Genomic DNA, 57,671 nt, shown 5'->3' with positions numbered 1-57,671 from the left:
TAGGATTCAAAATTCCATATATAATCTTCAAAAGTGTACTTTTACCACTTCCATTTTCTCCGACTATTAAATACTTCTTATTATTTTTAAAATCAAAAGAAAAATTTTTTATTATATCTTTTTTGTTTATACTATAATTAATATTTTTCAAAATAATTCCTATATCTTTATTTTCAAATTTGCTATTATTTTTAAACTTCTCAAACTTTTCAATTAACATAGATTTTAAATTGACAAAATACGTATTAGCACTAATCATTTCTAAAAGTTCATTCACCATATTAGCTGAATGTTGAGAAATTATTTCAACATATAGCAAACTTGATGTAAAAATTCCAATTGAGATTATATTATAATATGCAAAAGTTAATCCAATACAAAAACACAAAATTAATTGAATATACAAAGATAGTCCTGAAAAAATTTGAACAAAAGACATATACTTATTCAAATAATAATTATTTTTTTGCATATCTTCCAAATTTCTTTTATACTCCTCATACACAGAAGAAATATGTTCTTCTCTAATTATATTATAAGCGTTTAAATATTCATCCGCCTTTGATAAAAATTTTGCTCTGCTGGAAGATAATTTTTTATTATAATAATTAAATTTTCCACCTACTAAACTTGGAATAATAAATAAAAATAACAAACTACCCATTATTACAATAGCCATTTGCCAACTTGTAAAAGCTAAGATTATTGTGTATACAATTAACATTATAATACTATTTGAAAAATATATAAGATTTTCAAAAAACAAGGTATACATCATATTAATATCATTAACTAAAAACGAGATATATTCATCACTTTTTTTGGAATTAAATTTTTCATAACTAGTACCAAGAAGTGATATAAACGCATCTTCTCTCAATGATTGAGTAATTTTTTTCTCAAAACTAGCCTTTATAATTTTATTAAAATAAGTACACATTAGCAAAAATACTATACTTAAAATTAAAATTACAAAAATATATACTAATGTAGAAAAATTAATCGAATTATAATTGTCAACTATATAAGATAAAAGCATAGGATAAATGGCAGTAGCAAGAACAGTTAAGATAGTCAAAATATTTGACAAAATATACTCAACTTTTGCTTTTTTAAGATATTTTAATTTAATTTTTATATAATTTTTTTCTAAAAAATCCATTTTCATCAAACTCTCCCTTATACAACAATTCCATTAAATACTCTATTTCCTCTGAAATTATAGTTTTCCTACAACTTTTAATGCTATTTTTTAAGGAATTAAACTTACACCCCCCATTACACATACTAAGAAATTCACAGCCTATACATCTCTTCTCGTGAGAATTTTCAATCTGAAAGATGTTATTTTTTAACATAATTAGTGGATTTTCAATAAATTCGTTATAAGAAGAAAGTAAAAAATTTTTTTGACCAATACCCGAGACACATTTATATATATTTCCACCTGGGTCAATTGTAAAAGATTTTTCTGAAGAATTCAAACAATGTGGAAAATAAAATGGATTAGTAATAGTAGCTCCTAAATCTATTAATTTACTTGCTAAAGAATAATATTCAATACTTATATTTATCTTTTTTAAATTTTTTGTATAATTTGTATCAATCATAGGATTACACAATAATCCAACATTAAAGATAATTCTTGGATTCTCATTTATCATGTACTGCTCTAAACTTTCCTTAATCTGATCATACATATTGATATAATAATTAATGTTATTTACATCTAAAACAGTATTAATTATTACTTTTGAATCTGTATTTTCACAAATTTTTTTTATATTATTAATAATCAATTCAAAAGAAGATTCACCTGATTTAAGAATTCTTCTATTATTGTGAATTGATTTTGGACCGTCTACTGTAATCCGTAATTCTTCAAAGTTATATTGGTTTAATAATTTTATAACATTATTATTAATTAGTGTCCCATTAGTCGTTATGGAAAAATGTAAACTTTTATTGTTGAAATTTTTATTTAATATTTTGCACATTTTGTCAATATATTTGAGAAAAATTAATGGTTCTCCTCCAAAAAATACATAATCAACACTTTCAAAATCATTAGAAAACATTTTCAAAAAATCACTAATATATTTAACTCTATCGTCCATTGATAAAATGTTTTTTTCTTTTAAACTATTTTCAAAACAATATATACAACTCATATTACATTTAAAAGTAATAGCATCACTAATCATTATTGTATTACTGTACTTAGACTTATCTGAATAGTATTTTGATATAGATGTAGCCAACTTTTTATCCATAATTATATTGGCATTTTCTAATAGTTCCCGATTTTTCTCAATTAATTTACATATAGAATAATCACTTTTTTTGGAACAAGTATTTTCAATTATTCCATTAGCCAACGAATATGGATTAAACAAAAACAAATCATTATCTTTAAACTTTGCAAAACAGCTATATTTTTTTAATATTTTCACAACTTTTAATTCAAGGGGGAAATCCCCCCTTGCTTTCCTTTCATAAAATTATCTTTGAGTTCTACTCGCGCATTTTGTACTAGGTGTTCCAAAACAAAAAACACCTTTTTTAATGTTCAAAAAACCATTTGAAATATTTTTCATGTCTGTTCCTCCTTAACCATATTTTATAAAAGTATTGTAACATAAAATAATTTTATAATCAACTACTCTATAAGAATAATGTGAATTCAGATTATATATATCCTTTTACTTTAAAATCTCACTAATTAAATCATTGTTTAAATTCAATACATGTATCCATAATAATTTAAAGAAATACACAATTCTAAATAATCAAAACTTACAAGTCCTTTTTATAATAATATTTAATTAAAATGCTTTTTTATCATAACCAAGTCTTTCAAGTTCTCCTTGCAGAACGACTTCGCCGGTATATTTATAACCACAGGATAAAATAAAATTTCTCATCTTTTTATTATCCTTATGAGTATCAATTCTTAAATCTCTTTTCTTTCTTTTAGCAAAATTGTCTATATAACACATCATTTTTTTCCCAAAACTTTGTTTTTTATATTTATTTGAAGTTGCAACCTTATGTATGCTAAGATAAGGAATAGAAGTATTCCACTTTCCACTTATATTTTCGTAGTCCTCGTCAACACCCTCAACCAAACAAGCAGTAGAAACTATCGTTTTATGATATTCTAAAACATACAAATCAACTCCCAAATGTGCATCTATGTCTTCAAAACTCGGAACATACTTTCCTTGCCATTGGTCAACACCATCATCTTTTAAAGCCTTTGAGCCCTCAAGATAGATATCCAAAATAGAATCTCTATCTGTTTCATCAGCCATTCTGAATTTTAAAATTTCATACTTCATATTAAAAGAAATAAAAAATGAAAAGAAAATTATACTAAAAAATAATAAAAAGAAAATTATTCCAACAAAATATTTTATATTAAATTTAAAAATAGAATCTAAGAATAAATATACGATTATTAAAACACAGGCACCTATGGCTCTTGCAATGATTTTAGTTCATATCGTGCTTATGTTAGTAATGGCATTTTAGGAGGTTATAAATGAAAATTTTAGTTAGTGGATTTGATCCGTTTGGAGGAGAAAAAATTAATCCTGCAATTGAATCTGTAAAATTATTACCAGATGAAATTAAGGGAGCAAAAATAATAAAAGTTGAAATTCCAACAGTTGCTAGAAAAAGTCTAAAAAAACTTGAAGAAGTTATTGAAATAGAAAAACCGGATGTAGTTTTAAGCATAGGACAAGCCGGTGGAAGAACTGATATATCAGTTGAAAGAGTTGGAATAAATATTGACGATTTCAGAATAAAAGATAATGAAGGAAATCAACCAATTGACGAAAAAATAGCAGAAGATGGCCCTGATGCTTATCTTGTTACAATTCCTATAAAAGCAATGGTTCAAAAAATGATTGAAAACAAAATCCCTGCTTCTGTTTCAAACACAGCAGGAACATTTGTTTGTAACCACGTTTGCTATGGAATGGCTCATCTTGCAAGTACAAAATATCCGAATATGAAGACAGGATTTGTTCATATTCCATTTTTACCTGAACAAGTTGTAGATAAGAGAAATATGCCATCAATGCCTCTTAATGTGATTGCAAAAGGATTAGAATATGCAATAGAGGCGATTATAGAAAACAAAGAAGATATAAAAATTGAAGGTGGAGCAACACATTAAAAAAAAGGCAAGTTTTTACTTGCCTTTTAAAGTGCAGACAAAACATTAGTTTTGTCTGTGCTTTTTTTATGGGTCTGTAAATAATTTTGTGTATCAACCTAAATCCTGACACAAGGGTAAGGGTTGATACATTTTTATATGTATCAATGTTTGTCCATTCCTATAGGAATGGAGCTTGTCTTAATTTAACACAACTTTAATAAACTGTCAAATTTTTTAAAAATTTGCAGCTAATTTTATACTCTATTTTTAACTTATCTAAAACCTCCCCTCAAAAAATATTGATAATTGCGATAAGATTTGATCCCAACCACGAATTCTACTTGTCCACTTGCTTGAGGCATCTACCATTGCCAAATACAGACTTTTTTGTAGGGCATAGTCATTTGGAAATATGGTTTTATTTTTCGTTACTTTTCTTAGTTGCCTATTGAAGTTTTCCATGGCGTTTGTTGTGTATATTAGCTTTCTTATTCCTTCTGGATACTTGAAATATGTTGATAATTCTGTCCAGTTGTTTTTCCAAGAACTTACACACATTGGGTATTTTTTACCCCATTTTTCTTCAAAGATTCCTAGATTTGTTAATGCTAAGTCTTCGGTTGGTGCTTTGTATACTGCTTTTAGGTCTTTCATCAGCTCTTTGATGTCTTTGTATGACACATATTTAGTTGAGTTTCTTATTTGGTGGATTATACATTTTTGAATTTCTGCTTTTGGGTATACTGCTTCTATAGCCTGGCTAAATCCTGGTAGGTTATCTGTTGAAACTATTAGGATATCTTCAAGACCTCTTTCTTTTAGTTGATTTAATACTAAGAGCCAGTATTTGCTTGATTCATTTTCTCCTACCCACATTCCTAGTATTTCTTTAAAGCCTTCTAGATTGTAGCCTAGGGCAATGTATACTGCCTTTTTGACTACTATGTTGTTTTCTCTTACATGATAGTGTATAGCGTCTAAGAACACCATAGGATAGACTTTTTCTAATGGTCTATTTTGCCACTCTTCTATTGTTGGTAGAATTTTATTTGTTATTTTTGACACCATTGTTTCTGATATCCCAAAACCATAAATATCTTTTATGTGACTTGATATATCTCTTGTTGTCATACCTTTTCCATACATTGATATTATTTGATTTTCTATGTTTGATATGTCTTTTTCGTATTTTTTTAATGCCTGAGGCTCAAAGGATCCTTCTCTATCTCTAGGAATATTTAAATCTATATTTCCATATGATGATTTAACTGTTTTTTTACTTGAACCATTTCTAGTATTTAATGATAGTGGTTTTTCTCCATATTCATAATCTAAATGCTCATCTAATTCTGCTTTTAATAATTGCTCCATTGTATCACCTAAAAGGTCTTTTAAAGCATCTTGTAGATCTTGAACTGTTTCCGGTTGATATTCTTCGATTAACATCTTAGAAATTTTGTTTAATTTTGTTTCTGATCTCTTTCTTGGCATAAAAATTCCTCCTGATTAGTTTTTCTTTACCCTAATCAGGAGGTTTCTATACACAAAATTTTACACAGTCTCTTTTTTATGTATTTTTATTTTTAGTTAAAAATTACTTTAGAATTTATTAAAATCTTAAATTTTATATAAATTTCTCTGAAAATTAAAAAATTAGGTCTCTTTCTACCTAATTTACTCATCATATTTGCTAATTTTTTCATATTTTGGCACGCAAAAGTTAGGAGAGCTTTTATTTGCATTTTTGCTTTCTCTTTCTTGTTTGTACTTTCTACTTTTTTATTATTTCTTTTCCATTGGTGGGACTTAATTCCTTTTTTTCCTTTTAATTCTTATCTTTTTTTTATTTCTTCATTTAATTGACTATGATATTTCTTTCTATCTTTACTTCTATATTCTTATGTCTATTTGCATGTGTTTTATATTATTATACCACTTTTTAACTCTTTTCTCCACTAAAAAAGTGCCAATGATTTCTCATTGACACCTTTGTCATCAGTCTGACAAGAAGATTAATTCATCTTCTTGTATTTTTTATTCAAATATATAATCGTTGCTATTAAATTTAAAAAAAGTAATGGAAATAATCCTATCGGATCTATTTTAAATTTTTTTACTTCAAATGCATCTCCAGAAAAATAACATCCAGATAGCATAATATTCAAAAAAAAGAACGAAATTAATATTATTTTTAATATTTCATTAATTTTAAATAAATTAATAAAAATATATATCCAATACATTACAAAAATATTTAAAAAAATGATAATAATAGATACAATTTTTTGAATTTTAGTAACAGGTTTTTCAAACCCTTGCCATAAAATAAATTGTATTATTTTTTTTATTTTAATATTCATTTCTACAACTCTTTGAAAAATATAATTCTAATTCTTTAGCACCTTCTTCTATCATTTTATTCTCATCCAAAATTTTTTCTTCAGCAAATGATTTAGATTGATTAACCAAAGTTAAGGCAGGAGTAACTCCAAGTGCCAATGCTAGTAATAAACTTAATTTCTTTTTGTATTTCACAAAAAACCTCCTAAAATAATTTAGCACATTTTGTACTATAACTTTATTATTATACTACTAAAACAATTTTTGTAAAGACTGTTATTTTAAATTTATTTATGATATAATCAAAAAATATTCTTATTTTACTTAATTAACAAATTTTGAAAAACGGTTTAATTTAACATTAAAATATAATGTGTATTTTTATTTTTAGTTAAAAATTACTTTAGAATTTATTAAAATCTTAAATTTTATATAAATTTCTCTGAAAATTAAAAAATTAGGTCTCTTTTTACCTAATTTACTCATCATATTTGTTAATTTTTTCGTATTTAGGCACGCAAAAGTTAGGAGAGCTTTTATTTGCATTTTTGCTTTCTCTTTTAATTCTCTATCTTTTTTATTTCTTCATTTAATTGACTATGATATTTCTTTCTATCTTTACTTCTATATTCTTATGTCTATTTGCATGTGTTTTATATTATTATACCACTTTTTAACTCTTTTCTCCACTAAAAAAGTGCCAATGATTTCTCATTGACACCTTTGTCATCAGTCTAAGAATGTTTGCACATTCTTTTTTACGTTGTACTTGTAGTCCAAAGTTTCTTATATAATTCATTGTTTTGAATTAGATTTGAATGTGTGTCAAAGGCTAAAACCTCTCCTTTATCTACAAGCATTATTTTATCCATTTGTTTTACTGAAGATAAGTTATGTGTTATTACAATCATTCCTGTTTGAATTTCATTATAAAGGAAATTAAAAATTTTTTTCTCTACAATCGGGTCAATCGCCCAAGTAGGCTCATCAAATACAAAAAATTTTTCATTTTTATGTATTCCTCTAAGTATTGCAAGTTTTTGCCATTGTCCTTGTGAAAGTGAAATGTCTGAAAATCTTTTTGACAAAATTTTATTGTAATCCAATTCACTTTCGTCAATATAATCAATCTCTTTGAATTTTGACTTATCAACTTCTTTTTCACAATCGGAAATTTTTACATTTTCAATCGAAGATAATTCATATTTTGCAAAATCTTGAAAAACACTACTGCTCTTTACAGTCTTTACATTGCCGGAATTTTGCTCATACAGTCCTAAAATCAATTTTGAAATTGTAGATTTTCCGGAGCCATTGACTCCAACTATACCTATTTTTTCATTAGGATTAATCTTAAAACTAATATTTTTTAAAGCATATTCATTTGCATTCGGATATTTAAAGGATACATTTTCAAAAATTATTTCATCACCGAAATCTGTATTCTTCTCACATTTCATATCCAAAACTTTAAAAAGTGCATCAAGTTGAGGTAATAAGGAATTTACTTCTTTAATTCTTCCATAAAATCCTTCCTCTGATATTGAAAATATTGACTTCATCGTAACGAATACGACACCGAATTCTGCAATACTAACACTATCTCTCACAGCATAAACTATCAAATAGCTGATTGTATAGCAAATAATTTTTAAAAGTCCCATTCTAACATCATTTAAAAGCAGTTTTTTGTAAAATATTTCACTTATAGCACAAAATTTATCAAGCACTATATTGAATCTGTCTAAAAAATAATCTGACGTATTTAAGGCTTTTATTTCCTTTACACTCTCTTTTTCTAAAAATAAATTTTCAAAATATTCTCTTTTTCTTCTAATATTTTTTAAACTTTCCTCCAATTTTTCTTCAATACCCTTATCCAATTTGTTGTGTAAAAATTGCAACAACATAACTACAACTAAAATCAAAATAAAATATGGACTTAGGTAAAATAAGTAAATTGCTAAGAACAAAAAGTTAAAACCATACATAAAAACGACATCAAGATATGCATTTGTAATGTAAGATAAGTCTGATGCTCCATTTTTTGCTTGTGATAAAAGGTCTAAAAATTTACTGTCCTCATAAAAAATTGGCAAAAACTTTTTCTCTTGTAGCACATTTTCTGCCTCTCTATCCAAAATCAAATTGTAATATTCACAGTAAAAGTTCATAAAAGATTTAAAAGCATATATCAAAATTTTAACCAACATAAATATACACATACAAAAAATCATTGCTCTTGTTGTTAAATTCCCTGCTACAAAAAGCCCTAATTTTTCTAAAGTTAATTGTAAAGCGTAGATTGCAACAACTGAAGAAAGAGCCTCTAAAACAAAAATTCCATAATTGATTATAAATCTTTTTTTATCCAAAATAAAAACAAGTTTTATCCCTCTTAAAATACTATTCATCGTACCAACTCCTTTGCGTTGAATATAACTCTTTAAAATATGAATTTGAATTTAAAAGATTTTCAAAACTATCATTTTCAACAATTTTTCCGTCTTTCAAAACCAAAATAACATTACAACTTCTACAACTTCCAAGTCTATGAGTTATCCAAACACCAATATTTTCGTCAGTTATTACAGAATTTACATTTTCTATAATTCCTCTTTCACTTATAGGGTCAAGAGATGCAGTTGGCTCATCAAAAACTAAACATTCACATTTTCTTATAAGAAGTCTTGCAAGAGCAATTTTTTGCCATTCTCCAAGGGATAGAGAAACTCCGTCCTCAAGTTTTCCTAAAAATTGTCCCTTTCCGGCATCAAAACTTATAATCTTTTCATAAATTCCGACTTTCTTTAAAACTTCGTCAACATCGTCAGTCATACAAAATGCAATATTTTCAGAAACAGTCATTTCATATTTTACAAAATCTTGAAAAACAACTCCAAAATGTTGAACTAAAGATTTTTTTGAAATCTCTTTAAGCTCTACTCCATTAATCAAAATACTCCCTTCATAATTCAAAAGACCTAATAAAATTTTTATTAAAGTAGTCTTTCCGGAGCCGTTTTCTCCAACTATCGCATACTTATTTCCCTTTTCCAAAACAAAATTACAATCTTTTATAACATAAGAATTTCCATAAGAAAAAGAAACATTTTTAAACTCAATTTTTTCAACAGAATCTATTGTTTTATCTGCATTAAGTTCTATTGAATAATCTCTTGAGATAAAATTTGTAAATTTTTGTAAAAAAAGTCTAGCATCTACAATTTTTCTAATATTTATCGCTAACATATATGAAATTTCATCTGTAAATATCAGTAACGAACTAAAAAGCGCAGTACAAAGACCAAAGCTGATTGAATTTTTACCTAAAATAATTATTACAGAAAAAATAATCAAAAGAACTATCATCATAAGGATAATTCCTACATTGGCGTAAAGTTCAGAGAAAAGCAAAACTTTCTTTTCAATGGCAATTCCCCGATCTTTATTTTCTCTCCATTTTTTAGTGATAAAATCATTGTACTTAAAAGAATTTCTTTCAAGTGCAAATTCTTTATTCATAAGCACTTGAGCAAGATAACCTGCACGTCTAAAGAAATTTCCACTTTCAATATAACTTTCATATTCTAAATTTCCACAAAAAATTGCTATATAAACAAGAGGTATAAAAAGAATTAAAATGACAATTCCAAGATACCAAACAAATGTCGAAACGATAAAACAATATCCTAAAAATCTTATAAAATAAGAAAACAAAGATATAATAGAATTTAAATAATTTTTAAATTTTGGTACTATATCTTTTACATAATATACTTCTCTATGAAAATCTTCATTTTCGTAATTAAAATAAGGAATTTCTGAAATGAAATTCATAGTAAACGTAGAAAACTGTTTTTCAATATGTAAATTAAACTTGTAATTATAATAGTTCAATATTTGTCTTATAAAAAAATTAGCAATTAAAATTCCAATAAATTCAAAAAAATATAAACTTTCATGAATATTATTCAAAAATTTTCCAACAACAAAAACTTCCAAGATTGGAATACTTGAATAAATCAAATTCAAAATTAAAATTAAAAAAATATAACTTTTATTCACTTTAGCTAACTTAATTAATTTAAACATATAAATTCTCCATTTTTAATAAAATACAAGATAAGGAATTCAAACAACTGAATTCCTTATACATTTTTTAATTATTTGAACCAGCTACACCGCCATGACCTTTACCTCTACACTGTCCACTACATAGAGGAACTATAACTGGCGGATTAAACTTATATTGTGGCTTACTATATTTTTTCATAAATTCACCTCCTCTTCTTTTTGTAAATATTTTAATTTTTCAAGAGCAAATTCTAAATCAAATTTAGAACAGCCTCTAAAATCTCCATCCATAAAAGCTAACCCTATACAGCGATCACAATATTCTCTAATATCGCAGTCACTGCAAATCAAATCTTTATTTTTTAAATTTTGAAGTTCTAAAACTTTACCAGAATTCCAAATATCTATTAATCCTCCATCACTATTAATATTACCAATACTATAGTAAAAAGTAGAGCAAGGAAAAACTTCTCCTTTAGAATCTATAAATATGCTATCTTGAATAACCTTACAAGGATAATCATCTTCCTTAAAATTAGTTTTTATAGAATAAATTTCAGGAAGAGACTCTTTCATTACCTTAAAACCCAAATTAGGTTTAAGTCTCAACGATTTATTTTCAAAACTACCATTATTTAATCCTGTTATTTGAGAAGTAGTTACAAATTTAATATTGTTTTTATAACAATATCTCTTAACTTCATTAAAAGTCGAATAATTATATATCATAACTGGTATTTTTACCTCTACACGAATCCCGTATTTTTTTAATAAATTTATAGCTTCCATTACCTTTGTTGAAGAATTTTTAGCTCTTGTAATAAAATCATTTATTTTATTATCTAAAGAGAAAAGGGTTATACCAAAAGAGCTTATATACAATTCAGATAATTTCTTTGCGATAGAATCATTTAAAAGATATCCATTACTAAGCACATTAACAGAAAAACCTTTTTTTCTTGTAATTGAAATTATATCAATAAAATCTTTTCTTAGAAGAACTTCTCCCCCAGTATAAACTATTGTATAAGTACCTAGTTTCCTAGCATCATCTAAAACCTTTTTAATATCATTTAAAGATATACCCTTATTAGTAAAATCCGAAATATAACAATGCCTGCATTTAAAATTACATCTGCTAGTTAATTCTATTGTGATTTCTCTTAATTTTCTATTATTCATTTAAATAAACCAATTTATCCTTTACCAAATTATTTATAAATTCTTCAACATCTGACAATAAAACATCATAATCAACATTATAAATTTTGGACAACCTCTCAACTATTAACCTTATATTTGTTTCTTCAGAAAGTATCATATTAATAATTTCATATCCAGTTTCTTCAAATTCATAATAGCTTTCATCTATCTCATTTTTTATTAGCAATTTGTCATCTAATATTTGCCAAGATATAAAATTTTGAGGCTTAATAAAAGAAAAATCATTCATAAACGTTCCTCCATACGACTTTATTAACCCTAGTATATCAAAAAAAAAATAAAAAGGCAATACAAATAAAAAAGAATGTTTTTACATTTTTCCCAGACTGATGACAAAGCATTAGTTTTGTCTGTGCTTTTTTTATGTATTTTTATTTTTAGTTAAAAATTACTTTAGAATTTATTAAAATCTTAAATTTTATATAAATTTCTCTGAAAATTAAAAAATTAGGTCTCTTTTTACCTAATTTACTCATCATATTTGTTAATTTTTTCATATTTAGGCACGCAAAAGTTAGGAGAGCTTTTATTTGCATTTTTGCTTTCCCTTTCTTGTTTGTACTTTCTACTTTTTTATTATTTCTTTTCCATTGGTGGGACTTAATTCCTTTTTCCCTTTTAATTCTTATCTTTTTTATTTCTTCATTTAATTGACTATGATATTTCTTTTATATCTTTTCTATCTTTACTTCTATATTCTTATGTCTATTTGCATGTGTTTTTATATTATTATACCACTTTTTAACTCTTTTCTCCACTAAAAAAGTGCCAATGATTTCTCATTGACACCTTTGTAATCAGTCTGAAGGCAAGTTTTTACCCGCCTTTTAAATATTCAAATTACATTTTCATATCAATAACCATACGTCCTTGAATTTTTCCTTCTTCCAATTCAGTAAAAATGTCAATCGCATCTGTTATAGGTCTTTTAGTTACTACAGGAGTAACTAAACCTTCAGCTCCAAATTGAAAAGCTTCCGCTAAATCTTTTCTGGTTCCTACAAGTGAACCGATTATTTCAATTCCGTCCAATACAGTTTTAACAATCGGAACATCCATTGTTTCTGAAGGTAATCCTACAGCAACAACTTTTCCTGCAGCTCTTACTGAATCTATGGCTTGATTAAAAGCAACTTTTGAAACAGCAGTAACGACTGCACTATGACAACCTCCAATATTTTCTTGAATATATTTTGCAGGATCTACATTTTTTCCGTTAAGAACAATATCAGCACCACATTCTTTTGCAAGAGCTAATTTGTCATCATTAATATCAATGGCAACAACATGAGCATTGAAAACTTTTTTAGCATATTGAACTGCTAAGTTTCCAAGTCCCCCTGCTCCATAAAGAGCAATCCATTGACCCGGTTTCAAACAGGCAGCTTTTATCGCTGCATAAACAGTAACTCCGGCACAAGTAATACTACTTGCCTGAGCGGGATCAAGCCCATCAGGAACCTTAACTGCATAATCGGCAGTTGCAATACATTCAGTAGCCATAGCTCCATCAACTGAATATCCAGCATTTTTTACAGTTCTACAAAGAGTTTCTTTTCCTGTATTACAATAATCACAACATCCACAACCTTCAAAGAACCAAGCAACACTTACCCTATCTCCAACTTTTAAGGAAGTTACTCCTTCACCTAATGTTTTAACAATACCAACACCTTCATGTCCTAAAACACGTCCCGGTACTTTTCCGAAATCTCCTTTAGCAACATGCAAATCCGTATGGCACACACCACAGTATTCAACATCAATCAAAACTTCTCCATAACCTGGCTTTCTTATGTCTTTTTCTACAACTTCCATCCAAGTTCCTTCTTTATTTACTACAACAGCTTTCATAAAAATACCTCCTTTATTGAATATGTATATCATAATTATATATCTTTAAATAACAATTGTCAACTACTTATGCAAATTAATTTTATTTTGTCTATTGATAAAGTGATTTTTAACGAATAAATATCTATTTTTTAAAAAATTGTTATTACTCTTTAAAAATATATTCACAATTTACACTAAAAAAACTATTGACATAAAAAATATCAATAGTTTTAAATTTTCTAATCTACATAATCTTTTTATCATAACCAAGTCTTTCAAGTTCTCCTTGCAGAACGACTTCGCCGGTATATTCATAACCACAGGATAAAATAAAATTTCTCATCTTTTTATTATCCTTATGAGTATCAATCCTTAAATCTCTTTTCTTTCTTTTAGCAAAATTGTCTATATAACACATCATTTTTTTACCAAAACTTTGTTTTTTATAACGATTTGAAGTTGCAACCTTATGTATGCTAAGATAAGGAATAGAAGTATTCCACTTTCCACTTATATTTTCGTAGTCCTCATCAACACCCTCAACCAAACAAGCAGTAGAAACTATCCTTTTATGATATTCTAAAACATACAAATCAACGCCCAAATGTGCATCTATATCTTCAAAACTTGGAACATACTTTCCTTGCCATTGGTCAACTCCATCATCTTTTAAAGCCTTTGAGCCCTCAAGATATATTTCTAAAATACTTTCTCTATCTATTTCATCAGCCATTCTGAATTTTAAAATTTCATACTTCATATTAAAAGAAATAAAAAATGAAAAGAAAATTATACTAAAAAATAATAAAAAGAAAATTATCCCAACAAAATATTTTATATTAAATTTAAAAATATAATCTAAGAATAAATATAAAAACAAAAATTCAAACTCAAAATTTAAAACTTTTAAAATATTTAAAATATTTTTATAAAATTTATTTGAAATTGTATAGCTTACTGAATTTATATACTTAAAACCGAGCCTAAAAACAAATTCTATTAAAACTAAAACCAAAAGTAAAATATAATCGCCAACAAAAGCCTTAAAAAACAGACCTAAAACAAACATAATTCCCAAAATGGAAAGTTTTATGTAATTGATTATTTTTAAATCACAAAATGTATTCATCATTTTATCCTAACTCCTATATTTTTTTCTAATCTCCACTCAGGAATATTACCGTCATCTCCCCAATATTCATCTAATTTTGAAATTTTTTCGTTTTCTATTTCAATAAATGAATTTACATGAAAAGATAAAGTTTTTGAAATATTAAAAACTCTAGCAACCACAATAAATAAATTCCCTATTTGCTCGATTCTTTCAATTTCTCCACTCCATTTATCAGGATATTCACAATTAGCCCTTATAAATTCATCAACAGTAAATTTTTCATTTGTATTATGCCAACAAATACAAGCATTTTCGTTAAAAAATTTCTTAATCTCAAAAGCATTTTGACTCAAAACAGCATTATAAAATTCATATATATTAAACATATTTACTCCTTTTTCTTATTTACTTATAATTATATCTTAAATATTAATTATCCACAATATTTTTATACAAAAAAATCACTCTTTCGAGTGATTTTGATTTGTTTGGCTGTTTTCTAATCTCCCAATACGAAATGTATTAGTACCTTCGACGTTTAGGAGCTTGACTTCCGTGTTCGAGATGGGAACGGGTATATCCTCCTAGCTATCACAGCCATACTTGTTTTGTTTTGTTTATTTTGTAATATATTTCATTGAAATCCTCTAATTAAAGAGTATATATTTCTGGTCAAGCTTTCGATTTATTAGTATCAGTTAGCTTTGATGTTGCCACCTTTACACCTCTGACCTATCTACGACATTTTCTGTATCGAATCTCTCTTGTATTTCTACAACAGGAAATCTCATCTTGAGGGGGGCTTCGTGCTTAGATGCCTTCAGCACTTATCCCTTCCAGACTTAGCTATTCAGCATTACCATTGGCATGATAACTGATACACCAGCGGTCTGTCCATCCCGGTCCTCTCGTACTAAGGACAGCTCCTCTCAAATTTCCTACGCCCACGATGGATAGGGACCGAACTGTCTCACGACGTTCTGAACCCAGCTCGCGTGCCTCTTTAATGGGCGAACAGCCCAACCCTTGGGACCTACTCCAGCCCCAGGATGAGACGAGCCGACATCGAGGTGCCAAACCTCCCCGTCGATGTGAACTCTTGGGGGAGATAAGCCTGTTATCCCCGGGGTAGCTTTTATCCGTTGAGCGATGGCCCTTCCACTCGGTACCACCGGATCACTAAGTCCTAGTTTCCTATCTGCTCCACTTGTTGGTGTCGCAGTTAAGCTCCCTTTTGCCTTTGCACTCTTAGAATGATTTCCATCCATTCTGAGGGAACCTTTGAACGCCTCCGTTACTCTTTAGGAGGCGACCGCCCCAGTCAAACTGCCCAACTGACAGTGTCCCTGTACTCGATTCAGAGTACCAGGTTAGAAATTTAGTATCAAAAGGGTGGTATCCCAACAACGACTCCACGAAAACTGACGCTCTCGCTTCTTTGTCTCCCACCTATCCTGTACATTTAATACCAAATTCCAATGCCAGCCTACAGTAAAGCTCCACGGGGTCTTTCCGTCCTATCGTGGGTAAGTCGCATCTTCACGACTACTACAATTTCACCGGATCCTTTGTTGAGACAGTGCCCAAATCATTACACCTTTCGTGCGGGTCGGAACTTACCCGACAAGGAATTTCGCTACCTTAGGACCGTTATAGTTACGGCCGCCGTTTACTGGGGCTTAAGTTCTATGCTTCGATTGCTCTAACATTTCCCCTTAACCTTCCAGCACCGGGCAGGTGTCAGCTCCTATACTTCATCTTTCGATTTAGCAGAAACTTGTGTTTTTGGTAAACAGTTGCTTGGGCCTATTCTCTGCGACCACTCTATGCTCTATCCGTTTGAATTTCACATCTAATGGTACCCCTTCTCCCGAAGTTACGGGGTCATTTTGCCGAGTTCCTTAACAAAGGTTCTTCCGCGCGTCTTAGGATTCTCTCCTTGCCTACCTGTGTCGGTTTTGGTACGGGTATCTTCTCACTCAATAGTACCTTTTCTTGGCAGTTTGGAATCTGTTGCTTCACTACTCATTTTTCGCTCCCCATCACATCTCGATATTAAGATTAGGGATTTGCCTCTAATCTCTATCTACTTGCTTAGACGTGCTCTACCATTCACACGCTCAACATATCCTCCTGCGTCAGTACATCTCTCAAACATTCAAAGATAGTACAGGAATCTCAACCTGTTGTCCATCGCTTACGCTTTTCAGCCTGGGCTTAGGTCCCGACTTACCCTGAGAGGACGAGCCTTCCTCAGGAATCCTTAGGCTTTCGACGGGCAGGATTCTCACCTGCCTTTTCGCTACTCATGCCAGCATTCTCTCTTCTGTAAAGTCCACTTCGTCTTACAACTTAGCTTCACCCCTTACACAATGCTCCTCTACCACTAATTTACATTAGTCCACAGCTTCGGTATTAGATTTTAGCCCCGTTCATTTTCGGCGCTCTACCACTTGACCAGTGAGCTATTACGCACTCTTTAAATGTATGGCTGCTTCTAAGCCAACATCCTGGTTGTCTAAGTAGTAAAACATCCTTTACCACTTAATCTATATTTAGGGACCTTAGCTGGTGGTCTGGGCTCTTTCCCTTTTGACTATGAAGCTTATCCCACATAGTCTGACTCCCAATCATCATTTATCAGGTATTCGGAGTTTGATAACTTTCGGTAATGTCTAACACCCCTACGGTATTCAGTGCTCTACCCCCTGTAAACTAAATTGAGGCTAGCCCTAAAGCTATTTCGAGGAGAACCAGCTATCTCCAAGTTCGATTGGCTTTTCACCCCTATCCACAAGTCATCCGATAACTTTTAAACGTTACCCGGTTCGGTCCTCCATGAAATTTTACTTTCACTTCAACCTGCTCATGGATAGATCACCTGGTTTCGGGTCTATGGCATACGACTTATCCGCCCTATTCAGACTCGGTTTCCCTACGGCTCCGTAACTTCATTACTTAACCTTGCCGCACACCATAACTCGCTGGCCCGTTCTACAAAAAGTACGATATCATCTCTCTATAAGACTCTATCTGCTTGTAGGCATAAGGTTTCAGGTTCTATTTCACTCCCCTCCCGGGGTTCTTTTCACCTTTCCCTCACGGTACTATTCTCTATCGGTCACTGAGTAGTATTTAGCCTTAGGGGGTGGTCCCCCCATATTCACACAGGATTTCTCGTGTCCCATGCTACTCTTTCTAAGTCAGATATTAATCAATTTCGTTTACAAGACTTTCACTTTCTTCGGTTGGCCTTCCCAGACCATTCTACTATCAATCTTTATCCTTAACTTATTTTGGGCTCTTTCCATTTCGCTCGCCGCTACTTTGAAAATCGAATTTTTTCTTTCTTTTCGTCTGGCTACTTAGATGTTTCAGTTCACCAACTCTCCCCTCTTATTGCTATGTATTCACAATAAGATACTTGAGGTTTGCTCAAGTAGGTTTCCCCATTCGGACATTCCCGGATTAACAGATATTTGCTCCTCCCCGAGACTTTTCGCAGCTTATCACGTCCTTCTTCGGCTCTCAGTGCCAAGGCATTCACCTTATGCCCTTGGTCGCTTGACCAGAAATATATTACTCTTTAATTTTCAGGTTTCTTGGTGGAGATGAGGAGATTCGAACTCCTGACCCCCTGCTTGCAAGGCAGGTGCTCTCCCAACTGAGCTACACCCCCAAAAAAGTTTTACGACAGTAAAAGTTTTTTGGGGGTTTTGCGTGCCCGACTTTGAAATTTTCAAAAATTTATTTTTGTTAAAATTTCATAGATTGGGTTCACCCCATCTCTCTAATAATGAATAACAATCATTAACAAAGAGCATTTCTCTTACTATCATATTCTATTGGTTCTTTGCCTTACAGCAAATAAAAATCGAACCTTAAAAAACAGTGATAAAAAACATTGTTTACTTTTTTGAACTGTCGTTCTTAGTACTCCTTAGAAAGGAGGTGATCCAGCCGCACCTTCCGATACGGCTACCTTGTTACGACTTCACCCCAGTCATTAACCCTACCTTCGACGCCTTCCTCCTTGCGGTTAGATCGGCGGCTTCGGGTATTGCCAACTCCCATGGTGTGACGGGCGGTGTGTACAAGACCCGGGAACGCATTCACCGCGACGTTCTGATTCGCGATTACTAGTAACTCCGACTTCATGTAGGCGAGTTGCAGCCTACAATCCGAACTGAGATTGGCTTTTAGAGTTTTGCTTCACATCACTATGTCGCTTCTCGTTGTACCAACCATTGTAGCACGTGTGTAGCCCAAGACATAAAGGGCATGATGATTTGACGTCATCCCCACCTTCCTCCGATTTATCATCGGCAGTCTCTCCAGAGTCCCCATCCAAAATGCTGGTAACTGAAGATAAGGGTTGCGCTCGTTGCGGGACTTAACCCAACATCTCACGACACGAGCTGACGACAACCATGCACCACCTGTATAGCTGTCCCGAGGGACTTATCAATTTCTCAATAACTCAACTATATGTCAAGCCTTGGTAAGGTTCTTCGCGTTGCTTCGAATTAAACCACATGCTCCGCTACTTGTGCGGGTCCCCGTCAATTCCTTTGAGTTTCAGTGTTGCCACCGTACTCCCCAGGCGGAATGCTTAATGTGTTAACTTCGGCACCGAGGTTTGACCCCCAACACCTAGCATTCATCGTTTACGGCGTGGACTACCAGGGTATCTAATCCTGTTTGCTCCCCACGCTTTCGTACCTGAGCGTCAGTAAAAGTCCAGAAAGTCGCCTTCGCCACCGGTATTCCTCCTAATATCTACGCATTTCACCGCTACACTAGGAATTCCACTTTCCTCTCCTTCACTCAAGTCTATCAGTTTCAAGTGCTTAATGAGGTTAAGCCTCACGCTTTCACACCTGACTTAATAGACCGCCTACGTACCCTTTACGCCCAATAATTCCGGACAACGCTCGCCCCATACGTATTACCGCGGCTGCTGGCACGTATTTAGCCGGGGCTTCCTCCTATGATACCGTCATTATCTTCTCATAGGACAGAGCTTTACAATTCGAAAACCTTCTTCGCTCACGCGGCGTCGCTGCATCAGGGTTTCCCCCATTGTGCAATATTCCCCACTGCTGCCTCCCGTAGGAGTTTGGACCGTGTCTCAGTTCCAATGTGGCCGTTCATCCTCTCAGACCGGCTACTGATCGTCGCCTTGGTAGGCCTTTACCCTTCCAACTAGCTAATCAGACGCGAGCCCATCTTACACCGATAAATCTTTGACCCCTTTGCCATGCGGTTCTGTGGTCTCATGCGGTATTAATCGTCGTTTCCAACGGCTATCCCCCTGTGTAAGGTAGGTTGCTCACGTGTTACTCACCCGTTCGCCACTTTCATTCTATTTCCTATCCCGAAGGCTATTCCATAAAAATCACGTTCGACTTGCATGTGTTAAGCACGCCGCCAGCGTTCGTCCTGAGCCAGGATCAAACTCTCTATTAAAAGTTCGTCTGCTCTCGCTGACTTTTTTGTTACACCAAATTATTGTTTTTCTTTGTACTCTCAAAGTTTCTATCACTGTTTACTTTTCTTGGTTCGTTGTCACTATCATTGCGACCTCTATATTATATCACTAACTTTTTGTCTTGTCAATACCTTTTTTAAAGTTTTTTTAACTTTTTAAAAAGTTTTTAAAAAGTTTTACTAACAAGTTATTAATTCTATAACTCTCAAAGGCCTCCCCTCAAGTGCTTTAATATTATATCAGCCTTTACCTTATCCGTCAATGCTCTTTTGGCATATTTTTTATCCTTTATTAATTTTTTATGCTTTTTATTAAAATTTTTTATGAAATAACAAGGTTCTAGGGTGCCTTACTTTGTTTGTGCCTAAAGTTAAAGAAACCAATACTATAAACATCAATTAAAAAACGAGATGATTTACATCTCGTTCGTTTTAATCCCAATTTAATGTTCTTGATACAGCTTTATGCCAGCCTTTCAATTTTTCATCTCTAACCGTTTCATTCATTTTCGGTTCAAATTTTCTATCAAGTTCCCAAATTTTCTTTATTTCATCCGTACTTTTCCAAAAGCCGACTGCAAGTCCTGCAAGGAATGCACAGCCCATTGCAGTTGTTTCTAAAACTTTCGGTCTTATAACTTCCGTGTTCAACATATCGGATTGAAATTGTAATAAAAATCCGTTGGCACTTGCTCCACCATCAACTTTCAAATTTTGTATCTTTATATTTGTATCTTCTTCAATGCAATTAAAGACGTCAACGCATTGGTAGGCTATTGATTCCAAAGTGGCACGAATAATATGCTCTCTTTTCGTTCCCCTTGTAAGTCCGAACATCGCTCCTTTGGCGTTCATATCCCAATATGGAGCTCCAAGTCCGGTAAATGCCGGAACTATGTAAACTCCGTCAGTATCGTCAACTAAGTTTGCATATTGCTCGGATAGGCTTGCATCATAGAGCAATCTAAGTTCATCTCTTAACCATTGAATCCCCGCTCCTGCGATGAATATACTTCCCTCTAGAGCGTATGTTACTTCTCCATTCAATCCCCAAGCAACTGTCGTTAAAAGTCCTTTTTTTGACTTCATCACTTCTTTTCCTATATTCATCAAAAGAAACGCTCCTGTTCCGTATGTTATCTTCGCCTCAGCTTTTTCAAAACACGCTTGTCCGAACAATGCAGATTGTTGGTCGCCTATTACAGATGCGATAGGAATTTTTGCACCTCCAAATGTATATTCGTCGGTATGTCCGTAAACTTCACTTGAATTTTTAACTTCGGGTAACATCGCTTTTGGTATATTTAAAATATCTAAGATTTCATCGTCCCATTGCAATGTATTTATATTAAAAAGCATAGTTCTTGAGGCATTGGAAAAGTCGGTTATATGCACCTTACCTCTTGTCAAGTTCCAAACTATCCAAGTATCAACTGTACCAAAAAGAAGTTCTCCTCTTTCAGCCCTTTCTCTTGCTCCCTCTACATTGTCAAGAATCCATTTTATTTTTGTAGCCGAAAAATAGGCATCAAGTTTTAATCCGGTTTTTTCAAAAATTAAATCTTCATATCCCTTTTCTCTCAAATCTTCGCAAATCTCGGCAGTTCTTCTGCATTGCCAAACAATCGCATTATATACAGGCTTTCCAGTTTCTTTTTCCCAAACAATCGTCGTTTCTCTTTGGTTTGTTATCCCAATCGCACGAACTTCTGTCGGTCTTATAAAGTTTTTTTCCAAAACTTCCCTACAAACTCCCGATTGTGTCGCCCAAATATCCATTGCATCGTGTTCGACCCAGCCGGCTTTTGGAAAAATTTGTCTAAATTCCTTTTGTGAAACGCCTTTGATATTTCCTAAATTGTCAAACAAAATCGCTCTTGAGCTTGTCGTTCCTTGGTCAAGCGCTAATATATATCCGTCCATAAATCCTCCTAAGCTCTTATATCAACCTTCAAAATTATTCTTCTATTAATATAAGCAAGTAAAACTTGTAATACAAAAACAACAACTAAAACCACAATTGACACTATATCATTATAGTATTTTTGAATAATTGGATAAATAAATCTATATGAATAGGCCAAGGCGATAAAAGCGAAAGAATAAATGTATCTATAAAAAGTTTTATTTATGCCTTTTCCCTTTTTTATAGAGATGCTTTTGTAAATCAAATTCAAAAATGTAGATATTTCTGATACAAAATTTATAGAAAAATACACAACAGCCAAATTAATGATAGTGCCGGTATCTGTAATGTTAGAAATCAAATCTTCATAAAAAATTTCATACAAAACAAAAAGCAAAAAGAACAAAACATCGTAAATTATACAACTTAAAATCCTGATAGTACTTATCCTTTTTCTGCTACAACCATTTATAAATAAGTGATTGACTATATTTTTCTTCGAGAAGATATAAGTCAAAAAGCTTGCAACAAGTATCACCCAAAAAATTTCCACATCAAAATTAACTTCTATATTTAAAAATTTAGTAAATTTTAAAAATACCAATTCAAGCAAAACAGAAACTAAAATTCCCATTAAAAAAGTTTTAAATAGTAATTTTAAAGAAAGTGAAAGTCCTTTTTTCATACTAATGACCTCCTTCAACCATAGTAATGGCCTCGTAAATCTCTTTTAAAGATACAGTCCTACTACCATGTGCTCTAAGTTCGTCCTCATCTTTTGCTAAAATGTATGCAATTTTGAGTTTAGAAAAGTTTTTGAGAGTTCTAATCGCCAAGACATTTTTATCCTTAACAGCTGTACTTATGAGGTCAAGAGAGCCGGAAATCGAATAAACCATCTTTTCAAGCCTTTCACGACTTTCAAAAAGCACAACCTTTTTATCCTTTATTATAATTATATAGTCAAGATAATCGAAGAAATAATTTACATTTTTGCTATGAATTATTGGAGTGTAGCCATTTCTCTTAACATTCCCCATAAGAATATCGCTAAGTTTTCTAATATCAAGACTTGAAAGTCCGATTTCAGGCTTATTGAAAAGCAAATATTTCTTTTTCATACAAATCGTAACAATAGTTTTAAAAATCGTACAATTTTGAACATTTTCCTCGGCCTTAAATTTCTTATCCAGCTCCAGCTTAAAAGAATCACAAAGCTCCAAAGCATAAGCCAAATCAAATTCATCATTAAAATCAGCAATAAAATTCAAAACCTGTCTTAGAGTGTGTCCACTATAAAACTCCATTTTAGGACACATATATATCAAATCACGAGCATCTTCAGGCTCTTTCTCATCGATTAAAATAGTTCCATCATCTTTTAAAGTATAATTACATAAAAGATTGAAAATCGTAGTTCCACCGGAATTAATCCTACCTAAAACGCCGTAAGCCTTCCCCTCTTCAATCTGTAAATTAAAATCCTCAATAGCAACAAATTTGCCATAATTCTTTTTTAAGTTTTTAATTTCAATCATAGCTATATTTCCTTTATAATGTCTAAAATAATACTTTTAACCACCTTACTTGACTCTGCAACAAAAGTTTCAAAATCGCAGTCTGCCTCCTCATTTGCATTGTCGGAAATAGAACGCAAAGCCAAATACTTAACATTATTCAAATGGCAAGTATGCACGATTGAACAGCTTTCCATTTCACAACAAAGTGAGTTAAAGCTCTTTTTAATTCTATCCTTTATTTCTTTTTTAGCAACAAAGACATCTCCTGTCGCTATAATCCCTTTAAAAATCTTGTCCTCAGACAAAACCTTTTTAGCCTTTTCATAAGAAAGGTCAACAAGCCTTTTATCTGCAATGAATTTAACGTCCCTAAGAGCAGGAATTTGTCCCATAGTGTAGCCTGCCTCAGTACAGTCAAAATCGTGGTAAAAATATTCAGTCCCTATAACCAAGTCACCAATCTTTACAGCATCATCAGTAGAACCGGCAACTCCTATATTTATAATCGTATCAGGAGAAAAATTATCTATCATACTTTGAGTGTATATCGCAGAATTTACCTTACCAACACCACAAATACCAAGAACAACGTCCTTATCATAAATATTTGCAAGATAAAAAGTAAAACAACCTTTAACCACCTTCTTAGTTTCGATTTTATCTATAATTTCCATTAACTCCTCATTAAGAGCACTTATAATCCCTATCATATTTCCTCCTTGTATTCTTAATATTACTAATCATATTTAATTATATCATAGTTTTCTTTTATACAATTAATTCAAAGTAAACTATGATGAAATTAAAATAGGATTATTTCATAATCCTATTTTAATTATATCACAGTTGAAGTCTATAAAAAAGAGATATACATTGATTTTTTAGGCTTTTTTGATTTTTTTGTAGAAATTGGATGTCTAAATTTTCACCTCATAGCATATAGCAAAGCAAAGTCCCCAACTTCAGCTACTTTCCCACAAAAAAAGTGCAGAATAATCTGCACTTTTAAAATTTTATTTTCTATTTATCCACTTCTGGAGCGTCTTTAGTTAATTCAATATCAGAATTTCTAAATGGAGCTTTTCCTTTTTCCGGTAATGAGATATCATATTTCTTAACTCTATTGTTTACAAATGCTTTTGTAGTGTTAGAGAAAGTTGGAATTACGATAGCTTCGTCAGCAACTAAATACTTGCTAACTGCTTTGTAATGGTCTAATCTAACCTTAGGGTCAACATTGTCTAAAGTAACAACATCTTTTAATAATTTATCCAATTCAGGAGAAGTAAATCTCATCATATTGAACTTTTCATGTTTTCCATAGAATCCTGAAGGGTCAGGGTTAGAACCTGTATTCCATCCAGCAAAGTACATATCGATTTCAGGGTCATCAGCGTCAAGCTTATCATAGAATGAGTTAAATTCGATTAATCTTCCTGTTGTAAGTTCAACGTCTAAACCGATTGATTTCCATTGTTGTATAAAGAAAGTAACAGTTGGTTCTTGAGTTGCTCCACCTTGCATTGCAGCAAATTTAATCTTTAATGGTTTACCATTTTTATCTTCTCTTATTCCATCACCGTTTGTATCTTTGTATCCTGCTTCATCAAGAAGTTTTTTAGCTCCTTCTAAATCATAAGGGATACCTTTGAAGTCTTTATCATAAATTGTAGCAAAATATGGTGGAATCATTTGGTATAGAGGATTACTTAAATTGTTAAGTAATTTCTTATTTACAGTATCTCTATCAACAGCCATTGCCATTGCTTTTCTTAAGTTCTTATCAGCCATTTTAGCATTAGGGTCTGTTACAACTTCGTTCTTTTCATTGTCCCATTTACCTAATTTGAATGAAATGTATCCATATCCACCTGCATAGTTAGTAACAACTTTACCATTCTTTAATGATTTGAATTTGTCATATAAATCTGAACCGAATGAATCGATAATATCATATTCACCGGATTTTGTTGCAGCAACTACTTGAGCTGATGGAACTAATTTAATTTGCATTTTTGGAGTTTTTGGTTTTCCAAAAGCATAATATGGGTTAGCTTCAGCTATAATTTGTTGTCCGGGTACGATTTCTTTAATTACATAAGCACCACATGATAAAGGATTCTTTCTTACAGCGTCATGAGCTTGTTGTTCTTTAACAGGAATATCTTTAAAGATATGGTCTGGAACTGGGTTAAAAGGTATACCTTTACCCCAATATATTGAATGGTCAAATTCAATAAAGTTGATTTCTAAGTGTTTGTCATCAAGAACTTTAACACCTGAAACATCTTTAGCTTTTCCTTCGTGATATTCTTTCATACCAACAACATTTAAGTAGTCAGTACCGAAACGAACACCTGTATAGTCTTTATGACCAATGATTAAGTAATATCTTAAAAAGTCTTTTGCAGTAACAGGAACACCGTCACTCCAAGTTGCTTTTTCATGAATTGTAAGAATTGCTTTCTTTTCTTCCGGTTTGAATTCAAACTTACCTTGTCCGGTATCTCCATTTTTGAAGTCAGGGTCTGAATCGAAGAATCCTGCTTGACCTATCCATTGCATAATACCCATATCAAAACCGTCTTGAGCATAAGCCTCATTAAATACGCCTTTGAAAGGTGATTCTCCAATGATACCAACCTTTAAAGTACCATTTTCAATATTTTTTCCTTCGTTTTCAACAACCGGATTTGGTTTAAATCCTTCAGCTTTCTTTTCTTCTTTTTTTCCGCCTTTAGCTCCACAACCTGAAAGTATCATTAAACTAGCTAAGGCTAAAGCTGTTAATTTTGATGCTTTTTTCATCATCATTCCTCCTTGAGAAAAATAAATATTTTCAAGATAAATCGTTTTCTAAGTTGTATAATACAAAAAAATCATATATACACATTAGATGAGCTAAAATCAACATCTAATAAACATATCTTATCTCTACATCAAAGATTATAGCATATAAAAAATTAAAATAAAAGGCTTTTCCCGAAAAAAATAAAATTTAATCAATATTTTAAATTTGACTACTGTATTATCACTTAACTTAATCATTTAGATTTCTATTTTAAGTGCAAAAATTTAATAATAATAATGGCTTAATTTCAACGTTACAAATGTTTGTGTTTTTGTCAATTTTTTACAAAAATAAAATTTCTTTATTTTTTATAATCATTACATTTTTTTAACATTTATAACTGATTAGAGTTATCATATATGATTTTAAAAAGTTTATGTTCGGAAAATATTTTTCTAATGTAAAAAAATAGGTTATTTAGCTGATGTCCTCTACTACCACCTTACATTAAATTGATTGGACTATGGCTGAGAGATTAGCGTGTGCGAAGATCTCTGCACTCACTATCTTTCCTCGAGGTGATGGAAAGAGAAATCTTTAAGTCATAGTAATTTAACTTTAGTTAATTCCCCCACAAAAAAAGAAACCACTTTCGTGGTTCCTTTTGGCCTTATTTTATCTATTTAACAGGTGCGTCTTTAGTTAATTCAACATCGAATAAACCAAAGTTCTTACCAGGAGTTGTATCCCATTTCTTAACTCTGTTATTTACAGCAACGATACCTTTTCTGAATAATGTAGGTACTACCGGTACATTTTCAAACATATAATTTGCAAATTCTTTGTATGCTTTTGATCTGTAATCTTTATCAACTGCTTCAAAAGAATTAATCTTATCTAAGATTTTATCTAATTCAGGAGTTGCAAATCTTGGGTAGTTAAATTGAGCTTTTCTTCCATAAAGACCTGTTGGGTTAGGGTTTGTGCCAGTTCCCCAAGCTGCTTGGTAAATATCTATTTCAGGGTCATCAGCTTTAACTTTTTCATAGAATGAGTTAAATTCTATAAGTCTTCCGGTAGTAAGTTCAACATCTAAACCAATTTGTTTCCATTGTTGGATATAGTATTGAGCTATAGGTTCAGCGATAGCACCACCAGACATTGAAGCGAATTTAATCTTAAATGGTTTGCCATTTTTATCTTCTCTTATTCCATCACCATTAGTATCTTTGTATCCTGCTTCATCAAGAAGTTTTTTAGCTTTTTCCATATCACAAGTATATCCTTTTAAAGACTCATCATAGAATTCTTTAAATTCAGGAATCATAAGTTGTGTTGCGTTTCTTCTTAAACCTTGGTAGAATTTTTCACCAACAGCGTCATTGTCAATCGCATAAGCCATAGCTTGACGTAATTTAACATCTGCCATTTTAGCATTAGGGTCTGTTACAACTTCTTCTTTTTCTTTATCCCATTTACCTAATTTAAATCCTATATAAGTGTAAGATAACTCATCTTTAACACCGATTTTAACATTCTTTAACTCTTTAACTTTGCTGTAAAGGTCGGAATTTAAACCAACAGTTAAATCATATTCACCTGATTGTAAAGCTGCAACGATTTGAGCTGATGGAACAATCTTCCAAACAACAGTTTTAACCTTTGGAGCACCTTTATAGTAATGAGGGTTAGCTTCAAAAACAACTTGTTGTCCCGGAACTACTTCTTTAATGTAGTATGGTCCAGGAGAAAGAGGATTCTTTCTAGTAATGTCATGTTCCTCTTGTTTCTTAACAGGAATGTCTTTTAACTTATGACTTGGAACAGGTTCAGGTGGAATTCCACCACCCCAAAGGATACTAGGGTTAAAAACTTTGAATGTAAGTTCAAATTTCTTATCACTTATAGTTTTAAAACCTGAAATTTCTTTTGCTTTTCCGTCGTGATATTCAACGATACCTTCAAGATTTTGCATATCATCGTCAAAACGAACGCCTGTATAATCTTTATCAGCTAGAATTTTGTAATATTCTAAAAAGTCTGCTGACGTTACAGGAGTACCGTCATTCCAAGTATATTTTTCATGAATAGTTACGATTGCTTTTCTTTCTTTTGGTAAAAATTCAATATTGGCTCCACCACCGTTTATTAATTTATAGTTTTCATCAACAGCGAAAGCTCCATTTGTTGAGTATGTTAAAATTTCCATATCGGGATTACCACTGGCAAATGCTTGATGGAAAATTCCGGTAAATGGTGAATCACTTATGTATGCAATCTTAAGAGTTGCATCTTTAACAGGTGTTCCTTCATTTTCAATAACTAATTGGTCTTGAACACCAACTTTTTTCTCTTCTTTCTTCTTTTCTCCAGTTTTACTACCACAAGCAGTAAATAAAAATGTTGTTGCCAAGGCCAAAGCAACGACTTTAGATAATTTTTTCATATCTTAATCCCCCTTTATGTATTAACACAATTTCATCGTGATATGCAGAAATCGGTAAAATGCGTTATCAACATCTCACTTTATCGTGTTTTATAGAAGATATAAAATTAAGAAGTATTTTACACTTCTTTTGTATTTCTTCTATTTAACTTTATCATATTATACTACAAATAAATATTTTTTGCAATACCTTTTTGAAAAAAATTGTAAATTTTTTTAACTTTTCTTTTATCTATGGAATAAATTAGAACAAATATTTGTTAATGTTGTGGTTTTTAGAACTTTAGTAAGGTTTTTGAGGTTGAAGTTAGGTATAAATTCATGTTTAAGTGATACAACTTTTTGGACAAGTATAATTCCGATTTAATTGTAAGGCAACAAATCTTTTGGATTTTTACCCTAGTTGTGTTCTATCATCAATTTTTATCTTAAATCATGTGTTCACTGCGTAGTAGGGATTTCATTTACCTTTCTGTCATTTATACAAAGATAATGGAATGTATCTAAGCATAACTTAAAAATGCAACAAAAAAGTCGTTGTTTCCAACGACTTTTTAAACTTTTTATTATCTTTATTTCTAACCTAATCTTTGTTTTGCATCTGATGCTCTTCTTAATGCTTGTCCGGCATAGTTGATTGAAAGCATTAGTACAAGTACTAACATTGATGCAGGGAACCAGATATACATTCTATCTCTTAATATTGTAGGGTCTAGTGCCTTATTAATAAGAGTTCCAAGTGATGGTGTTCCGGGTGGCAAACCGAATCCAAGGAATGTAAGTCCAATTTCAATACCCATATTTCCTGCTAATCCTAAGATTGCGTCAATGATTAGGATTGAGCTGATATTTGGTAATATTCCTCCAACCATTATTTTCCATGATGGTGTTCCCATTGTTTTTGATGCGCTTATATAGTCACGTCTTCCTTCTGAAAGGGCTTTTGACCTAACAAGTCTGGCAATACCACACCAATAGAATACACTCATGATGAATACAAATGTAACCATATTGTATGATGGAACTAATGTTACGAATACGATGATAATCATAAGAACCGGTAACACTTGGATAAAGTCTATAATTCTCATTATGATATTATCTACTATACCACCGTAGAATCCGATAATCAAACCAACAATTATACCTGTAACTGTTGTTAAGAAAGTTACTGATGAACCGATGATGATTGAGTTTCTAGTTCCGATGAAAAGTTGTCCTAAAAGTGGACGTCCTGCTTGGTCAGTTCCTAAGAAGTATCCTTCTTCTCCAGGTCTTAAGAATGAGTCCATAAGGTTTACTCTCATAACATCTTCTAAGTTGAAGAACAAACTTCCGATAAATACTGTTAATAGTATTAATATGAACACTCCAAGTGAAAATGTTGCTAATTTATCTTTTCTAAATTCCCTAACAATTACTTTAAATGCACTAGGTGTAACATTTTTCTTATCTAGGGAAGTATCTTTTTTCATTTCTTTTTCTTTACTCATTTTATCACTCCCCTTATTATTCTATTCTTATTCTTGGGTCAACTATACTCATAATGATGTCTGATAACAAACTTCCTAGTAAAGTTAAAAATCCAAAAATCATAATCAATGCTGTTAATACTGAATAATCTCTTGATAGTACAGCTTCGATGAATAATTTACCCATTCCAGGATAACCGAATATTGTTTCCATAAATACAGAACCTGAAATCAAACCAGTTATTTGAAAACCGAAGAATGCAGCGATTGGTAAAAGTGAATTTCTAAAGATATGATGTGAATACACTTTATCGATAGGTACACCTTTACTTCTTGCAGTTCTTACATAGTCAGAACTCTTTGCATCTATAATTTCATTTCTTAAATATTGAACAGTTCCTGTTGTAGCAATTAAAGCGTAACAAATTGCAGGTAACAACATATGATGTAATCTATTTAATACATAAGAAAAACCTGATAATCCCGGGTCAACTGAACCTGACGCTGGGAACCAATGCAATGTATATGCAAATAACAGAATCATTAACAAATAGAAAATGAATCCAGGAATCGCATAGGTTACAAAGTTGTAGAATGTAACTGCTTTATCAAATTTTGAACCACTATATCTACCTGATAAAATACCTAGTGGTAATGCTAATGTGTACATAAATATCAAACAAAGTAATGCTAACCAGAAAGTATTTCCGATTCTTTGTCCTAAAAGAGCTGATACAGACATTTTAAATGTATAGCTTGTACCAAAATCTCCATGGAACATATTTGTAATCCATCTCCAATATTGTTGGTACCATGGGTCATAGAAACCATATTTTATTCTTAATGCTTCTATTTGTTTAGGGTCAGTTGTCGGAGTAATCATTCCTGTGAATGGATCTCCTGGCATTAATTTAGCTAAAATAAACACTAAAATACTTAATATTACTAATTGAGGTATCATTAGAAGGAATCTTCTTAATACGGTTTTCCACATATTATTTTACCTCCTTTTTTGCTACATAGTGAGTATCTGAAAGTTTAATTAAGTCGAATACTTTACCATTTTCATCATAATACTCTTTTTCTAAAGCTTTATATTCTTCTTCTACTTTTATTCTGTTAGCGATTAATTCGTCTTTAACTCTTGGGTCAGTTCCAGGGATTGCAGCGATTAATCTCTTAGTGTAGATATGTTGTGGATTTTTGTAGATATCTTCCTTTGTTCCTCTTTCAACAAGTCTTCCTCTGTACATAATGTTGATATAATCACACATATGTTTTACAACCCCAAGGTCGTGAGAAATGAAAAGGTAAGATAAACCTAAATCCTTTTGAATCTTTTTCATAAAGTTCAATACTTGCGCTTGAACTGAAAGGTCAAGTGCTGAAACGGGTTCGTCAGCGATGATAAGTCTAGGATTTAAACTTATAGCTCTGGCAACACCTATTCTTTGTCTTTGTCCACCGGAAAACTCGAATGAATATTTATACAAAGCATCTTCCGGCATACCAACTATATCTAAAAGTTCTAAAATTCTCTTTCTTTCTTCAGTTACAGTCATCTTTTCAAAGTTTCTTAAAGGTTCTCCAATGATGTCTATAACTCTTTTCTTAGGGTCTAAGCTCGCCATGTTATCTTGGAAAATCATTTGAACATCTCTTGTAAATTCTTTATCTTTTCTTACCATTCTTTTAGTAAGGTGTTTTCCGTCAAAAATAATTTCTCCACTTGTAATCTTTTCAAGACCGATTATAGATTTACCGATAGTACTTTTACCACTACCACTTTCTCCTATAAGTCCATAAGTTTTTCCCTTTTCGATAAACATATCAACACCGTCAACAGCATAAACATAGTCTATAATCTTATTGAAAAAACCTCCCCTGATTGGGTAGTGAACTTTTAGGTTTTTAATTTCTAAAAAGCTCATTAATTATCCCCCTTTTCATTAAAATGAAAATTTTTGTAACAAGTACATCTTACAAAATGTCCCGGTGCAACTTCGTGCATTGTCGGATTTTCTTCGTGTTCTTCATCTTTTATCCAAGGGATTCTAGCTTTAAATCTACAACCTTGTCTTGGTAAATTTTTAAGTGAAGGAACCATTCCCTGTATAACATATAAATCTTCATCATCTGCATCCATTTGAGGAATACTGTTTAATAAACTTCTTGTGTATGGGTGCTTTGGATTTGTAAATAGCTCTAAAACAGGTGCCTGTTCAACAATTTGTCCTGCATACATTACACAAACTCTATCTGCAAGTTGAGCAACAACACCCAAATCGTGAGTAATCAAAATAATTCCAGCATTAATTTCCTTTTGAATAGAAACCAAAAGGTCTAGTATTTGTGCTTGAATTGTTACGTCAAGTGCAGTTGTAGGTTCATCAGCTATAATAATCTTTGGCTTACAAGCAAGTGCAATAGCGATGATAACCCTTTGTCTCATACCACCTGATAATTCATGTGGATATTGTCTAGCAACACGAGGCGGATTAGGAATACCTACTTGTTCAATCAATTCTAAAACTCTAGCTTTTCTCTCTTCAGCATTCATTTTTGTATGATAAATCAAACCTTCCTCGATTTGTTTTCCGATTCTTTGTAAAGGATTTAAAGATGAAAGCGGATCTTGGAAAATCATTCCAATACCTTCTCCTCTAATTTCATTAAATTCTTTTTCTGACAAACCTACTAAATTTTTTCCTTCAAATATAATCTCGCCTGTTGAACGAGTGAAGTTCGGATTATGTAAACCCATAATAGTAGTAGCTAAAGTTGATTTACCACAACCACTTTCCCCTACTATCGCTAGTACTTCATCAGAGAATAATTTCATATCAACGCCATCTACTGCGTCAAAATATTCATCACGGATTCTAAAACTTGTATGTAAGTTCTTTACTTCCAAAAGTAATTCTTTTTCATCCATTGATACTCTCCCCCTAAATTTGTGTTTTAGTATTATTCTCTATAAAATCATAAATACATTCAAAGCATTACTACATTTACGTAACAAGCTAAAGTTAAAAGAAATAAAAACTGAACTAAAATTTAAAAAATAAAAATTTTAGCAAAAAAATAAATTTCTTTAAAAGATAAAAATTAAATCGATTTCTATCAATGAATGTATTTATGTTATAAATTTAGTTATAATTATACAATATTTATGAAGAATAATCAAGTACCTTGAAAACATTTTTAAAGTTTATTGTTCAAAATAATACATACTTTTCCATTTGTATAATTATTCATTTTCGCCCTTAATTTTTAGAAAAAAATTCATTTCTAATATCAATTTATCTAACTAACAAGCAACTTTCAGCAGTTTATCTTGGTGCAATGTAAAAATTTTTTTGAATAAAATTACAAATTGAAAAAATTTAAACAAAGAAGATTATAAAAATTTTTTTATTTTAAAATTTAGTTCATCTTAATTTATCTATACAAAAAAGAACTGTCTAAACAGTTCCTTCTACGATTTCAATTTCATCTTCTGCTTTTATTTTCCCACCTTTGATTACTTTTGTAAAAATTCCCTCTCTCGGCATTACACAGTCGCCAACCAAATGTCTGATTTCACAGCCTAGATGACATTCCTTTCCTATTTGTGTAACTTCAAGAGTACATTCGCCAATTTTTAAAATCGTTCCTATCGGTAATTTATACAAAACAATTCCTTCGGTTAAAATATTTTCTGCAAAATCTCCTGCTGATAGTTCGGGAAGTTTCTTTTTCATTTCTTCCATACTTTCAACTCCAAGCAAACTTACTTGTCTATGCCATTTTCCTGCGTGAGCATCGCCGTCTATTCCGTAATCTTCTATTAATTCTATGTACTCTACGGGATGTTTTTTCGTTCCCTTTTTTTCGCTTATACTAACTGCTAAAACTTTCATCTTTCCCCCTTATAAAATCTCCACTTTTACCACCGGATTTTTCCAACAGTTTTATATCCGTTATTTCAATATCTCTTTGAACAGCCTTACACATATCATATATCGTTAAAGCTGTAATCGAAACGGCAGACAAAGCCTCCATTTCAACTCCTGTTTCTCCGACACATTTTGTAGTCGCAATGATTTCTATCTCAAAATTTTCGTAATTCATATTAAATTCAATATCGACACCGACCAAGTTTATCGGGTGGCACATTGGAATAATATCGGAAGTTTTTTTTGCTCCCATAATTCCAGCAACTTGTGCAACGGCTAGAACATCACCCTTTTTCGCCTTTTTGTTTACAACGATATTAAAAGTTTCTTCATTTAATCTAACTTTTGCAAATGCCTTTGCAATTCTTTTAGTCTTTTCTTTTTCGCCAACATCCACCATTTTTGCACGACCTTGCTCATTAATATGAGTTAAAACTTTTTCTTCCATTCTATCCTCCGATTTTGTTCATATCTCTTGTACTTTCACTTTTTCCATCTTCAAGATGATGTTTTTCAGGTTTTTCGTAAATTCCTTTTTTAAAAATTTCTTCTAATTCTTTGCCACTAAGCCCTTTAAGATTTATTTCATCTCTTGAATGTAGGCAAGGCTTTAGTTTTCCGTCGCTTGTAAGTCTTATACGATTGCAATCTTCACAAAAAGAGCAACTTATTGGACTTATAAGACCGACTTTCCCCTTATAGCCTTTTATTTTATAAATTTTTGCAACGCCTGACACTCCTTCAAACTCCAAATCAGGAATTTTATCTAAAACAATCTTGTTTGAAATGAATTTATCCTTACTCCAATTTGCACTTTCACCTATTTGCATAAGCTCAATGAAACGCACTTCTATATCATAATCTTTGGTTAAATTCACAAAATTTTCTATCTCATCATCATTAAAGCCACCGATTAGAACGACATTAAGCTTTACCTTGAAGCCCTTTTCAATCGCATAAAAAAGACTCTCCATAGCTTTGTCAAAATCATTTCTTCGAGTTATATCATTGTACTTCTCTTTTACCAAAGTGTCAAGACTAAAATTTATTCTTCTAACCTTATTTTCAAAAAGTTCATCTGCCATAGCTTTTAGATGAACTCCATTTGTCGTTATTGCAATATCTTCTATTTTATCAATTTTAGAAATTTCTTTACACAAATTAATAAAACCGCGACGAACCAAAGGTTCCCCGCCTGTCAACCTAATTTTTTTTATTCCGTTTTTCGATGCGATTTTAACTATTTCAACAATTTCTTCAATGGATAGAATATCACTATGACAAAGACTTTCAACCCCACTTTCGGGCATACAGTATTTACATCTAAGATTACATAAATCGGTAACTGAAATTCTAAGGTAGGTGATATTTCTTCCAAATCTATCTTTCATATAATCTCCTATCTCGATTAATTTAATTATTTTTCTCTTCCAGCAAAATTAAATCTTCTTTTTTTAAAGTTATAAAAAGATTTTTTTCGTTTTCAACCTTTTTCCAAATATCCTTTGTTACTTCAACCCTTATGGATTTTCTTGCACCTTTTTTACGAACTAGGATTATATAATTAAATACATCTTCAATAACCTTATCAACTTCAACTTCAAATGAATTTTTATCTGACTTTCTAAATTCAATAAAGTGAGCACGAATTCCTAAAAGTTTATGATTTTCTAAAATTGCATCGCTAGTTTCAAGTTCAACATTCCAATCTTTTGCAAAAAGTCTATTTTCTGAAATTCTTTCAATTTCGGAAAAGTTTTTGCAACCTGAAATAAGGCAGGACGAAAAAGTTTTTGGATTTTTAAAAAGCTCTTTTTTTTGCATAAGCTCTTCGCTTTTTCCACTTGACATTACACAAATTTCCTTACAAAGTCTATAGACTTCTTCTCTACTATGTGAAACTAAAATTGTAGGAATATTGTATTTTCTTAACACTTCCCCAACTTCCAATTCTATTTTCCATTTCAAATAGTCATCCAAGGCAGAAAAAGGTTCATCTAAAAGTATAATTTCCGGCTTATTTATAAGTAATCTCGCAAGAGCAACTCTTTGCTTTTCTCCACCAGAAATTTCATAAATTTTTTTATCTTTTAAATGAGAAATCCTCATCTCTTCAAGTTTTTCTATAATGAATTTATCAAAATTCTCTTTTTCTCTTATACCCACTTTAATATTTTCATATACATTCATATTTGGAAAAAGGGCATAATCTTGAAATAAATAACCTATTTTTCTATCCTTTGGAGAAATATTTATCTTTTTTTCAGAGTCAAATAGTACTCTATCATTTAATATAATTCTTCCTTTATCGGGTTTTTCAATTCCTGCAATACATTTTAAAGTAAGACTTTTTCCACTTCCTGACGCTCCCAAAAGTCCCATTATTTCATTGTCAAATTCAAATTTCGTTCTTAAATTAAATTTTCCAAAATTCTTTTCAATATCAACATAAATCATAAATTACTCCAATTTTTATTTAATCTTTAACCGCTTTCTTTTCCAACATATTTATAACGACAAGAACTGTAAATGAAATTACAACATTTACAAGCACCCATCTATAAGCCAAAGCGTCATTTCCCGTTCTCCAAAGTTGATAAACAGTTGTTGAAATTGTTGCCGTATCGTTTGGAGTGTAGCCTGAAACCATACTTGTCGCTCCATATTCTCCCAAGGCTCTTGCAAAACTTAAAACAAGTCCCGCTAAAATACCCTGTTTACAATTAGGTAAAGTAATTCTCCAAAAAATCCAAGTATTACTCTTTCCAAGTGTTTGAGCAACATATTTTAAATTCATATCGAAATTTTGAAAAGAACTTCTGGCTATTCTATACATTAGAGGAAAAGTTACTACTACAGTTGCAAAGATTGCAGAATACCAGTTCATAACAAGTCTTATTGAAAATTTTTCCAAGAAAAAACTTCCGATTGCACTTCTCGGAGATAATAATCTCAAAATGAAAAAGCCGATAACCGTCGGTGGTAATACTAAAGGAAGTGTTAGGATAACATCCAAAATTCCCCTTACAAATCTATTAAGTTTTGAAATATAATATGCCAAGAATATTCCGATAAAAAAAGTTATCACAGAAGATATTAATGCAATTCTCAGCGAATTTAAAAGAGGATAAAGATCCATAAACACTTCCCTTTCATATTACTATTTTTTAAAAATATTTTTTAAATTATTTTGCTATTGCAAAGCCAACTTTTTCAAAAATTGCCTTACATTCATTGCCTTTTAAGAATTCTAAAAATTCTTTAGCTTCTTTTGCATTCTTAGAATTTTTCAAAACTGCTGCAGGATATAAAACAGGAGTCTTAATCATTCCTTCTTTTGCAGTAGCAACAACTTCAAGTCCTGCTGAATAAGCATCAGTTGCATAAACTATACCACAACTTGCAACACCTTCTTTAACCCAAGTTGTAACTTCTTTTACGTTGCTACCTAAAGTAACTTTTGGTTGAATTTTTTCCCAAATTTTTAAATTTTTCAAAAGTTCTTCGGAATATTGTCCAACAGGAACATCAGAGTTTCCAAGCGCAATTTTTGTGATATTATCATTTGCTAAATCTTCAAATTTTTCAACTTTTGCAGGATTTCCCTTAGCAACAGCAAGTACAACTTTATTTTCTAAAAGATTAAATCTACTTGCCTCATCAATAACAACTTTTGCATCCGCTGTTTTAGTTTTATCTAAAGCATTCATTTGTTTTTGAGCTGCTGAGATAAAAATATCAGCTTGTGCACCTTGTTCAATTTGTTTCTTTAATGTACCTGAAGAATCAAAAGTATAAACTAATTCAATATTCTTATGTTTTTCTTCATATACTTTTTTGATTTGTTCCATTGTTTCAGTCATTGAAGCTGCAGCAAAAACTGTAATTTTTTTCTTTTCAGTACCTTCTTTTTTTTCAACCTTTGTGTCTTTCTTAGGCTCTGCTTGTTTTGGAGAACAAGCTCCTAACATTCCAACTGCCAAAGCCAGAACTAAAAATTTTTTTAAAAATCCCTTCATATAAATCTCCTTTTAAATTATTTGACTTTTATTAGTCAATTAAATTTTAACACCTAAACAAAAATAAGTCAATAACTAATGTTGAGTTATCTTAAAAAAAATCGAACGATATTTGTAAAAAAAAAGACAAGTCTAAACTCGTCTTTTTAAATTATCTTCTTTTCTTTGATAAACCTAAACCTAATAAGCTAACAACTACAAGTGTGATTGAACTTCCAACAACTGCTGTTTGTGGCAATTTTGGTTTGTTTGTTTCTTTTTTTACTTTTGATTGTTCTTTCTTTTGACTTGGAACCAATTTTGTTGCAGGAATTGATTCCTTTTCTTTTGGTTGTTCTTTCTTTTGGCTTGGAACCAATTCTGTTGCAGGAATTGTAGTTTTTTTAGTAGCGCTGACAACGAAAACTGTATCCTCATTTATTGCTGTATCTTGAGCAGGAGTCCATTTTAAGTCCTTGTATCCTTCTTCAAGTTCAACATTTGGAAAATATTTTTTATCTAAAGCTATTCCCTTTTTAACAGCATAAGTTTTAACTTCTTTTGATTTTACACCTTTTTCAAATTTAAAGCTTACTTTTGCATATCCTTCAGGAGCTTTTCCGTCTTTTTCGATTTCAAAAACATCAAGAGGTTGCCATTGTCCAAATACTTTCATATCCTTTGTTATTTTAGTATCTTTTGTAAACTTAGTACCTGAACCATCAGCATTTGTATTCCAACCTTCAAAATTATAATTTTTCAAACTCTTATCTGGAATTTTAGCATTTGTTTCAGCAGAATTTGCTATGCTTTGTCCTGCAAGAACTTTAACCTTTGTGATTTGATCGTCTTTATCTCCAAGGTTTTTGCTGTTTTTATCAAATTCAACAGTGTTTTTAACCTTAACATTAACAACTTTAACTCTTGTACGTTCTTTACCAGTTTTTTCAGCATAAGAAATAGCTAACTTAACATAATCATTATTACTGTCTTTTAAGAAATCTTCTTTTAAATAAGTTTTAAAAGTCCAAGTAACAGGCTTACCCTTTGTTCCTCCAACTAGATTAGTTCCATAAAGCATATATCTTGAATCTTTAGCTAAGCCTCTTAGTATTTCTTGCTTATCTCCTGAATTTTTGGTAAAAAATCTGTCAATATCTTCACTAAAGTCCTTATCGCCTACTTTTCTAAATCTATAAGCATTTTCCCAGTTTGCATCGTTCCCCGCTATTTCTATTGGATCTTTTGGCTTTTCTCTGTTTATCTTTATATCAACAGGGTCTTTTAATGTATCCGGAATTAAAATTGAATGCCAATTATGGTTAATCCAGTCATTTGGTGAAATTAAAGGAGCATACGTTCCCCACCTTCAGATTTTGTATTAGATACAATTTCCCAGTTAATATAAACTCCACCATTATCTTTATTCAACTCTGCTTTATTGATTTTAATTGAATCTTCAATATTTACTCCACTAGCCTCATTTCCAACTGTAAAAGCAGTAGTTTTCTTTAGCTCCTCAGCAGAAAAACCTTCAGCACTTGTACTTGTAGAAATCAAACTTGCAGAAACAATTAAACTTAGTAAAAAAGTTGAAATTCTTTTTGTAAAGTTTGTATTTTTCAAACACTTACCTCCTTTTTTAAAAATTTTTCCTCTAGATAATAACATAAAAAAAATATATCTGTCAACAAATCCAATTATCGTTTTACTAACTTAAATAGATATATTAAAAAAGACAAGTCTAAACTTGTCTATCCTAGTATATTTTTTAAGTAATCTACATCTTTTATTAGTATTTTTTTCGTTTCGATAAGTTCAATAACTCCATTTGCATTTAGTTCTGCAAGTTTACGAGTTACGGTTTCTCTTGTTAGTCCTGCAAATGAGCCCATATTTTCGCGACTTATATTTAATTCAAGTAAAATTCCGTCAATTTTTTTTACACCAAAATTTCTTGCAAGGCTTAGTAATAGAGATGCAACTTTTAATTCTGCGCTATTTTCTATAAGTCTTGTTACCAAATCCTCTGCATGACGTATTCTTAAAAATGACTCCTCTAAAATTTTTATCGTAACCTTTGGATATTTACTTATAATTTTGTCAAAACATTCCCTTGAAAGTGAAATTACCAAAGTATCTTCAATGGCTTGTCCGTAGTAAATATATGCTGTCCTCTTTAAAAGATTAAGTCCACCGATAAAGTCATCTTTTTGATAAATATATAGCATTTGCTCAATGCCTGAACTGCTTATAGTAAAAACTTTTATCTTCCCACTTGCAATAATATACATTGTTTCAGCCTTATCTTCCGGTTTAAACAAAAAAGCATTCTTTTTATATTTTAATATATTAAGTTCTTTTTTAAATTCATCAATTTCTTCATTAGATAAATCAGAAAAAATATTCAACTTTTGTAAATTTACATCTTGTTTCTTCATTTAAACCTCCTAAAACTTTTGTGTGTCAATAATTTTATCATTAAATACAAATAAAATCAACAGATGAACATAAATTTTCACTTTATAAAAATTAAACCAAAGTATCAATGTAATATTGTTAAGTTATTTTTAAGAAAATCACAAAAATATATTGACAAATATTTTTTTAGGTGGTAAAATATCTAACATAATAATAAATTTGAAAGAAAGAGTAGAAAATTGAAAGTTTCAGAGAGTTAGTGTTTGGTGAGAACTAATACGGAAGATTTTTGAAAATCATCTTTTTTAAAGGATTCGTGAATTAAGTAAGGGATCCCGCAGTGGTTTGCGTTACAAAAACCCGACATTGTTAGATGTTTGAGTGTTTCATTTTTTGAAAAAATAAGGTGGTACCGCGGAAAATATTTCGCCCTTTGTTCTATTAGAACAAAGGGCTTTTTTATTGCGAAGAAACAACAAACAATACAATTTCAAATTCAAATTCAGGAGGTTTTTATGAAAAACAATTTATCAAAACAACAATTTTTTAGTGTAGCAATAATGCTATTCGGTTTATTTTTCGGAGCAGGAAATTTAATCTTCCCCCCTCTTCTTGGAAAACAAGCAGGAAGTTCTGCTTTTCAAAGCCTACTTTTCTTCGGTATAACTGCCGTTGTATTTCCAATCTTGGGTGTTGTATGTGTTGCAAAGACTAAAGGCCTTGCAGGTCTTTCAGGAAAAGTTGACAAATACTTTGCAATAATTTTTACAACAATGATTTATATGGCAATAGGGCCGGGTCTTGGTATCCCGAGAGCTGGAAGTCTGCCTTTTGAAATGGCAGTTGCTCCATTTTTACCAACAAATGTATCTGTTACTTTTTCAAGACTTATTTACACTTTTGTATTCTTCTTTGTCGCTTATTTGGTTTGCTTAAAGCCAAGCAAATTAGTTTCAAGAATGGGAAAATTTTTAACACCATCTCTTCTACTTTTAATAACTATAATGTTTTTAGGCGTACTTTTTAAAAATCCGAATGCCGTAACAAGCCCTGTTGGAGATTATGCAACTTCTTCAACTGTTAAGGGATTTTTAGAAGGCTACAATACAATGGATACAATCGCAGCGTTAAACTTCGGTCTTGTAATCTCTCTTGCGATTAAATCTTTTCAAGTTGATGACGAAAACAAAGTTGTAGGTTATACTGTTAAGGTTGGTTTGGTGTCCGGCTCTTTCCTTTTTGTAATCTACGCAATGCTTGCATACATTGGAATGACAACTTCGGGCTTGACTAAAAATGCAAAAAACGGCGCCGAAATCTTAACAACTGTTTCTCAATATGTATTTGGAAAATTTGGTATAGTTTTACTTGCAAGCATCTTTACTCTTGCCTGTCTAACAACTTGTATCGGACTTATAACAAGTATAAGTAAATATTTTGAGGGCTTAACAAAGGAAAAAGTTTCATATAATAAATGGATAATCTTTTGGACTTTCCTTTCTTTTCTAGTTGCAAACTTCGGACTTAACACTATCCTAAAAGTGTCCGTTCCTGTTTTAATAGCTATATATCCGGTTTCAATAGTTTTAATAGTACTTGGACTTACTGAAAAATATTTTTCATATAACAAATTCACATACAGACTAATCTGTTATGTCGTAACATTCATAGCCGTTGTAGAATCCCTGCAAAGCGTAAATATAAACCTACCTATTATTACAAATATAGTTTCAAGACTTCCTCTTTACAGCTTAAGTCTTGGCTGGGTTATCCCGATGATGATTGCCTGGTTTATAGGACTTAGTTCAAAAGTTTTGGAAAGCAAAAGTGATAAAGTTTTTGAATAAATGAATTACTATTCAAATAAAAAGAAAGTTTTTATGGAAGATATTTTAAAAATAACCGAATTTACTAAAACTTTCGGTAGAAAAATATATTACAAAAGGGGTCGAAAAGACCCCTTTTTGAGTATAAAATTAAATTATTCACTAGATTTCCTATTACTTTCCTCTCATTCCTAATTTCAAGATGAAAACTGTTGATATTATAAATGCAAAGCCGACAAAGTCGATTAATTGTAATTTTAAATTCAAAAGCACCACGCTAAATAAAATTGCAGACAACGGCTCGCAGGTATTTAAAAGACTTGCATTTATCGGGCCTATGAGATTAACTCCGCTCATATAAAGGAAAAATGAAATTACCGTTCCAATTACCACAAGTCCTAAAAATGCCATTATTGTTAAAAAATCCAATTCAACAGCAATATTCCACGGTCTTAAAATCAAACTCAAAAAAACTCCACCAAAAAACATTGCATAACTTAAAACAGAAAAGCAATTATGTTTTTTTAGTAGCACAACCGGTGTTAAGCTGTAAGTTACAAGTCCAACTCCTCCAAGAAGTCCCCAAAACAAAGCATTCAGATTTATGGAAAGACTGTTGATATTCCCATGTGTTGCAACTAAAAACGTTCCGATTAATGCAAAAACTAGGGAAATACTTTCAACCTTGCTTGGAAGTCTTAAATTTCTTATACAAACATAGATAACCAAATAAGACACTCCCAAATATTGCAAAACTGTTGCAGTTCCTGCATTTGAATAGGAAATTGCCATAAGATAAGTAAATTGGGCTCCGACAAGCCCTGATATTCCAAAATTTATAAGTCGTAAAATGTCTTTTTTATCTTTTAAAGGCTCAAAAGTTTTTTTACCGACGACAAAAAGTGAAATTACAAATAAAATCACAGATGCCGTTAAAAGTCTTACCGGAGCAACCCAAAGTGGAGAAATTTTTTTAACAGAAAACAAATAATCTCCACAAAATCCAGAAAATCCCCAACAAATCGCCCCTAAAATCGTATATAAAAAACCTTTCGTATTATTGTTCATTTATTTCATACACTTTCTTATTTGCCAATGCTTCATCAATAAGTTTATCAACTTCTAAAAGAGATAAACTGTTATTTATATCTTCAATCTTTGGTTTTGTTACCGGATGTTTTGGTAAAAACACAGTACAGCAATCCTCAAAAGGCAAGATGCTTGTTTCGTAAGTGTCTATCGTTCTTGCAATATCAATGATTTCAGTTTTATCCATTGCAATTAAAGGTCTTAAAATTGATATTTCAGTAGATTTATCCACAACTGTAATTCCTTGAATAGTTTGACTTGCAACCTGTCCAAGACTTTCTCCTGTAATCAAAGCGTGATAATTTTGTTTTATCGCAAGTTTTTCAGCTATCTTCATCATAAAAATTCTACCTAAAATTGTAATTTCCTTTTCAGGACATTTACTTGCAATCTCTTTTTGAATAGGTAAAAGATTTATGCTTGTCATTGAAAATTTCCCAACATAATTTGAAAGAATTTTTGCAAGGTCCTTAACCTTTTCTTCGCCTCTTTCACTTGTGAACGGATAAGAATGGAAGTGTATCGCGCTGATTTCCATACCTCTTTTTCCCATAACAAAACCTGCAACGGGACTGTCGATACCTCCTGAAAGAAGTAGAAGTCCCCTACCACTTGAGCCGATTGGAAGTCCACCAAAACCTCTATATCTCTTAACATAGACATAAGCATATTCCTTAACGTCAACATAAACAGGCATTTGTGGATTATGAACGTCAACCTTTAAAAGATTGCCAAAATTTTTAAGAATTACACCACCAAGTTCTCTTGAAAGTTCCGGAGATTTTGGAGTAAATTTCTTATCAACTCTATTTACGAAAACCTTAAAAGTTTTTTCCTGACATATTTTTAAATCACCTATTAAAGTCTTTGTTGCCTCTTTTATACTCTCTACATTTTTTTCACAACGCAAAACTTCGCAAATATAAAAAATCCCAAAAACTTTTTTTATTTGCTCAATCATTTCATCAAAAAGCTCTCTATCAGCCTTGATATAGACTTTTCCCTGCTCCTTGTAAAATTCTTCAACTTCAAAATCCGCTATCGCCTTTTTTATCTTTCTTATAATTCTATTTTCAAAATCTTTTCTATTATCGCCCTTTAAAGTAAGCTCTCCGAAGCTTACGCTAATTAAATAATCCATTATCTTCCCCTTCTCATAATCATTCTAATTTCATCAATATATTTTTTAAGTTTTTCTATAAAAATTTTAATTTCTTCCTCCGTATTGAACTCCGAAAGAGAAATCCTTACAACTCCGTCATTATATTTATTATCAAGACCTATTCCATCAAAAGTTCTACTCTTTTTACCCTTGCTACAAGCAGAGCCTGTTGAAATATAAATCTTTTCGCTTTCCAAGAAATGTAAAAGCACCTCACTTCTAATATTTTCAAAAGCTACCGTTACAATATTTGGAACGCCATTTTCATTAGTCAAAAATTTGTGATTTTCGATTTCTGAAATACCCCCTATTAAAAGTTCTCTTAGATGATGCAAATATTCTTTTCTTTTTTCAAGGTTTTCATACATAAATTCAGTCGCAACCTGTAAACCCATTATACCCGCTACATTTTCAGTACCTGAGCGAAAGTCCTTTTCTTGACCTCCACCCAAAACAAAAGGTCTTAAATTTATATTTTTATTTACAAAAATTGCACCAATTCCCTTTTGAGCATGAATTTTATGCCCACTCAAAGTTAAAATATCAATCTTTGATTTTCTAACATCAATATTAACCTTACCAAAGGCCTGGGCAGAATCGACATGAAAAATACATTTCTTATTTTTTTCCTTAATCGCCTTTCCAATGCCTTCAACATCTTGAATAACCCCAAGTTCATTATGAACATAAGCAATTGAAACAATTTCTGTATTCTCGTCAACAAGATTTTTTACACTTTGAATATCGATATAGCCCCTATCATCAAGCTTTAAAGTCCTAATCTCTTTTTTCTCTTTTAAAGACTTAAACACATTATAAACAGAAGAATGTTCAATATCTGTTGAAACAATATTCTTTCCCTTTGCACTTGAAATCGAGCCAAAAATTGCAGTATTATTACCCTCTGTCGCACAAGAATTGAAAAAAATTTCCTCACTCTTTGCATTTATGTACTTCGCAATTACTTCCCTACAAGAATTTATATCCCTCGAAACAGAATAACCGAAATCATAAAGAGATGACGGATTCCCAAAGGACTCTTTCAAATACTTAACCATAATATCTATAACTTCATCACGAGCAACCGTAGTCGCTGCATTATCTAAATAAATCATATAAACTCCTTAAAAACATACTTTTTCTTATATTATTGTAATATAAATCCGTAAAATAAGCAATGAGTTACAAGATTTTAATTTGTACTTTTTTTCGATGTATGCTTACACAATTACTCATTATGACCAGTACGAAAATTTTTCACGTCATAGTATCTTAACATTTAAAACCCCTCACTACGTCATCTAGCATTAATCAATATATCCCTAACTTGTTTTCTTGCAAACAAGGTCTGAGGCAAAGATTGTCCAAATCTTTGACTTGAGTACAATCGACTGTGAACATCTCAAAACATACTTTCCTTAACTTCAGCCACATTAGCTCCACAAAAAAATCAACGTATGTCCGTTGATTTTATTTTAATCTTATATATTTTGTAGCTCTGCCTATTCCCTCTCTTTTTATTTCTCCTTCATCTACTAATTTTCTTAAAGAGCCCTCGATAGAACTTAAACTTAGAGTTGGGCAAAGCTCTCTAATATCTTGCTTTGTAAATCTTCCGATTTTCTGTAAAATTGCTTTTCTTACAAGCTCTATTGCAGGAAGCTTTTCTTCCACGATAGAAAATCTATCTTCAAATTCCTTATATCCTGCAAGAATTATACCTAATAAATATTTAATAAACGGAAAAATATCCTCATTTTCTTCATGCCAATTTAATCCTGATTTTTGAAGTGCTTCATAATAAGCTGATTTATCCTTTGCAATCAAAGCCTCTAAAGATATATATTTACCTACACAAAAACCGCTTCTATAAAGTAAAAGGGTTGCAAGTAATCTGCTCAATCTGCCATTTCCATCATTAAATGGATGAATACATAAAAAATCGTGAATAAAAATTGGAATAGCAATAAGCGGATCTATATTGAAATTTCCAATAACCTTATTGTATTCATTACATATATTTTCCAAAGCTTCTGGTGTTTCAAAAGGTGAAAGAGGTGTGAATAAAATTTCTGACTCTCCATTTGAATAATTTATAGTAATGTAATTTTGAATATTCTTAGTCTTTCCTGCAAGTGGATTATCCATATATTTAAACATTATTTTATGCATTTGCAAAATATAATTCTTTGAAATTGAAATGACATCAAAATTTTCGTGAATAATATTAAGAACATCTCTATACCCAGCAATCTCCTGTTCATTTCTATTTCTTGGAGTCGTCTTTTCTTCAACTAACTTTTTAAGTCTTGCACTTGTCGTAACAATTCCCTCAATCTCATTTGAAGCCTCTGTACTTTGAATCTTTGCAATTTCAATAAGCTTATTTAATTCTTCAGGTCTTTGCTTTAAATACAATTCCTGTTTTCCTTGATACTTATAAATTGAAGCTACTAAAGATAGAATTTCAGAATCCCATTTTTTATCTTTAATTTTGGAATAATTAAAATTTCTCATTGAATTTCTCCTTAAAATAATTTTATCCCTTAAAATATATCATATTTTAAGGGATAAATCAATATTTAAGGGCAAAATTGTTTTTATAAAAATTAATATAAAATATCTCCGGACTTTCCTTTGCTAAATGCTATGAGGTTAAATATTTTGTTTTCTATTTTTTTTACTTCCCCACAAAAAAATCAACGGATTTCCGTTGATTTTTTATTTCATAAATTTACATATTCAACTCTTCTCTAAACTTGGCAAGGGCTTTTTTTTCAAGGCGACTTACGGTCATTTGAGAAATGTTTAGTTCTTTTGCAAGGGCGACTTGCGTTTTTTGTTCAAAATATCTTCCGAGTATGATTTGTTTTTCTACTTCGGTTAATTTTGTTAAAGTTTTTTTGATGAAGTCTTGGTTATCGACAAAATCAAATTCTTTGTCGTCTTCTCCAACTATGTCGATTAGGTTTGTCTCTTTGTCTTCGCTGTCTGAATTTTCAAAACTTTGGTCTAGTGATTGTGGTGTGTAAACTTTACTTGCCTCCATAATTTCCAGTACGTCTTCTTCTGAAAGTTCTACGAAGTCTGCGATATCTTTTATGGTTGGAGTTCGTCCAAGTGTTTGTGTTAAATGATATTTTGCGTTATTAACTCTTTTTGAGTTTTCTTGTATTCTTCTAGGAACACGAATTACCCAACCTTTATCTCTAAAATATCTCTTTATTTCTCCAACGATAGTTGGCATTGCAAAGCTTGAAAATTCAAAGCCTTTTGAAATGTCATATCTATCTATGGCATAGATTAGTCCAAGGCTTGCGACTTGGAACAAATCGTCGTAGTCTATTCCACGATTTACATATTTTTTAGCTAAAATTTCAGCCATATATAAATTTTTTTCGATTAATTTATCTCTAAGTTGAGGTGTGGGATTTTCAAAATATTCTCTAAAAAGAGCTTTTATTTTTTCTGAATCTGGTTTGTTATATCCCTTTTTCTTCATATTTCTATCCTTTGTTTTTAACTAAAAATATACTTTTTTCTTTAAATTCTATTTTGTCAACTAAGCTTTCCAGGATTAGTAGAGCAAATTTATTTTCTTCTTGTTCTTGTATTCCTGAGATTGAAATGTATGAGCTTACTTCTATTTCCATTTTATCTTCAAGAACATTGACTGCGATTTCTACAAATTCACATTTTTCAACAAAGAAATTCATAACTTCAGAAATTGAAACTTTTAAATCTTCGATATTTTCAATATCCATAGCTATTGTATTGGCTATGGAAGAGACCAAAAGTCTTATTGTTGAGATATATTTTTTTTCTGAAGGAATTTTTACAAATATTTTATCCATAATTACTCCTCTATTTCAAAAACTTTATCTAAATCTGTAATAAGAAAGATTTTTTTGATATGTGGTTTTAATCCTCTTATTACAAGTCCTTCGCCTTTTTCTTTTATGTTTTTGTAAATGCTTATGAAAGCGCCAAGTCCTGTTGAATCAACATAAGAAAGATTTTCACAATTTACTATTATTTTTTTAACGCCCTCAACTGAATTAACTTTTTCTTTTAATTCTTTGTTTGAGTTAATGTCTAAATCTCCTTGTAAATCAACAAAAAGTGTTTCTTCTTCTTTTCTTAAATCAACTTTTAGTTCCACTTCGTACCTCCCTACTCAACGTCATTTACATATTTTGCAACTGCAACTATTTTGTCATCATCTTTATTTACGTCTTTGATGATAACTCCTTGTGTATCTCTACCTTTTACAGGTATATCTTTAACTAGAAGTCTTATGATTCCACCACTTTGTGAAAGCACGATAACTTCATCATTTTGATTTACGATTTTTGATGAAACGACATATCCCGTTTTATTTGTTACTTTGTATGTCTTAACACCCTTTCCGCCTCTGTTTTGTACTTTGTAGTTTGAGGCTAAGGTTCTCTTTCCAAATCCATATTCGGAAACTACAAGTAGGTGTTTTCCTTCAGAGTCAAGATTCATTGAAACAACTTCATCATCTTTATCAAGTTTGATTCCTCTAACTCCTTGTCCACTTCTTCCTATTTCTCTAATATCTGAAAGGGCAAATTTGATTGCAAGTCCTTTTTTAGTTACTAGGATTGCAGAGTCCTCAACAGTTGAAACTCTAACTTGAATAAGTTCGTCGTCCTCAACTAAGTTAATTGCTTTAATTCCAACTTTTCTGATTGTCTTGAAAAGTTCAACTGAAGTTCTCTTAATTGTACCGTTCTTTGTAGCCATAATTAAGTATTCACCATCTCCAGCATCTTTTACCGGTATTACCGCATTAACTTTTTCTCCATGCATCAATTCTAAAAGATTTATTATATTTTGTCCTTTGGCTTGTCTTTTTCCTTCCGGAATTTCGTAAGCCTTAAGTTTATAAACTCTTCCCTTATTTGTAAAGAATAGAATCATACTATGAGTTGAAGTTACGAAAAGACTGTCAACATAGTCGTCTTCTTTTGTTGTAAGAGCGACAACTCCCTTTCCTCCTCTATTTTGTACTTTGTAAGTATCTTCAGGAATTCTCTTGATGTAACCTTGTTTTGTAAGAGTTATTACAACATCTTCTTCTTTGATTAACTCTTCAATTTCGATTTCATCAAAGTTTGGTTTGATTTCAGTTCTTCTTTCATCTCCAAATTTTGTTTTTATTTCAGAAAGCTCTTCTTTGATTATATTTAAGATTAATCTTTCATTTCCTAAGATTTCTTTAAGTCTTGCAATTTCTTTGATTAGAGAATTGTACTCATCTTGTAGTTTTTCTCTTTCAAGTCCTTGAAGTCTTCTTAAACGCATTTCAAGGATACTTTCAGCTTGAATTCTAGTAAAGCCGAAACGTTCCATAAGTTTTTCACAAGCATCAGAGTAAGATGCTCTAATTATCTTGATGATTTCATCAATATGGTCGATTGCCTTTAAAAGCCCTTCAACAATATGTGCTCTATCTTCAGCTTTTTTAAGTTCAAATTTACATCTTCTTGTGATTACATCTCTTTGATGTTCAACATAGTATCCGATTAATTCCTTTAAGTTTAAAACTTTCGGCTCTCCATTTACAAGCGCAAGGTTTATAACCCCAAAAGTTGTTTGCATTTGTGTGTGTTTGTAAAGATTGTTTAAAATAATATTTGGGTTTGCATCTCTTTTTAATTCGATTACAATTCTAATCCCCTTCATATTACTTTCATCTCTTAAGTCTGAAATTCCTTCAATTCTCTTATCCTTGATAAGCTCAACAATCTTCATAATCAAATTAGTTTTATTAACTTGATATGGAATTTCTGTAATTATAATTCTATTTCTATTATTATATTCTTCAATATTTGCAACTGCTCTTACAGTAATCTTTCCACGTCCTGTATGATAAGCCTGTTTAATTCCCTCAAGACCCATAATATTAGCACCCGTCGGAAAATCAGGACCTTTTACGAATTTCATAAGTTCATCAACGGAAATATCGAAATTATCGATATATTCACAAGTCGCATCAATTACTTCAGTTAAATTATGTGGTGGCATATTTGTAGCCATACCAACGGCGATACCGGCAGCACCATTTACCAAAAGATTTGGAAATTTACTTGGAAGAACGACAGGTTCTTTTTCGTTTTCGTCATAGTTCGGAACGAAATCAACTGTATCTTTATTTATATCTCTTAACATTTCAAGAGCAAGTTTTTGCATTCTAACTTCGGTATAACGAGGAGCAGCCGCACCGTCGCCGTCAATTGTACCAAAGTTTCCTTGCCCGTCAACAAGAGGGTAACGCAAGTTGAAATCTTGTGCAAGTCTTACAGTTGCATAGTAAATTGCAAAATCACCATGAGGGTGATACTTACCCATTACTTCCCCAACAAGTCTTGAAGATTTCTTATAAGCCTTGTCAGGTAAAAGTCCAAGACCTTGCATAGCGTAAATAATTCTTCTATGAACAGGCTTTAATCCGTCTTTTATATCAGGTAAAGCTCTTGCCACAATTACACTCATCGCATAGTCAAGATATGAACTTTTCATCTCTTTTTCAATATCTACATCTATTATATTTAATTTATTTTCTATTTCAGCCATTTATTCCTCCTATGCGTCAAGATTCTTAACATATTTAGCATTTTGTTCGATAAACTCACGTCTTGGCTCAACCTTATCTCCCATAAGAGTTGAGAAAGTTTCGTCTATTGAAACAAGCTCTTCATCATCGATTTTAACTTGTAGGAAAAGTCTGTTTTCAGGATTCATTGTAGTTTCCCAAAGTTGTGCAGGGTTCATTTCCCCAAGACCTTTATATCTTTGAATTCTATGAGCATCACGACCAAGTTCATCTAAACTTGTTTGTAATTCTTCATCAGTCCAACAATATTTTACAACCTTAACCCCTTTGATTATTCCGTAAAGTGGTGGTTGAGCGATATAAACATGACCTTGTTCGATTAATTCTTTCATATAACGATAGAAGAAAGTTAAAATAAGCGTTCTAATATGCGCACCGTCAACGTCGGCATCGGTCATAATAACTATTTTTCCATATCTTAAATTATCTAAATTAAAATCTTTTCCGATTCCTGTACCAAAAGCAGTAATCATTGATTTGATTTCTTCATAACCTAAAATCTTATCAATTCTTGCCTTTTCAACATTCATAATCTTACCTTTAAGTGGTAAAACGGCTTGGAATTTACTATCTCTACCTTGTTTTGCAGAACCACCGGCAGAATCCCCTTCGACAAGATAAATTTCATTTACAGAAATGTCGCTCTCTTGACAGTCGGATAACTTTCCGGGTAGAGTTGTATTGTCAAGGATAGATTTTTTACGAGTTAAATCTCTTGCCTTTCTTGCAGCCTCTCTAGCCCTTGCACTGTTTTGCGCCTTTTCTATAATGATTTTACCAACCTTTGGATTTTCTTCCAAGAAAGTCATTAGGTTATCATAAAGGAAAGTTTCAACAATCCCACGACTCTCACTATTTCCAAGCTTAGCCTTAGTTTGTCCTTCAAATTGTGGATTTGGTAGCTTTATTGAAACAATACCTGTAAGACCTTCTCTCGTATCATCACCTTGAAGGTTTGAGTCCTTATCTTTTATTAGATTATATTTTCTTCCATAGTCATTTATCGCACGAGTTAGGGCAGTTTTAAAACCAACTAAGTGAGTTCCACCCTCTGGAGTGTGAATATTGTTAGCAAATGTTAAAATATTTTCAGAATATCCGTCTGTATATTGCATTGAAATTTCAACTTGTGAATTATTTTTTTCGCCTTGGAAGTAAATAACATCACTGTGAAGTGCATTTTTATTTCTATTCATATACTCAACAAATGACTTAATTCCACCTTCATAATGGAAAGTTTCATTAAAATCTTCTCTTTCATCTGTAAAAACAATCTTAACACCCTTATTTAAAAATGCCATTTCTCTAAATCTATTTCTTAAAATTTCTTTTTCAAAAATAGTTGTATCAAAAATTTCGCTATCCGGTTTAAAAGTTATAATTGTACCATTTTCTTTTGAAGTTCCAACAACTTCTAATTTTGAAGTCGCATCCCCTCTTGAAAATTTTTGCTCATAAAGTTTTCCATCTCTCTTAACATTGGCAACAAGCCATTCTGAAAGTGCGTTTACAACAGAAACACCAACGCCATGAAGTCCACCTGAAACTTGATAAGCGTCATTATTAAACTTACCACCTGCATGAAGAATAGTCAAAACTGTTTCAAGAGTTGATTTTCCAGTTTGTGGATGTACTTCAACCGGAATACCACTACCATTATCCTCAACGCTAACAGAATTGTCTTTATAAATCTTAACAGTTATCGTATCACAAACACCAGCCAAAGCCTCATCAATACTGTTGTCAACAACTTCGTAAACCAAGTGATGAAGTCCCTTTGCACCTGTTGAACCGATATACATACCAGGTCTAAGTCTAACAGGCTCAAGTCCGGTTAAAACCTTAATATTTTTCGCACCATAATCTCTAATTTTTTCTTTACTCATATCTTCCCTTTCTAACATTTTCCATTTCTATGATATTTACATTGTTATAATTATTTACAAATGACAAATCAGTCGTCGTTATAAAGACTTGATTTTCAGTTAAATAGTCTAAAATCTCATATCTTCTATTCTCATCAAGCTCGCTGAACAAATCGTCAAGCAAGATAATAGGCTTTACACCTTTGAACTCTTCAAAGATATTTTTTTGACACATTTTAGTTGTAATTATAATATTTCTCTTTTGACCTTGTGAAGAAAAACTCTTCGCGTCATTTCCATTTAAAATAAATTTAAAATTCTCTTTGTGAACTCCAAAATTTGTAGTTTTATTCTCGCAATCAAATTTATAAGACTTTGAAAAATTTTCTAAAATTTCCTTTAAACACTCACTTTCAGACTTATTGTAATCAGATAAAATTGACTCATACTCTATGTAAAGAGTTTCTCCTGCTAACTTTTGATGAATGGAATTTATTTCTCTATTTATTAAGTCAATCATCTTTTTTCTCTCTAAAGCAATCTCATAGCATAAAAGTGCAGATTTTTTTGTCAAAGCATTCATCTCTTGCTTATAAAAACTTGACAAATTCATTCCTTTTAGAAGTAGATTTCTTCTAAAAATCACATTTCTATACATATTCAACTTTTGCTTGTAGCCTTTAATCATTTTCATAATAAAGCTGTCAAAAAAATTTCTACGGTAATTCGGACTTTCCGTAATAATTCTAAGCTCATCAGGGAAAAATCCTAAAACATTCGAAAAATCATAAAGCTCATTTACACTTTTTAGCTTAATATCATCTATTTTAAAAACTTTTTTCTTATCGTCTGTGTATAAAAAAGAAATTTTATTTTCAAATCCCTTTTCCTTAACAAAGGTATTAACCTTTGTAAAATTCTCTTTAAAACTTATAAAATCCTCTTGTTTTACAGCTCTAAAACTTGATGCAACAAGAGAAAAATAAATCGCCTCTAAAACATTCGTCTTTCCGATTCCATTTTTACCAACCAAGATATTTATATTTTCCTTAAAATCAAAAGAAATATCCTTTAAATTTCTAAAATTGGTTAAATGTACTTTTTCAACTATCAAACTTACCTCTTTTTAACAATTACAGTTTCTTCATTTTCTAACATTACTTTAACAATCATTCCATCATAGATTTTTCTTCCACGTCTTGTTTCAACTTCACCGTCAACTAAAACCAACCCTTCAGAAATGAAGTATTTTGCATCGGTTCCCGTTTGAACAATCCCTGCAAATTTTAATAATTGGTCAAGTTTTATAAATTCAGTTTCAATAAAAATTTCTTCCATTTTAAACTCCTAATATTGATAATCTTGTAGTAAAACCGGTAAAACTAAATAAGTATAGTTAATATTTTCATCTTCCGGTCTTATGATACAAGCTCCGGCTCTACCGTTAAATGTTATTACGACAGTATCTTGTTCGATTGTCTTTAGACCCTCTAAAACATATTTTGAATTAAAGGCAATCTTTAAGTCATCTCCCTCTTTTTTAATGTCGATAACATCTTTTAAATCTCCAATTTCAGAAGAACCCTCAACTAAAATACTTGTATCGTCAATGCTGAAAGTAACTAAATCGCCTTTTTCAGCCTTGTAGATAATATTCGCTCTTTCAATCGCATTTATCAAATCACGTCTTGTAACAACTACCTTAGTCTTATGTTCATAAGAGAATAAAGCTCTGTAATTTAAATATTCTCCCTCTATTACTCTAGTTGAAAAGATTGTATTTTCAAAAGTGAAAATTGCACTTCCTCTAACCAAAGAAACGCCTACAACAGAACCTTCCGGAACAATCTTTGAAAGTTCATTTAAAGCTCTTGGAGGAATAATTACCTTATTTTCAACATTTTCTGAAATTTTAAAACTTCTCTTTGCAATTCTATGACCGTCAAGAGCAACAAAATCTACATTTCCATTTTCAATTTCAACATCAACACCATTCAAAACAATTCTGTAATCGTCAATCGCTGCTGCAAAAATAGTTTGCTTAGTAGCAACTTTAAGTAAATTTTCTTGAACAGTAAAATCAACCTTATTTTCAAAAGTTGGAAATTCAGGATATGAATAAATATCCATTGCAATAATATTGAATTTTGAATTTTCACTTTGAATAAAGACTTTTTCTCTATCAACCTTTATAGTTACCTCATCATTAGGTAATTTTCTTATTATATTAGAAATCATAGTTGCATTAAGTAAAACTTCTCCGTCCCTATCAACCTTACAATCAGTTGAAGTTTCGATAGCAAGTTCTAAATCAGTTGACTTTAAAGTTAATTTATTATCCTTTGCGATAAATAAAATCCCTTCTAATATAGAAGTATTATTTTTTAAACTTATCGCTCTTAAAGATATATTTATCAAACTCAAAAGTTCGTTTTGCATTATCTTTATTTCCATCATATTCTCCTTTTTCATACATAAAAATATATATATATTTAGTAGTAATAGTAGTAGGGGCTGTGGATAACTTAAATATCCCTCTTTAACATTCAAATCAACACATTTCCAGGCTGTATAACTACTGTATAACTTACATATTAATCACAAACTTATTAACACAATTAACAACAAAAATTTTATAAAAAGTTATCAACAACTTATCCACCGACTTTTAAACAGTATAAGTTGAATAACTAAAAATTTCCTTAAAACAAAAATTACTTTTTTGTAACATACATTACCATTCTCTTTACACTCTTAGCTTATCTGGGCCAAATAAAAGTGCAAAGAGATTTTTGAACATGGTACTTTCCTTAACTTTAGCAGGCTTTACTAATCTTCTAAAAGTTTTTTTATGTTCTCTACATCTTGTCTTACGGACTCTGTCGTCTTTATCTTTTCGTCAATTTTCTTAACACCGTGCATTATAGTCGTATGGTCCTTTTCAAAAGCAGAACCTATATTTCCCAAAGCACAGTCTAACATATTTCTGCAAAGGTACATCGCAACCTGTCTTGGATAAGCGATTGAACTCGCTCTATTTTTAGAGCTTAAATCAGAAATTTCTATTTTAAAGTAATTACTAACAGTTTCTTTAATCAAGTCGATATCCAATTCTTTTTTATTCATTTCATTTAACTTTTCAGATAAAATTCCTTTGACATAATCAACAGTCATCGGAGCATCTTTTTTCAGCTTGTAATGTGCCAAAACATTGATTAAAGCTCCCTCAAGCTCCCTGATATTCGTCTTTATATTCATTGCGATAAATTCTAAAATATCATTCGACAAAGCTATCGGCTCATATTTAATTTTATCTTGTAAAATAGCCATTCTAGTTTCAAAATCAGGTGGTTGAATATCAACTGTTAAGCCCATATTGAACCTACTTTTTAACCTATCCTCAAGATTTTTGATTTCCTTAGGTGGTCTATCAGATGAAATGATAATTTGCTTATTTCTACTGTATAATTCATTAAAAGTATGGAAAAATTCCTCTTGAGTTGCAGTTTTTCCAGCGATAAATTGAATATCGTCAATAAGCAAAACATCAACATTTCTGTATTTTTTCCTAAATTCGGATTCGGAATTTTGATTTTTATCCCTAATTGAATCAATCAAATCAATCGTAAATTTCTCACTACTTAAGTATAAAACTTTACAATCAAAATGTTTTTGAATTTCATATCCTATTGCCTTCATAAGGTGAGTTTTTCCAAGTCCTGAGTTTCCATAAATGAAAAGTGGGTTGTAAGTTCCGGCAGGATTTTTGGCAACTGCCTCAGCCGCAGCCATTGCAAACTCGTTATTTTTACCCTTTATGAAATTGTCAAAAGTAAATTTATCAGGAAAAGAAGAAGAATTATTTGAAGAAGAAATCTTCTTTAACTTTCCTTTTTTATTCCCCTTTTCACTACTAGTTGTAAAAAACGAAGTTTGTCCACCTGAATTTTTAATCGCATTTAAATAAACTTCATCTGTTGCAACAACAGGTAAAAGCTCGGATTTTTCTTGAGTCAAAGGAAAAAGTTGGTTATTTATTGCATCTTCAATATATTCCTTAAAATTACCATTTATAAAATTTTTAATATAATTCGATTGACAAAGCACCATCAACTTGTTATCCACATAACAAATTGGCTTTAAAACGTCAATCCAAGTAGCGAATCGGCTTTCCCCAAGTTTTGTTTTTAATTCATTACAAACTTCAAGCCATAAACTATCGACCATTATTTCATTCTCAAACATAAATTACTCCTCATAAAAAAAGTTATTAACATATTTATCCACAGTGAATAAAATTTTTAAAAGCTTTAAATTTAAACATTTAAAAACTGTTTCAAAAAAA

General features: G+C 31.2%; 48 protein-coding genes, 1 tRNA gene, 3 rRNA genes and 1 other annotated feature (1 of these 53 running past the window's edge). Of the genes, 3 read left to right on the top strand and 49 right to left on the bottom strand.

Going from position 1 to position 57,671, the window contains the following annotated elements; all coding sequences use genetic code 11:
• The 3 genes from ACKTSI_RS00260 to ACKTSI_RS00250 all read right to left on the bottom strand — a co-directional run.
• A protein-coding gene (locus tag ACKTSI_RS00260; RefSeq protein ID WP_407862839.1) for an ATP-binding cassette domain-containing protein crosses the window boundary here: on the bottom strand, positions 1-1,168 show its 5' portion. 413 nt of this gene lie to the left of the window's left edge; the window shows 1,168 of its 1,581 coding nt (coding positions 1-1,168); the start codon lies at positions 1,166-1,168; its stop codon lies off the left edge, out of view.
• Positions 1,128-2,453, bottom strand: coding sequence for a radical SAM protein (locus tag ACKTSI_RS00255; RefSeq protein ID WP_407862838.1), 1,326 nt, complete (start codon positions 2,451-2,453; stop codon positions 1,128-1,130). The genes ACKTSI_RS00260 and ACKTSI_RS00255 overlap by 41 nt, the downstream gene beginning before the upstream one ends.
• 372 nt (positions 2,454-2,825) lie before the next feature.
• On the bottom strand, positions 2,826-3,314 hold the full coding sequence (locus tag ACKTSI_RS00250; RefSeq protein ID WP_407862837.1) for a GNAT family N-acetyltransferase: 489 nt from the start codon (positions 3,312-3,314) through the stop codon (positions 2,826-2,828).
• A gap of 163 nt (positions 3,315-3,477) precedes the next feature.
• Between ACKTSI_RS00250 and ACKTSI_RS00245 the strand changes: the two genes are divergently transcribed.
• On the top strand, positions 3,478-3,534 hold the full coding sequence (locus ACKTSI_RS00245) for a hypothetical protein (protein WP_407863114.1): 57 nt from the start codon (positions 3,478-3,480) through the stop codon (positions 3,532-3,534).
• Between the two features lie 10 nt (positions 3,535-3,544).
• The gene (pcp, locus tag ACKTSI_RS00240; RefSeq protein WP_407862835.1) at positions 3,545-4,186 is read left to right on the top strand and encodes a pyroglutamyl-peptidase I; all 642 of its coding nucleotides are present in this window, start codon (positions 3,545-3,547) and stop codon (positions 4,184-4,186) included.
• Positions 4,187-4,444: 258 nt separating this feature from the next.
• Here the strand turns inward: pcp and ACKTSI_RS00235 are convergent, their stop codons facing one another.
• The 33 genes from ACKTSI_RS00235 to ACKTSI_RS00075 form a co-directional block, all read right to left on the bottom strand.
• Complete coding sequence (locus tag ACKTSI_RS00235; protein ID WP_407862556.1) at positions 4,445-5,659, bottom strand: IS256 family transposase; 1,215 nt, start codon at positions 5,657-5,659, stop codon at positions 4,445-4,447.
• A 521-nt stretch (positions 5,660-6,180) separates the two neighbouring features.
• Positions 6,181-6,528, bottom strand: a complete 348-nt coding sequence (locus ACKTSI_RS00230) for a hypothetical protein (RefSeq protein ID WP_407862834.1) — start codon at positions 6,526-6,528, stop codon at positions 6,181-6,183.
• Positions 6,518-6,703: a hypothetical protein gene (locus ACKTSI_RS00225; protein WP_407862833.1), complete on the bottom strand. Its 186-nt coding sequence runs from the start codon at positions 6,701-6,703 to the stop codon at positions 6,518-6,520. Before ACKTSI_RS00225 ends, ACKTSI_RS00230 begins: the two co-directional genes overlap by 11 nt.
• 563 nt (positions 6,704-7,266) lie before the next feature.
• Positions 7,267-8,922, bottom strand: coding sequence for an ATP-binding cassette domain-containing protein (locus ACKTSI_RS00220; protein WP_407862832.1), 1,656 nt, complete (start codon positions 8,920-8,922; stop codon positions 7,267-7,269).
• Positions 8,915-10,603: an ABC transporter ATP-binding protein gene (locus ACKTSI_RS00215; protein ID WP_288980475.1), complete on the bottom strand. Its 1,689-nt coding sequence runs from the start codon at positions 10,601-10,603 to the stop codon at positions 8,915-8,917. The genes ACKTSI_RS00220 and ACKTSI_RS00215 overlap by 8 nt, the downstream gene beginning before the upstream one ends.
• A gap of 177 nt (positions 10,604-10,780) precedes the next feature.
• Positions 10,781-11,767: a radical SAM protein gene (locus ACKTSI_RS00210; RefSeq protein WP_407862831.1), complete on the bottom strand. Its 987-nt coding sequence runs from the start codon at positions 11,765-11,767 to the stop codon at positions 10,781-10,783.
• Positions 11,760-12,038, bottom strand: a complete 279-nt coding sequence (locus tag ACKTSI_RS00205; RefSeq protein WP_288980470.1) for a PqqD family protein — start codon at positions 12,036-12,038, stop codon at positions 11,760-11,762. The genes ACKTSI_RS00210 and ACKTSI_RS00205 overlap by 8 nt, the downstream gene beginning before the upstream one ends.
• A gap of 611 nt (positions 12,039-12,649) precedes the next feature.
• The gene (gene adhP, locus ACKTSI_RS00200) at positions 12,650-13,663 is read right to left on the bottom strand and encodes an alcohol dehydrogenase AdhP (RefSeq protein ID WP_201275763.1); all 1,014 of its coding nucleotides are present in this window, start codon (positions 13,661-13,663) and stop codon (positions 12,650-12,652) included.
• A 226-nt stretch (positions 13,664-13,889) separates the two neighbouring features.
• Positions 13,890-14,777, bottom strand: a complete 888-nt coding sequence (locus ACKTSI_RS00195; protein WP_407862830.1) for a GNAT family N-acetyltransferase — start codon at positions 14,775-14,777, stop codon at positions 13,890-13,892.
• Positions 14,774-15,145, bottom strand: coding sequence for a nuclear transport factor 2 family protein (locus ACKTSI_RS00190; RefSeq protein ID WP_288868946.1), 372 nt, complete (start codon positions 15,143-15,145; stop codon positions 14,774-14,776). Before ACKTSI_RS00190 ends, ACKTSI_RS00195 begins: the two co-directional genes overlap by 4 nt.
• 100 nt (positions 15,146-15,245) lie before the next feature.
• Positions 15,246-15,361: ribosomal RNA gene (gene rrf, locus ACKTSI_RS00185) — 5S ribosomal RNA — on the bottom strand.
• A gap of 66 nt (positions 15,362-15,427) precedes the next feature.
• Positions 15,428-18,329, bottom strand: a 23S ribosomal RNA gene (locus ACKTSI_RS00180).
• Positions 18,330-18,362: 33 nt separating this feature from the next.
• A tRNA-Ala gene (locus ACKTSI_RS00175) sits at positions 18,363-18,438 on the bottom strand.
• Positions 18,439-18,703: 265 nt separating this feature from the next.
• Positions 18,704-20,228, bottom strand: a 16S ribosomal RNA gene (locus ACKTSI_RS00170).
• The 16S, 23S and 5S rRNA genes sit together here with 1 tRNA gene alongside, the layout of an rRNA operon.
• A 453-nt stretch (positions 20,229-20,681) precedes the next feature.
• Positions 20,682-22,172 (bottom strand): glycerol kinase GlpK, encoded by a 1,491-nt coding sequence (gene glpK, locus ACKTSI_RS00165; RefSeq protein ID WP_407862829.1) that lies wholly within the window; start codon positions 22,170-22,172, stop codon positions 20,682-20,684.
• Between the two features lie 8 nt (positions 22,173-22,180).
• Positions 22,181-22,840 (bottom strand): hypothetical protein, encoded by a 660-nt coding sequence (locus ACKTSI_RS00160; RefSeq protein ID WP_407862828.1) that lies wholly within the window; start codon positions 22,838-22,840, stop codon positions 22,181-22,183.
• A gap of 1 nt (position 22,841) precedes the next feature.
• The gene (locus ACKTSI_RS00155; RefSeq protein ID WP_407862827.1) at positions 22,842-23,693 is read right to left on the bottom strand and encodes an ATP-binding cassette domain-containing protein; all 852 of its coding nucleotides are present in this window, start codon (positions 23,691-23,693) and stop codon (positions 22,842-22,844) included.
• Between the two features lie 2 nt (positions 23,694-23,695).
• Positions 23,696-24,385, bottom strand: coding sequence for a 5'-methylthioadenosine/adenosylhomocysteine nucleosidase (locus ACKTSI_RS00150; protein ID WP_407862826.1), 690 nt, complete (start codon positions 24,383-24,385; stop codon positions 23,696-23,698).
• Between the two features lie 310 nt (positions 24,386-24,695).
• On the bottom strand, positions 24,696-26,483 hold the full coding sequence (locus ACKTSI_RS00145) for an oligopeptide ABC transporter substrate-binding protein (RefSeq protein ID WP_407862825.1): 1,788 nt from the start codon (positions 26,481-26,483) through the stop codon (positions 24,696-24,698).
• A gap of 662 nt (positions 26,484-27,145) precedes the next feature.
• Complete coding sequence (locus ACKTSI_RS00140; protein WP_407862824.1) at positions 27,146-28,912, bottom strand: oligopeptide ABC transporter substrate-binding protein; 1,767 nt, start codon at positions 28,910-28,912, stop codon at positions 27,146-27,148.
• Positions 28,913-29,490: 578 nt separating this feature from the next.
• Positions 29,491-30,405, bottom strand: coding sequence for an ABC transporter permease (locus ACKTSI_RS00135; protein WP_407862823.1), 915 nt, complete (start codon positions 30,403-30,405; stop codon positions 29,491-29,493).
• Between the two features lie 16 nt (positions 30,406-30,421).
• Positions 30,422-31,378 carry an oligopeptide ABC transporter permease gene (gene opp4B / locus ACKTSI_RS00130; RefSeq protein ID WP_068473231.1) on the bottom strand — a complete coding sequence of 319 codons (957 nt, stop codon included), beginning with the start codon at positions 31,376-31,378 and terminating at the stop codon, positions 30,422-30,424.
• A gap of 1 nt (position 31,379) precedes the next feature.
• On the bottom strand, positions 31,380-32,315 hold the full coding sequence (locus ACKTSI_RS00125) for an ATP-binding cassette domain-containing protein (protein WP_068473234.1): 936 nt from the start codon (positions 32,313-32,315) through the stop codon (positions 31,380-31,382).
• Positions 32,315-33,319, bottom strand: coding sequence for an ABC transporter ATP-binding protein (locus tag ACKTSI_RS00120; RefSeq protein WP_068473236.1), 1,005 nt, complete (start codon positions 33,317-33,319; stop codon positions 32,315-32,317). Before ACKTSI_RS00120 ends, ACKTSI_RS00125 begins: the two co-directional genes overlap by 1 nt.
• Before the next feature lie 529 nt (positions 33,320-33,848).
• A complete protein-coding gene (locus ACKTSI_RS00115; protein WP_288867839.1) occupies positions 33,849-34,286 on the bottom strand; it encodes an MOSC domain-containing protein in 438 nt (145 codons plus the stop codon).
• Complete coding sequence (gene moaC / locus ACKTSI_RS00110; RefSeq protein ID WP_288867840.1) at positions 34,267-34,770, bottom strand: cyclic pyranopterin monophosphate synthase MoaC; 504 nt, start codon at positions 34,768-34,770, stop codon at positions 34,267-34,269. Before moaC ends, ACKTSI_RS00115 begins: the two co-directional genes overlap by 20 nt.
• A gap of 1 nt (position 34,771) precedes the next feature.
• A complete protein-coding gene (moaA, locus tag ACKTSI_RS00105) occupies positions 34,772-35,713 on the bottom strand; it encodes a GTP 3',8-cyclase MoaA (RefSeq protein WP_068473245.1) in 942 nt (313 codons plus the stop codon).
• Positions 35,714-35,735: 22 nt separating this feature from the next.
• A complete protein-coding gene (locus tag ACKTSI_RS00100; RefSeq protein WP_407862822.1) occupies positions 35,736-36,779 on the bottom strand; it encodes a sulfate/molybdate ABC transporter ATP-binding protein in 1,044 nt (347 codons plus the stop codon).
• A 19-nt stretch (positions 36,780-36,798) separates the two neighbouring features.
• A complete protein-coding gene (gene modB / locus ACKTSI_RS00095; protein ID WP_068473250.1) occupies positions 36,799-37,461 on the bottom strand; it encodes a molybdate ABC transporter permease subunit in 663 nt (220 codons plus the stop codon).
• Positions 37,462-37,507: 46 nt separating this feature from the next.
• Positions 37,508-38,341, bottom strand: coding sequence for a molybdate ABC transporter substrate-binding protein (modA, locus tag ACKTSI_RS00090; protein WP_311525760.1), 834 nt, complete (start codon positions 38,339-38,341; stop codon positions 37,508-37,510).
• A 151-nt stretch (positions 38,342-38,492) separates the two neighbouring features.
• Positions 38,493-39,401 (bottom strand): hypothetical protein, encoded by a 909-nt coding sequence (locus ACKTSI_RS00085; RefSeq protein ID WP_407862821.1) that lies wholly within the window; start codon positions 39,399-39,401, stop codon positions 38,493-38,495.
• A 263-nt stretch (positions 39,402-39,664) separates the two neighbouring features.
• Positions 39,665-39,946 (bottom strand): hypothetical protein, encoded by a 282-nt coding sequence (locus tag ACKTSI_RS00080; RefSeq protein ID WP_407862820.1) that lies wholly within the window; start codon positions 39,944-39,946, stop codon positions 39,665-39,667.
• 128 nt (positions 39,947-40,074) lie between these two features.
• Entirely contained in the window at positions 40,075-40,761 is a 687-nt protein-coding gene (locus tag ACKTSI_RS00075; RefSeq protein WP_288981400.1) for a Crp/Fnr family transcriptional regulator, read from the bottom strand.
• 190 nt (positions 40,762-40,951) lie between these two features.
• Positions 40,952-41,178 (top strand) — a binding site (T-box leader).
• A gap of 78 nt (positions 41,179-41,256) precedes the next feature.
• Between ACKTSI_RS00075 and brnQ the strand changes: the two genes are divergently transcribed.
• On the top strand, positions 41,257-42,588 hold the full coding sequence (gene brnQ, locus ACKTSI_RS00070) for a branched-chain amino acid transport system II carrier protein (protein WP_068473258.1): 1,332 nt from the start codon (positions 41,257-41,259) through the stop codon (positions 42,586-42,588).
• A 153-nt stretch (positions 42,589-42,741) separates the two neighbouring features.
• On the opposite strand, the gene ACKTSI_RS00065 is transcribed toward brnQ, so the two are convergent.
• From ACKTSI_RS00065 to dnaA, 13 genes are all read right to left on the bottom strand, one after another.
• Complete coding sequence (locus ACKTSI_RS00065) at positions 42,742-43,635, bottom strand: DMT family transporter (protein ID WP_068473261.1); 894 nt, start codon at positions 43,633-43,635, stop codon at positions 42,742-42,744.
• Positions 43,625-44,797: a tRNA uracil 4-sulfurtransferase ThiI gene (gene thiI / locus ACKTSI_RS00060; protein WP_407862819.1), complete on the bottom strand. Its 1,173-nt coding sequence runs from the start codon at positions 44,795-44,797 to the stop codon at positions 43,625-43,627. The genes ACKTSI_RS00065 and thiI overlap by 11 nt, the downstream gene beginning before the upstream one ends.
• Positions 44,797-45,933 carry a cysteine desulfurase family protein gene (locus ACKTSI_RS00055; RefSeq protein ID WP_407862818.1) on the bottom strand — a complete coding sequence of 379 codons (1,137 nt, stop codon included), beginning with the start codon at positions 45,931-45,933 and terminating at the stop codon, positions 44,797-44,799. Before ACKTSI_RS00055 ends, thiI begins: the two co-directional genes overlap by 1 nt.
• Before the next feature lie 355 nt (positions 45,934-46,288).
• The gene (locus tag ACKTSI_RS00050) at positions 46,289-47,335 is read right to left on the bottom strand and encodes a Fic family protein (RefSeq protein WP_288867852.1); all 1,047 of its coding nucleotides are present in this window, start codon (positions 47,333-47,335) and stop codon (positions 46,289-46,291) included.
• A gap of 217 nt (positions 47,336-47,552) precedes the next feature.
• Positions 47,553-48,320, bottom strand: coding sequence for a SigB/SigF/SigG family RNA polymerase sigma factor (locus tag ACKTSI_RS00045; RefSeq protein ID WP_407862817.1), 768 nt, complete (start codon positions 48,318-48,320; stop codon positions 47,553-47,555).
• Between the two features lie 4 nt (positions 48,321-48,324).
• A complete protein-coding gene (locus tag ACKTSI_RS00040; protein WP_407862816.1) occupies positions 48,325-48,672 on the bottom strand; it encodes a hypothetical protein in 348 nt (115 codons plus the stop codon).
• Between the two features lie 2 nt (positions 48,673-48,674).
• Positions 48,675-48,980 carry an STAS domain-containing protein gene (locus ACKTSI_RS00035; RefSeq protein WP_201274865.1) on the bottom strand — a complete coding sequence of 102 codons (306 nt, stop codon included), beginning with the start codon at positions 48,978-48,980 and terminating at the stop codon, positions 48,675-48,677.
• Positions 48,981-48,991: 11 nt separating this feature from the next.
• Entirely contained in the window at positions 48,992-51,421 is a 2,430-nt protein-coding gene (gene gyrA / locus ACKTSI_RS00030; RefSeq protein ID WP_407862815.1) for a DNA gyrase subunit A, read from the bottom strand.
• A gap of 9 nt (positions 51,422-51,430) precedes the next feature.
• Positions 51,431-53,347, bottom strand: a complete 1,917-nt coding sequence (gyrB, locus tag ACKTSI_RS00025) for a DNA topoisomerase (ATP-hydrolyzing) subunit B (protein WP_068473281.1) — start codon at positions 53,345-53,347, stop codon at positions 51,431-51,433.
• Positions 53,340-54,440, bottom strand: a complete 1,101-nt coding sequence (gene recF / locus ACKTSI_RS00020) for a DNA replication/repair protein RecF (protein WP_311525767.1) — start codon at positions 54,438-54,440, stop codon at positions 53,340-53,342. The genes gyrB and recF overlap by 8 nt, the downstream gene beginning before the upstream one ends.
• 2 nt (positions 54,441-54,442) lie before the next feature.
• Positions 54,443-54,664, bottom strand: a complete 222-nt coding sequence (gene yaaA, locus ACKTSI_RS00015) for a S4 domain-containing protein YaaA (protein WP_288981418.1) — start codon at positions 54,662-54,664, stop codon at positions 54,443-54,445.
• A gap of 9 nt (positions 54,665-54,673) precedes the next feature.
• A complete protein-coding gene (gene dnaN / locus ACKTSI_RS00010) occupies positions 54,674-55,780 on the bottom strand; it encodes a DNA polymerase III subunit beta (protein ID WP_311525768.1) in 1,107 nt (368 codons plus the stop codon).
• A gap of 375 nt (positions 55,781-56,155) precedes the next feature.
• Positions 56,156-57,571, bottom strand: coding sequence for a chromosomal replication initiator protein DnaA (gene dnaA, locus ACKTSI_RS00005; protein ID WP_311525769.1), 1,416 nt, complete (start codon positions 57,569-57,571; stop codon positions 56,156-56,158).
• Positions 57,572-57,671: the final 100 nt, after the last annotated feature.

Origin of the sequence: Parvimonas parva (genome assembly GCF_045866535.1) — a bacterium.
Taxonomy (GTDB): Bacteria; Bacillota; Clostridia; order Tissierellales; family Peptoniphilaceae; genus Parvimonas; species Parvimonas parva.
The sequence above is the reverse complement of the archived record's forward strand: the minus strand, read 5'-3'. Positions and strand labels throughout refer to the sequence as shown.

Bases quoted from the DNA above. Each gene is read 5' to 3' on its own strand.
- ACKTSI_RS00250 (WP_407862837.1), bottom strand. From the start codon at position 3,314: ATGGCTGATGAAACAGATAGAGATTCTATTTTGGATATCTATCTTGAG.
- pcp (WP_407862835.1), top strand. From the start codon at position 3,545: ATGAAAATTTTAGTTAGTGGATTTGATCCGTTTGGAGGAGAAAAAATT.
- ACKTSI_RS00235 (WP_407862556.1), bottom strand. From the start codon at position 5,659: ATGCCAAGAAAGAGATCAGAAACAAAATTAAACAAAATTTCTAAGATG.
- ACKTSI_RS00230 (WP_407862834.1), bottom strand. From the start codon at position 6,528: ATGAATATTAAAATAAAAAAAATAATACAATTTATTTTATGGCAAGGG.
- ACKTSI_RS00220 (WP_407862832.1), bottom strand. From the start codon at position 8,922: ATGAATAGTATTTTAAGAGGGATAAAACTTGTTTTTATTTTGGATAAA.
- ACKTSI_RS00215 (WP_288980475.1), bottom strand. From the start codon at position 10,603: ATGTTTAAATTAATTAAGTTAGCTAAAGTGAATAAAAGTTATATTTTT.
- ACKTSI_RS00210 (WP_407862831.1), bottom strand. From the start codon at position 11,767: ATGAATAATAGAAAATTAAGAGAAATCACAATAGAATTAACTAGCAGA.
- ACKTSI_RS00205 (WP_288980470.1), bottom strand. From the start codon at position 12,038: ATGAATGATTTTTCTTTTATTAAGCCTCAAAATTTTATATCTTGGCAA.
- adhP (WP_201275763.1), bottom strand. From the start codon at position 13,663: ATGAAAGCTGTTGTAGTAAATAAAGAAGGAACTTGGATGGAAGTTGTA.
- ACKTSI_RS00195 (WP_407862830.1), bottom strand. From the start codon at position 14,777: ATGATGAATACATTTTGTGATTTAAAAATAATCAATTACATAAAACTT.
- ACKTSI_RS00190 (WP_288868946.1), bottom strand. From the start codon at position 15,145: ATGTTTAATATATATGAATTTTATAATGCTGTTTTGAGTCAAAATGCT.
- glpK (WP_407862829.1), bottom strand. From the start codon at position 22,172: ATGGACGGATATATATTAGCGCTTGACCAAGGAACGACAAGCTCAAGA.
- ACKTSI_RS00160 (WP_407862828.1), bottom strand. From the start codon at position 22,840: ATGAAAAAAGGACTTTCACTTTCTTTAAAATTACTATTTAAAACTTTT.
- ACKTSI_RS00155 (WP_407862827.1), bottom strand. From the start codon at position 23,693: ATGATTGAAATTAAAAACTTAAAAAAGAATTATGGCAAATTTGTTGCT.
- ACKTSI_RS00150 (WP_407862826.1), bottom strand. From the start codon at position 24,385: ATGATAGGGATTATAAGTGCTCTTAATGAGGAGTTAATGGAAATTATA.
- ACKTSI_RS00145 (WP_407862825.1), bottom strand. From the start codon at position 26,483: ATGAAAAAAGCATCAAAATTAACAGCTTTAGCCTTAGCTAGTTTAATG.
- ACKTSI_RS00140 (WP_407862824.1), bottom strand. From the start codon at position 28,912: ATGAAAAAATTATCTAAAGTCGTTGCTTTGGCCTTGGCAACAACATTT.
- ACKTSI_RS00135 (WP_407862823.1), bottom strand. From the start codon at position 30,405: ATGAGTAAAGAAAAAGAAATGAAAAAAGATACTTCCCTAGATAAGAAA.
- opp4B (WP_068473231.1), bottom strand. From the start codon at position 31,378: ATGTGGAAAACCGTATTAAGAAGATTCCTTCTAATGATACCTCAATTA.
- ACKTSI_RS00125 (WP_068473234.1), bottom strand. From the start codon at position 32,315: ATGAGCTTTTTAGAAATTAAAAACCTAAAAGTTCACTACCCAATCAGG.
- ACKTSI_RS00120 (WP_068473236.1), bottom strand. From the start codon at position 33,319: ATGGATGAAAAAGAATTACTTTTGGAAGTAAAGAACTTACATACAAGT.
- ACKTSI_RS00115 (WP_288867839.1), bottom strand. From the start codon at position 34,286: ATGAAAGTTTTAGCAGTTAGTATAAGCGAAAAAAAGGGAACGAAAAAA.
- moaC (WP_288867840.1), bottom strand. From the start codon at position 34,770: ATGGAAGAAAAAGTTTTAACTCATATTAATGAGCAAGGTCGTGCAAAA.
- moaA (WP_068473245.1), bottom strand. From the start codon at position 35,713: ATGAAAGATAGATTTGGAAGAAATATCACCTACCTTAGAATTTCAGTT.
- ACKTSI_RS00100 (WP_407862822.1), bottom strand. From the start codon at position 36,779: ATGATTTATGTTGATATTGAAAAGAATTTTGGAAAATTTAATTTAAGA.
- modB (WP_068473250.1), bottom strand. From the start codon at position 37,461: ATGGATCTTTATCCTCTTTTAAATTCGCTGAGAATTGCATTAATATCT.
- modA (WP_311525760.1), bottom strand. From the start codon at position 38,341: ATGAAGGGATTTTTAAAAAAATTTTTAGTTCTGGCTTTGGCAGTTGGA.
- ACKTSI_RS00085 (WP_407862821.1), bottom strand. From the start codon at position 39,401: ATGCTTTATGGAACTAATCTAGTTGGAGGAACAAAGGGTAAGCCTGTT.
- ACKTSI_RS00075 (WP_288981400.1), bottom strand. From the start codon at position 40,761: ATGAAGAAACAAGATGTAAATTTACAAAAGTTGAATATTTTTTCTGAT.
- brnQ (WP_068473258.1), top strand. From the start codon at position 41,257: ATGAAAAACAATTTATCAAAACAACAATTTTTTAGTGTAGCAATAATG.
- ACKTSI_RS00065 (WP_068473261.1), bottom strand. From the start codon at position 43,635: ATGAACAATAATACGAAAGGTTTTTTATATACGATTTTAGGGGCGATT.
- thiI (WP_407862819.1), bottom strand. From the start codon at position 44,797: ATGGATTATTTAATTAGCGTAAGCTTCGGAGAGCTTACTTTAAAGGGC.
- ACKTSI_RS00055 (WP_407862818.1), bottom strand. From the start codon at position 45,933: ATGATTTATTTAGATAATGCAGCGACTACGGTTGCTCGTGATGAAGTT.
- ACKTSI_RS00050 (WP_288867852.1), bottom strand. From the start codon at position 47,335: ATGAGAAATTTTAATTATTCCAAAATTAAAGATAAAAAATGGGATTCT.
- ACKTSI_RS00045 (WP_407862817.1), bottom strand. From the start codon at position 48,320: ATGAAGAAAAAGGGATATAACAAACCAGATTCAGAAAAAATAAAAGCT.
- ACKTSI_RS00040 (WP_407862816.1), bottom strand. From the start codon at position 48,672: ATGGATAAAATATTTGTAAAAATTCCTTCAGAAAAAAAATATATCTCA.
- gyrA (WP_407862815.1), bottom strand. From the start codon at position 51,421: ATGGCTGAAATAGAAAATAAATTAAATATAATAGATGTAGATATTGAA.
- gyrB (WP_068473281.1), bottom strand. From the start codon at position 53,347: ATGAGTAAAGAAAAAATTAGAGATTATGGTGCGAAAAATATTAAGGTT.
- yaaA (WP_288981418.1), bottom strand. From the start codon at position 54,664: ATGGAAGAAATTTTTATTGAAACTGAATTTATAAAACTTGACCAATTA.
- dnaN (WP_311525768.1), bottom strand. From the start codon at position 55,780: ATGGAAATAAAGATAATGCAAAACGAACTTTTGAGTTTGATAAATATA.
- dnaA (WP_311525769.1), bottom strand. From the start codon at position 57,571: ATGTTTGAGAATGAAATAATGGTCGATAGTTTATGGCTTGAAGTTTGT.